We start from the raw sequence: 56669 nt of genomic DNA, 5'->3' as shown, positions 1-56669 counted from the left end.
ACCCCATTTTCTACAAAACAGGTAATTTGGCCTGCTTATACTGCATGTTCATGACCCGTGGTCGTGTGCAGGAATGGCAATATTCTTTGAGGTTCATATGGAACAATTTCACGGCACCACCATTTTGACGGTGCGACGCGGCAACCTGGTTGCCCTGGGCGGCGATGGTCAGGTGACACTGGGCAATATCGTCATGAAGGGCACTGCCCGCAAGGTACGCAAGCTGTATCACAACAAGGTGCTGGCCGGTTTTGCTGGCGGCACGGCTGATGCTTTCACTCTGATAGAACGCTTTGAATCCAAGCTGGAAAAACATCAGGGCCATCTGATGCGCGCTTCGGTAGAACTGGCCAAGGACTGGCGCACCGACCGCATGTTGCGCCGCCTGGAAGCCATGTTGCTGGTGGCCGATAAAGACAGCACACTGGTAATTACCGGCAATGGCGATGTGCTGGAGCCTAATCAGGGCATAGGCGCGATTGGCTCGGGCGGCACCTTCGCCCAGTCCGCCGCGATTGCGCTGTTTGAAAATACCGACCTGTCGCCAGTCGACATCGTCAAGAAATCCCTGACTATTGCTGGCGAGTTGTGCATTTATACCAACTTGTCACACACCATAGAAACACTGGAATGAATTGGAATAAGCAATGAACATGACTCCACAAGAGATTGTCTCTGAACTTGATAAACATGTAGTTGGCCAGTCCAAGGCCAAGCGCGCCGTTGCCATTGCCTTGCGTAATCGCTGGCGCCGTCAGCAGGTAGAAGAACCGCTGCGCCATGAAATCACCCCAAAAAATATCCTGATGATAGGACCGACAGGCGTCGGTAAAACCGAGATCGCCCGTCGCCTGGCCAAGCTGGCGGATGCCCCCTTCATCAAAATCGAGGCGACCAAGTTCACTGAAGTTGGTTATGTAGGCCGCGATGTAGATACCATCATCCGCGACCTCGTCGACATCGGCATCAAGCAAACCCGCGAAGCAGCTACCCGCAAGGTACGTGCCCGTGCTGAAGATGCGGCAGAAGACCGCATCCTCGATATTCTGCTGCCACCAGCGCGTGACTTTGGTTTCCATCCTAGTGAAGCCGAAGCTGCAACGCCAGACAACACCACCCGCCAGACTTTCCGCAAGCGCCTGCGTGAAGGTGCGCTGGATGACAAGGAAGTTGAAATCGAAGTGGCAGAAGGTGTGACACATATGGAAATCATGGCACCGCCGGGCATGGAAGAAATGACCGAGCAGATCAAGACCATGTTCTCTGGCATGGGTAATGGCCGCAAGAAATCGCGCAAGCTGAAAATCAAGGAAGCGATGAAGCTCCTGATTGAAGAAGAAGCAGGCAAACTCGTCAATGAAGAAGAACTGAAGCAAGATGCAATACGCAATGTAGAGCAAAACGGCATCGTCTTTCTCGATGAAATCGACAAGATCGCTTCACGTTCAGAGACCGGCGGCGCTGAAGTGTCACGCGCTGGTGTGCAGCGTGACTTGCTGCCACTGGTAGAAGGTACGACTGTCAATACCAAGTATGGCATGGTCAAGACTGACCATATCCTGTTCATTGCATCAGGTGCTTTCCATCTGGCCAAGCCGTCTGACCTGATACCTGAGCTGCAGGGCCGTTTCCCTATCCGCGTGGAACTGGAATCTTTGTCCATCGCTGATTTTGAGCGTATCTTGACAGGCACCGATGCCTGCCTGACACGTCAGTATCAAGCCTTGCTGGCAACGGAAGACGTGCAGATAGACTTCACGCCTGAAGGCGTTGAACGCCTGGCTGGCATTGCTTATTCAGTCAATGAAACGACAGAAAATATCGGTGCCCGCCGCCTGTACACCGTCATGGAAAAGCTGCTGGAAGAGATTTCTTTCGATGCCCACCAGAATAGCGGCAAGACTGTGACTATCGATGCTGCCTACGTCAATGAACGTCTGGAAGCCTTGTCGGTGAATGAAGATCTGTCACGCTACGTGCTTTAATTTTAAACTTAGTTTTAATCTTAGTTTCAATTTGCAATCCGGGGTTTAAGATGGCTAACAAGGCACTGGCAACACGACAACGCATGCAGTTTCGCGTTGAGCCGTCGCAAGTCCCGGCATCGGCCAAAGGCAGGGCTAATCAGGCAAGAAAAGTTTTGCCTGATTATCTGACTGCGAAAAAAAATTCCAAGCCCCTACCTCAACCTGCTACTGCCACCAAAAAACCGGACAGTCAGGAAAAAAATTAAAAACTCTCCAGGAACGCCCTCATGTTTGATACCCCTGCTGCCAGCGATAAACCCGATTACCCCATGCTGGCGCGCCAGTTGGCCAGCGTACTTGAGGGTGAACGCAATCTGGTCACCAATGCAGCCCAGTTTTCTGCCTTCATCTACAGCAGCATCACTGACTTGAACTGGGCAGGTTTTTACCTGTGCGCACCAGCCAGCAAGCCAGATGCAGAATTTCCCAATGACCTGCTGTTGGGACCGTTCCAGGGCAAGGTTGCCTGCACCCGCATCCCTTTCAAACGCGGGGTGTGCGGTACGGCTGCAGCAGAACGACGCACCGTCCTCGTAGAAGACGTACATGCATTCCCCGGGCATATAGCCTGCGACTCAGCATCCAACTCTGAAATAGTCATCCCTTTGATCAAGGATGGCGAGATTTATGGCGTGTTTGATATCGACAGCCCGCGCCTGAAACGCTTCAACGAAGAAGACCAGTTGGGCCTGGAGAACCTGCTCGCCATCTTTACGGCAGCAACAGATTTGAAATAATAGCAATACCAGTTCCCTGCAGAATCAGCCAAAATGTGGCGAGGGGCAGACAAAGACCATGGCAGCCATGGTCTTTTTTGTTAAGTTATGTCAAAACAGCATAATTTCTGTCTTTGCCCGTTCTTTGTCGCTCTACACTGAGTTTATTGACACTGAGAAAAACTTCGCAGAACTCAGCAGACCAGGGGGAGATGGCATCATGGCAGGATGCAGACGCCGGAAAATGCTACACATGCACAGGCAGCCTTTGCGCAGGCGTGATGTGACAACACGCTTCATGGTCGACCTTGGCATCCACTATCTTGAAGTACTGGGACTGGCCAAGGCCATGCACTTTTTACGCAGGCATCACGTACCTGATACTGTCATTGACCGCGTCCTGCACTCTCCCGAATACCGGCGGCAATATTAATATTACCCTGGTGCTTTTTCTAATGAGTTTCCTGCTTGGCATCCCTCGCAAGCAAACGACCTATCATCTCTTGCAATGAAATCCCGTCAAACAGTACGCCAGCTACGGCATCGGTAATTGGCATCTGTATGCCCAGCCCCTGTGCCAGCGAACGTACTGCCTGTGCACAACGCACGCCTTCAGCGACATGACCCAGTTCCTGCACGATGATATCCAGGGATTTACCCTGTGCCAGCGCCAGACCCACCTTGCGGTTACGGGATAAGTCACCGGTACAGGTCAAGATCAAATCACCTACGCCAGTCAGCCCCATCAGAGTTTCTGAACGGCCACCAAGGGCAACGCCAAGGCGGCTGATTTCTGCCAGACCGCGGGTGATAAGGGCAGCTCGCGCATTCAGCCCCAGTCCCAGGCCATCAGCCACACCTGTAGCAATCGCCAGGATATTTTTGACTGCACCACCGACTTCCACACCAACCACGTCATCGCTTGAGTACACCCGCATGGCATTCACATGCAGGGCTTGTACCACCAACTGACTGAGGTCTTTCGACTTGGAAGCTATCGTCAATGCACAAGGCAGGCCTTTGGCGACTTCTTGCGCAAATGAAGGGCCGGACAGGGCGCCGAAAGCCACGCCCTGCCCCAGCACTTGTTCAGCCACCTGATGCGGCAAGAGCTGCGTGGATTCTTCAAAACCCTTGCATAGCCAGATGATGTTTTTTGGCTGGTAAGCCCGGCAAGCTTCCAGCGTAGGGCGCAAGCCCGAGACTGAGGTGGCAATTACCAGTAAGCCCTCAGGGCCAGCCGCATGTGCCATGGCAGCAGCAAAGTCAGCCGTGACCTGCAGATTGTCGGGGAAAGAAAAGCCGCTTAAATAGTCATCATTTTGCCTGTTCGCCTGCATGGCAGACATGGCAGCCTGATTGCGCCCCCACAGCAAGACATTATTTTTTGCCGCAAAAGCAATTGCCATTGCCGTGCCCCAGGCACCTGCGCCCAATACGCTGATATTCATACTTGTCCCTGACTCCTGCTTATTTTAATAACCGGGGAGATGTAAAAAAAGGACAGCAGGCTGTCCTTTTTTGCAAACTGTCATCTGTCTATGCACTCAAATCCAGGCACTACAAACCCCAGACTTCATTGATTTTGACAAAGCCTAGCTGGCCGTCACGGTGTTTCACTTTGACCCAGCCGCCAGCCGCAGGCTCAGCCATTTCCAGCAAGACGTGCTTGTCAGCACTGAATACCAGCGGTGCAGATTCATCTGCCGTTGCCCTGATCTTGGCATTGGCTGCACGCACCACCAGGCTGCGGCGGGTGATCAAATCCTTGGATTCGACCCAGCTCATTTCACCGCTGACGTCTCTTACCTTGCTCCATGCACCGGAAGTAAACACTACTTCCAGCGGCATGCCACGTGGTGCCACTGCCAATTTTGCGCCTTTGGCAGATGGTGCATCGTACATGATCACGGGTGAAGCACCGACAGAACGGAATTCCAAAGCCTGGGCTGCACCACTCGCAAGCAGCGTCAATAACAACAGAGGCAAAGGCGTCAGCAAGCGTCGCATGGTAACTTTCATCAGGTTGACCCGGCCGGAACCGGATCAGACCCATCGTAATAAAGCAGATTACTGAATAGTTGTTGGCGCTTCAGTATTGGCATTTGCCTGCTCAGCAGCCAATGTCAGACGTTGCGCGTAGAAAGCTTCGAAATTGATTTCCGACAGATGGATAGGAGGGAAACCAGCACGTGTGATCGCATCAGCTACGTTGGAACGCAGGTAAGGATAGACGATGTTCGGGCAGCCGATACCCAGCAGAGGATCGAGTTGATCTTCAGGGATATTGCGTGCTTCGAAAATACCGGCTTGTTTGCCTTCAACCAGGAAAGCAACTTTTTCGCCGATTTTTGCAGTCACTGTGACTGTTACTGTGGCTTCGTAGATGCCATCAGCCAGCTTTTCAGAGCCGACATCAACGGAAACTTCGATGCCAGGGGCTTCTTGTTCCAGGAAAATAGCTGGGGAATTTGGCTGTTCAAGCGACAAATCTTTCAGATAAACGCGTTGAATTTGGAATACGGGCTGCAGATTTTCGTCAGACATGTGAAACTTTCTAAAATTCTAAAAGATTAATAATGAACAGCGAGACTGGCAGATAGGGCCGTTTCCAGCCATTTCAAGATCGCAGCGCGCTATTGTAGCAAGTAGTCTGCAAAAACAGCAATTTTGCTGCAAAACCCGTAGAAAATCCGGCAAATACCTGCTTTTAATCAACCGGATTCAGCAAAGGATCAAGTTTACCCGCCCTGTCGAGGGCAGAGAGGTCATCAAAGCCACCCACATGAGTGTCATCTACATAGATTTGTGGTACGGTGCGGCGACCGGTTCTCTGCATCATCGCTTCACGCAGGCCGGGCTCAAGATCGACACGGATTTTTTCTATATCGTCCACACCCTTGGACTTCAACAGACGCTCAGCCATCGTGCAATACGGACAAACGGCTGTGGTATACATGACTACATGGGCTTTCATGATGCTCTCCTGCTTTACTTTACTGTTGGCAAGCCTTGCGACTTCCAGGAATCTATACCACCATCAAGGCTAAACACTTGGGCAAAGCCAGCTTTGCTGAGTAAACCAGCAGCGCTGGAAGAACGCACGCCTGAAGCACAAACAGTAATGACCACATTGCTTTTTGACTTTTCTATCTCTTTCAGACGGTCGTTCAGCTCTGGCAAGGGGATATGTTTGGCATTTTGCAAATGACCGGCAGCAAATTCTTCAGCACTGCGCACATCGAGAATCAGGGTTTTAGCCTGATTCATGTATTGTGTAGCTTGAAAATGCGACACCTTGGCACCACGTCTTTGTAAAGCAGGCACCAGCAATGCACCACCAGAGATGATGGCAAGACCTATCCAGAATATATTGTCAATAATGAATTTCACAGGATTCCAGTAGTAAGAATGGTTATCAGAAGCGCGTCATTATAAAATAGATGCCGCAATCGCATACTAAATCACTCATCTCATCTTATCTCACCCTCTAGCACACTATGTATAAAATCGTTTTAATGCGCCACGGCGAATCTACCTGGAACCTGGACAACCGTTTCACCGGTTGGACTGATGTTGATTTGACAGCAAAAGGCGTGGCTGAAGCCACCCAGGCCGGCAAGCTCCTGAAACAAGCAGGCTTTACCTTTGACCTGGCATATACCTCAGTACTCAAGCGCGCGGTTCGTACACTGTGGGGCACACTCGATGAAATGGACTTGATGTGGTTGCCAGTGATTCATGACTGGCGTCTGAATGAACGTCATTACGGTGCACTGCAAGGCTTGAACAAGGCAGAGACAGCGGCCAAATATGGGGACGAGCAAGTGTTGGTGTGGCGTCGCAGCTACGATACGCCACCTCTGCCACTGGCAGAAGATGATGACCGCACCTCCTTCAATGACCCGCGCTATGCAGGCCTGGAGCGCAGCCAGATCCCGCTGACCGAATGCTTGAAAGACACGGTTGCCCGCGTCATGCCAGCCTGGGACGACAGCATTGCCCCGGCAATACGCTCGGGCAAACGCATCCTGATTTCTGCCCATGGCAATAGTCTGCGCGCCCTGATCAAGATGCTTGACGGCATCAGCGACGACGACATCGTCAACCTGAATATCCCGAATGGCCAACCGCTGGTGTATGAACTTGATGCCGACCTGAAGCCAATCAAACATTATTATCTGGGTGACCAGGACGCTATTGCAGCAGCCTTGCAGGCCGTTGCCAGCCAGGGTAAATCCAAATAAGCATTGAATGCCATTTAAAACCAAGTCTTCACCGTTTTTAATAGCAAGCTTGCTATGCCTGTCCCTGGCAGGCGTGGCAACGTCTGCCATGGCTGCCAGTAATGCGCGTTCCCAGCAAAAAAACAAGGCAGAAGCAGACAGGGCCGAGTTGCAAAATCGCCTGAAGGCATTAAAAAACGATATAAACAAAACTGAAACGGCCAAGGACAATGCCAGCGATGCCCTGGCTGAATCAGAAAAATCCATTTCCGAAGCCAATCGTTCCTTGCGTGACTTGCAGGCAGAACAGGCGCAGACTGAAGCAAGAGTCAAACAACTGACAGGGCAACAACAGGCTCTGGCTGATAAAGTTGAAAAACAAAAAACACAACTATCGAATTTTTTACGCCGCCAGTATATGCGCGGCGACAGTGACCGTATCAAATTGCTGCTGTCTGGCGATAACCCCAACCGCATCAACCGCGAACTGCAATACATGAGCTATGTATCGCAAACCCAGGCCAAACTGATAGATGGCTTGCGCATCAGCCTTCAAGCTGTGGAAAAAAATGCCGAAGAAGCTAAAGAAGCCAAGGCAGAACTCGATGAAATAGCTGACGAAGAAAAAAGTCATAAGCTGGCGCTGGAAAAAGAGAAAAAACGACATGCCACATTGGTAAGTCAGTTGGCAGAAAAATTATATGTACAAAAAAAACAGGCTGATAGTCTGGAAAAAGATGAACAAAGACTGAGCAATCTGGTCTCACAATTAAATAAACTGATTGAAGAACAAGCCAAGGCAGATGCAGCCAGGGCGGCACTGGAAGAAAAACAACGCCAGGAAAGAATTGCAGCAGCGCAGAAAGAAAGAGCAAGGCAGGCGGCACAGGGTAAAAAACCAGCGAAAATCACCAATCCCAATGCGATTGACGACGATGAGCCGCCCAGGCAAGCCAGGGCGGCAACCCCGCCTGCAGGTGAATTTGACAAGCTGAAAGGGCAATTGCGTTTGCCAGTGAAAGGTGAAATTCTTGCCAGATTTGGCAGCAAACGCACTGATGGCCCCAGCTGGAAAGGCATGTTCATCAAGGCGAATGAAGGTGCAGAAATCAAGACCATCGCCCCGGGCAAAGTGATTTTTGCCGATTGGTGGAAGGGGTATGGGAATATGGTGATTGTTGATCATGGCGGCAGTTACTGGAGCCTGTATGGCAATAATCAGGCAGTATTGAAGCATGTCGGCGATGTGGTAAAAACGGGTGATGTCATTGCCAGTGCCGGAAACAGCGGCGGTAATGAAGAATCAGGTTTATACTTTGAAGTACGTCATCAAGGACGTGTATTTGATCCTCTCAACTGGATCGTTAAATAGGTTTTAGGTGAATCACATGGGCAGCAAATTCAAGAATTTTGGTTTAATTGGCCTCGGCATGGTTGCCGGTGTGGCAGTTTCCATGCAGTTTTCGGCAGTGGCGCAAAAAACCCCAGGCAATTTCCTGCCGGTAGAAGAATTGCGTCAACTCACAGAAGTATTTGGCCTCATCAAGTCTGACTATGTCGAACCGGTGGAAGACAATAAGTTGCTGACGGAAGCAATTTCCGGCATGGTGGCTTCACTGGACCCCCATTCAGCCTACCTGGACAAGAAATCATATAAAGAATTAAAAGAAGGTACTCAGGGCAAATTTGTCGGCCTGGGTATAGAGGTCGGGATGGAAGACGGCTATGTCAAGATCGTCTCCCCGATTGAAGATTCTCCAGCCTACCGTGCAGGTTTGAAACCTGGTGACCTGATCACCAAGCTTGATTCCCAACCTGTCAAAGGCCTGACGCTTGATGAAGCCGTCAAGCGTATGCGCGGTGAGCCGAATACCAAGATCACCCTGACTATTTTCCGTAAAACGGAAGATAAACCCATCGTCGTCACGATTACCCGCGAACTGATCAAACAGCAAAGCGTCAAGGCCAAGATCGTTGAGCCTGGTTATGCCTGGTTAAGAATTGCCCAGTTCCAGGAACCGACCGTCGAAGACATGGCCAAGAAAATCCAGACCCTGTATGCGCAAGACCCAGCCATCAAAGGCCTGGTACTCGATTTGCGCAATGACCCGGGCGGCGTCTTGCCTGGTGCCATTGGTGTCTCAGCCGCCTTCCTGCCCAAGGATGTGCCTGTGGTCTCTACCAATGGTCAGTTGCAAGATTCCAAAGCGACTTTCTATGCCCGCCGTGAATACTATTCTGGCCGTACTTTGAGCGACCCGCTGGCGAAATTGCCAGAAGCGATCAAAAATGTGCCTATGGTGGTATTGATCAATACCGGCTCTGCCTCTGCTTCTGAAATCGTCGCTGGTGCCTTGCAAGACTACAAACGCGCTACCATTATTGGTACCCAGAGCTTTGGCAAGGGTTCGGTACAAACCATACGTCAGATTTCTGCAGATACCGCAGTCAAGCTGACTACAGCCCGCTATTACACACCAAATGGTCGCTCTATCCAGGCCAAGGGCATTGTTCCTGACCTGAACGTTGAAGAAACCGCAGACGGTGACGGCATCAATGGCTTGCGTGCCCGTGAAGCGGACTTGCAAAAGCATTTGACGAACGACAAGGAAAAAGAAGTAGCCCGTCCTAAAGTCGATGAAGCAGAAGAAGAACAGCGTGTGGCCGCACTGGTGAAAAAAATCAAGCCGCTCGAATATGGTAGTGCAGAAGACTTCCAACTGGCCCAGGCTTTGAATCATCTGAAAGGCTTGCCGGTAAAAGTCACTGAAGCCAAGGTGGTTGACAAGGAAGGCAAGGACAAAGACGGCAAAAACAGCAGCAAGGACGCTGACAAGCCAGCTAAAACTGACAAAGCCGACCATAAAACCGATATCAAGAAAAAATAAGACCTGACAAAAAGGCCGCATACTGCGGCCTTTTTTACAACGATGAACGACCAGCAACTCTTACGCTATTCCCGTCATATCCTGCTGGACCAGATAGGTATAGAAGGCCAGCAAAAAATCACTGAGGCACGTGCCCTCATCATCGGTGCCGGCGGCCTGGGTTCACCTGCAGCCCTGTATCTGGCCAGCGCCGGGGTAGGCCACATCACCCTGGTCGACAATGACAGCGTGGACCTGACCAATCTGCAACGCCAGATCATGCATACCACGGCAGCTGTGGGCATGGCCAAGGTCAACTCAGGCAAGCACACTCTGGAAGCGATCAACCCCGAAATACGCATCATCGCCCTGCAAGAGCGGGCTGCCGGTACACGCCTGGAAGAACTGGTCAGCCAGGCCAGCATCGTCCTTGATTGTTGCGACAATTTCGCTACCCGCCATGCCGTGAATGCTGCCTGCGTCAAATTTGGCGTACCGCTGGTATCTGGTGCAGCTATCAGTTTTGACGGCCAGATCAGTGTGTTTGATAGCCGTGATGAGGTCTCCCCTTGCTATGCCTGCCTGTTCCCGCCTGACCAGCCGTTTGAAGAAGTACTGTGTTCCAGCATGGGTGTGTTTTCGCCGCTGGTAGGCATCATAGGCAGTATGCAGGCTGCCGAAGCGCTGAAAGTCATCATGGGCATAGGCCAGGCACTGTCAGGCCGTCTGCTGTTGCTGGATGCCTTGCGCATGGACTGGACCAGCATAGGTATCAGCAAGAATCTGCAATGCCTGGTTTGCGGACAAGTTCACCCGAATTAAAGGCGTATTAAAAACTCATCAAGGATAGCCATGTATACTTTGTATTACTGCCCCGGCACAGCGAGCATGATCGTTCATCTGGCCTTATTGGAAATTGGGGCTGACCATGAATTGAAACTGGTCGATGTAGAAAAGAACCAGCAAAAAGATCCAGAGTACCTGCGCTTGAATCCAAATGGTGTCGTGCCTACCCTGGTCATTGATAATCGTCCTTATCTCGAATCAGCCGCGCTGTTGATGCTGTTGGCTGAACGTCACCCGGAAGCGGGCCTGGTACCAGCCATGGGCAGCATGGAACACGATCAGTGGCGACAATGGATAGTGTTCATCAGCAGCAGCCTGCAATCGACTTTCCGTGCTTGGTTTTATCCTGCCGAACTGGGTTTTGAAGAGCATAATGAAGCCACCAAAGCCGCACTGCAAAAACGTATCGCTGCCATCTGGGATCAGCTTGACCTGCACCTGAGCAAGAATGGCCCTTATCTGCTGGGCGAGACTTTTTCTGGCGCTGACCTGCAACTGACCATGCTGATGCGCTGGTCACGCAATATGCCACGCCCGGCCACAGAATGGCCTGCGCTGAGCAAACTGGCACAACTCGTCATCGCCCGCCCGAGCTGGCAAAAGATGGTGGCAATCGAAGGCCTGGAAACATGGCCAAAAACCCGGGCCTGATATCTGCAACTAATGCTTAGAAATTCGTGCTTAAGAAATTAATGCAAAAGATGGGTTTGAATTTATACAAGGCAAATCAGGTAGCCAGCACGGAGCTGCCTGACGTCAGCATTGCCGAATACCAGGGTGTACGTACCCTGCATCTATCCTCTGATGCCATCCAGGGCGCCATGCGCATGGCCATGCCAGACCAGATAGAGCTGGAATATGTGCAGCAAATGATGATGTGGATGTTGTTCAAACACGAGCCACAACATATCGTACAGCTAGGCCTCGGTGCAGCATCACTGACCAAGTTTTGCTACCGTAATTTTCCACAGTCCAGGGTCACTGCGATAGAACTGAACCCCAAGGTCATCGCGAGCTGTCACCAGCATTTCAAATTACCGGTCAATGATGAGCGCCTGCAAGTCCTGTGCATGGATGCGCTAGCCTATGTCAACGATAGCGCCAACCACGGCCAGGCCGACGTACTGCAAATTGATTTATATGATGCCGCTGCCGATGCCCCCGCACTGAGCAGCGCTGCTTTTTACCAGGCCTGTGCCAATACCTTGAATGAAGATGGCATGCTGACCGTTAACCTGTTTGGCAATCCGCATAACTATGAAGCGAATTGCACTGCCAATCTCGCCGCCCTGCAAGAAGCTTTTGATGCGGTGGTCTGGCTACCGCTGGTACATGATGCCAACACCGTCGCCATCGCCTTCAAACAAGCCCCCGCAGTAGATTTTGAAGACTTGTATGAACGCGCAACAGCGATACGCCTGGCCTGTAAATTACCCGCAGCGAAATGGGTAAATGGCTTGAAGGAATGGATGATTGAGCATACTTGATGTGCCATAATCCTGCGGGCATTCACGCCCGGATTTATTGGCGTTTATTTAATTACGTTTATTTCACGCCATTCTCTGTATCTTTCTCAATACCTATCTCTATGTGTTTAACTATTACGGCGAAAGACTGCGCTCGCTTTTTCGCTATCCTTACGTGTTCCCTCCAATTTTTTTGCCTGCCTTTGCATGCACAACCCCTGAATCAGCAAGAAATACGATTGCGCGATCTTGCGCAGCTCTGGTGCGACATCAAGTGGCGTCACCCCGCGCTGACCAAAGGTAATGTTGATTGGGATAAGGCTCTGGTAACTGCTTTGCCCAAGGTTCAGGCAGCGAAGTCAAAGCAAGAATTGCGTGATGCTCTTGCCAGCATGATGGCCACCTTGAATGACCCTGCGGCGGAGATATCAGTAGTGGGTGACAATGATCGATCAGATGAATCGCATCAACTTGTCTTGCCTGCAAATCAGGACCTGTTGGAATGGTTGAGTGGCGATATCGCCCTGCTGCATTTGCATGAGCCACAGATCACGAGCAATGATCACCCTGACTACGCAAAACTGCTGCAGGCAAGGGATGCAATCAAAAGCCGGGCCAAGGGTCTCATCATCGATTTGCGGCCTGCACAGTATGGCTGGTACGACACGGAAAATCTGAATTCCCTTTTAGCACACTGGATTACTGCACCTCTTATCTTGCCGACTGAAAGAATCCGCGTGCACTCTGGCTTCGCTCCACAAAAGGGAATGAACAGCGGCGGCTATTTTTCAGCGCTACAAACCATGGAGGCAGAGACCATTAATCCTCTTGCGCAGACACAGCCCAATAAAACACTGCCTATGGTGTTCATGATTAACCAGGCCAGCCTTGTTCCATCTGCTGTACTGGCACTGCAAAAAACTGGCAAAGCATGGATACTGGCACAGGGGAAAACTACGCCAGGCTGGTTTATGCCTGCCAAACGTCAGGTCATCGCTGGCGAAGTCTCAATCACATACAGCAAGGCAGACCTGATCTATGCCGATGGCACCACCGGTTTTGCTGCAGATGCAGAGATAGCGCCAGATACATCCACTGCAAAAACCAGCACCAGTATCAACAGGGCAGTGAGCTTATTACAGGGCAAGCGCAAACCTGGTGCAGCAATACGCTATCAGGCAAGTTCCGGCGTGGCTGTCAGAGCACTGGAGTTACCTTATCGTGACATGCGTTATCCCGACCTGGCCTGGCGACAGTTGGCAGTGATCAAATTATGGGCGATTGCCGAGACTTTCTTCCCCTATAAGCATTTGATGGACAAAGCCTGGTCGGATCAGTTACCCATCTACCTGAAGCGTATTGCAGACGTCAACAACGCAGTGGAATATGCCTTGACGATGGCAGAGATGGCTAGCAATTTGCAAGACAGCCACGTCTTTGTCAGGAATCGTATCAGTACAGAATATTTTGGCAAAGCGTGGCTGGCAATGAATCTGCTCATGATAGACAAGCAAGTGGTCATCAGCAAGATTACAGACTCACGTCTGCAACAAAACCCTGACTTGCATGTGGGTGACATCATCCTCAAAATAGACGGAGTGGCAGTCGGGGAGAAAATTGAACAACTATCAAAGACCATCTCTGCATCCAACCCGGAAACCAGGATCAGGGATGCACTTGCCAACCTGCTAGTGGGTCAGGAAAAAAGTGTGGCAAGCTTGCTCATCGCAGATAGCACAGGCAATCAGCACGAGATACATCTGCCACGCGTGAATGATACTGAGGCTCCTGAAAATACCGCGCCAGTATTTAAAATGCTCAACAAGGATATCGCCTATGTAGACCTAGACCGGCTCGAAGGAGCCGATGTCAATGCCATGTTTGAGGCAATCAAGGACAGCAAGGCACTTATATTCGATATGCGTGGCTATCCACGTAATTCAGTATGGAAAATAGCTCCCAGACTGAATGTGAAACAGGCAAATGTAGTGGCCCAGTTCCGCCGTCCACTGGTCTCGGCGTTTGAAGGTGATCAGGGTGGTGGTTACTATAGCTTTGAACAAACTATCAGAAGAAAAACACAAGACTTGTATCGCGGCAAGCTGGTCATGCTGATCAATGAAGAGACCCAAAGCGCTGCCGAGCATACTGGATTGATCATAGAATCATTAGCACCACTGACCTATATAGGCACACACAGCGCTGGTGCCAACGGAGATATCACCGGTGCGTATTTGCCCGGAGCCTTATATTTTGGTTTCTCCGGTCATGACGTGCGGCATGCCGATGGCCGTCAGTTGCAACGCATAGGTATACAGCCAGATATCAAGATTGCTCCCACGCTGGCAGGCATAAGGGCAGGGAAAGATGAAGTGCTGGAGCGGGCGATGGTTTTTCTGGAAACTGGTAAATAAGCATTACTCAGGATGATGGCAGCAAACGCAAATCTTGTTGCCATCAGGATCGCGAAAATACGCGCCATAGTAATTGGGATGATAGTGCGGGCGCAGCCCAGGTGGGCCCTCGCATGTACCGTCAAGTGCCAGCGCCGCTGCATAGGCGCGCTGTACTGTCGCGCGTGATGCCGCCAGCAGTGCCACCATCTGGCCATTGCCGTGCTGCGGCGGTTCACCATTAAAAGGCTTGCCAATAACAAACAACGGGCGTGGCTGATCAGCAGCCATCCATCCTGCCCAGGGTTCGTCAGCATCCTTGAATTTCAATACCAGTCCCAGTTCTGTCATGAGTGCAGAGTAAAACGCAAAAGACTTGCTGAAGTCATGGATGCCTATGAATACATGAGAGATCATGGTTTTTCCTTTGCACTATTGTGATCACTGTCGCCTACTGCGTGAAAATTTTAACCGGTATTTGTGCCAGCTCAGCCAGTTCTACCGCATGGTGTGTGCCACGGGCACAACCGGGTTTGCTATAATCGGCATGAAAAGCCAGCATCAGGTCTATGCCCGTCGCCAGCATCCGGACATTCAAGCCCTTCCACCCTTCACCGGGAAAAGCACGATAGTCGGCATTGTTTTTTTTCATGGCTTCGACCGCAAAACCAAATTCCAATGCAACTACTTTGGCATGAGCATCAATACCGGGAGTATCACCAGTAACAACGATGGTTGCTGGAGGCAACCGAGCCAATTCACGGCGTATTGCGGCCTGGCTTTCCCAACTGGTAGATCCTGTAATCAATACTCTCATTTCTGCGTCCTGCTGGCATCAGTGATTCTTCTTGGCCAGTCCCAGATAAGTATCAATCACGCGCTGGTCGTTCGCCAGTTCTGCGGCATCACCCTCCAGCGCGATTTGCCCGGTTTCCAGCACATAGGCATAGTCTGCTACCTGCAAGGCAGCGCGGGCGTTTTGTTCTACCAGCAAGATGGCAACGCCAGTTTGCTTGAGGCGCTGGATGATGTGGAAAATTTCCTTGACGATCAGTGGTGCCAGGCCGAGGCTGGGTTCATCCAGCATCAGCAATTGCGGCTTGGCCATCAGGGCCCGGCCTACTGCCAGCATCTGACGTTCACCACCGGACAGCGTCCCTGCTTCCTGGGTGCGTCTTTCTTTCAGACGTGGAAAGAGATCAAACACCACATCGAGCTGATCAGCATAATTTTTTTCACCAGCCTGGTAACGGCGATAACTACCCAGCAAGAGATTGTCTTCTACCTTCATGCTGGCAAACAGTTCGCGTTTTTCTGGCACCAGCGACATGCCCTGCGCGACACGGTTTTCTATGCTGACGCTGGCGAGGTTTTTGTCGGCCAATATTATCTGCCCACGCATACTGCCCGTTGCAGGCAGGGCACCGGCAATGGCATTGAGCATCGTCGATTTGCCTGCCCCATTCGGGCCAATGACGGTGACGATCTGCCCGGCACCGACACGTATATTGGCTGGTTGCAAAGCCTCGACCTTGCCATAAAACACTTGCAGGTCTTTGGTGTGCAACAAAGCCGGTTCAGACAGGGACGTACTTGCCAAAACCGCTGGCGCGGTTTCTGGAGAATTTGTATTCGTCATCAATCTATCCCACCCAGATAAGCTTCCAGCACTGCCGGATTCTGTTGTACTTCTTGTGGCAAGCCTTCGGCAATCTTGGTACCGAATTCCATGACCACCAGTTGATCGGTCAGGTTCATGACGAAATCCATGTCATGCTCGACCAGCAGGATGCTCATGCCCTCTGCACGCAATTTGCGCAAAAGTTCGGCCAGTTCCTGTTTTTCCTTATAGCGCAAACCGGCGGCAGGTTCATCGAGTAACAGCAAGCTGGGGTCGCAACACAGTGCCCTGGCGATTTCAAGTATGCGTTGCTGGCCCAGGGCCAGGCTGCCTGCTTCTTCATTGATCAGATGTGCCAGACCTACCCGCTCCAATTGCCTTTTTGCCTCGGCCAGCAGGGAATTTTCTATCTTGCCATCGCGTCGTAAAATGCTGGCGATGACTTCCATGACATCGCCGCCCTTGGTACGCAGATGCGCACCTATCGCCACATTTTCCAGGACTGTCATGCTGGCCAGCAAACGTACATGCTGGAAGCTGCGGCCTATGCCGAGTTTGACGATTTCACGCGAAGGCAGGTTGGCGATATCCTGCAATTTGCCATCCTTATAAAAACGCACGGTACCGCTGGTTAAGGGCAAAACACCGGTGACCAGATTGAACATGGTCGATTTACCTGCACCGTTAGGGCCTATCAGGCCGACGATCTGGCCTGCGCTGACGGTGAACTGCATGTCATTGACAGCAACCAGGCCACCGAATTGCTTGCGCGCCTTGTCGATTTCGAGGATAACAGTATCAACTGCTGGTTTGGCACGCACTGGCAATACCGCCGCATCTGCAGCGACCTGTATGCCTTTGTCTTCTGGCAGCCATTTGACAAACAGGCGCTTGCTCCCGCTGGCCAGGTAAGGCCATACGCCATCGCGCGCACGTTGCAATAGCAAGACCAGCAAGACGCCAAACACGATAACTTCAAAATTACCATTCGCGCCCAGCAGTGCAGGCAAGATACTTTGTAATTTGTCTTTCAACAGTGTCAGCAGGGCCGAACCCAGCAAGGCACCCCAGACATGTCCTGCACCACCAACCACGGCCATGAACAGGTATTCAATACCTTGATTCAAACCAAAGGGTGTAGGGTTGACTGCACGTTGCATATGCGCATACAGCCAGCCGGAGACACTAGCCAGCATGGCAGCAATGACGAAGATGATGACCTTCATGCGCGCCGTATTGACACCCATGGCTTCTGCCATGACACCACCACCCTTGAGTGCACGTATGGCGCGGCCAGGACGTGATTGCAGCAGGTTTTGTATAGCAACGATAGATAGTAGCAAGATCACCCAGATCAGGCCAAACATGCTGCGTCCAGTATCGAGTTTAAGGCCTGCGATTTCTATCGGCGGTATGCCATTCAGGCCATCGTATTTGCCGAGAAATTCCAGATTGCCAAACAGGAAAAACAGTGACAGACCCCAGGCGATCGTACCGAGTGGCAGGTAATGGCCAGACAGGCGCATGGTAATCAGGCCGATAGCAAGCGCTGCCGCCATGGTCAGCACCAGGCCAGCCAGCAAACCCAGCCAGGGTGAATAGCCAAGAGCAGTACTCAGGTAAGCGGTGGAGTAAGCACCCAGACCAACGAAAGCTGCCTGGCCAAAAGAGGTCATGCCGCCTACCCCGGTCAGCAAGACCAGGCCGAGTGCCACGATCGCATACAGGCCTATGTAATTGGCCAGGGTGATCCAGAATTCAGGCACAGGCAGCAAGGGGAACAGCAATACCAGTGCCAGCAATACCCATTTACCGTGTTTGATACCGTTGGTGAGGAGTGTCTTCATTATTCTTCATCCTCATCAGTGTGTTTGCTGGAGAGTGAACGCCACAGCAAGACCGGGATAATCAGGGTAAATACGATAACCTCCTTATAGGCACTGGCCCAGAAAGATGAGTACGATTCCAGCAAACCCACCAGCAGTGCACCCGCTGCCGCGACCGGGTATGACACCAGGCCACCAACGATGGCACCGACGAAACCCTTGAGGCCGATCAAAAAGCCGCCATCGTAATACACCGTTGTCATCGGGGCGATCAATACGCCACACAATGCCCCCATGGCTGCGGCCAGGGTGAATGCCAGGCGGCCAGCTTGCGTGGTACCTATCCCCACCAGTTGCGCACCCAGACGGTTGACGGCGGTAGCACGCAAAGCCTTGCCAGACAGGCTGCGTTCAAAATAAAAATACAGTGCGCCTATCAACAGGGCCGACACCGCAATGACCACCAGACTTTGGCCAGAGATTTGCATGGCCCCGAGTTCAAAACGGGCATCGCTGAAAGCCGTAGTGCGTGAACCTTCGGCACCAAACATCACCAGGCCCATGCCAGTCAGGGCAAAGTGCACACCAACAGAAACGATGAGCAAGACCAAAGTGCTGGCTTCTGCCAGAGGTTGATACGCCAGACGGTAAATCATCGGCCCCATGGGCACGACTATCGCCAGTGCCAAAAGAACCTGAGCGAACAACGGCCATTCTTGCGCGGCGACATTACGCGCCAACAACCAGACTGCCAGTGGGAACAGCAACAGCTTGCCGGCTGACAAAGCCAGCGCCTTGGCATTCACAGGCTGCTTGCTGCGCACCTGCAAATATACTTCCTTGCCGAGACACAGCAAGCCAAAGGCCAGCAACAGGCTGGCAGAATGCGGGAATTTGCCAGTCTGTATCGCTGCCAGACTGAGTGCACCAAAGGCAACGAATTCACCTTGCGGTATGAAGATAATCCGCGTGACGGAAAACACCAGCACCAGCGCCAATGCCAGCAAGGCATAGATGGCACCACTGGTAATACCGTCCTGGGCGAGGATGGCGGCAATTGAAAAATCCATGTAAACCTGACTTTCTTGCTTAGGACCTGTTTACGATCTGTAGCGAGCGGGCGTCAGCGGGGTAAGGGTAACAAAAGTGCAGCGCAAAAAGCGGAATGTACTTTAGTACATGAGCATTTTGAGCAGCACATGATCCCCGCATAAACTCCTATTGCGCACGCGCTTAAGATCGCAAACAGGTTCTTACTAGTTCAAGCATGGCCCCCATACTTTGGGCCGAACAAAAAGGGAGCCGCAGCTCCCTTGATACATCCATCCAACTATCAGTTCGCCTGACCGATCAATTTCCATTTGCCATTGACGATTTGCACCATGACGCGGGAACGCTGATCGAAACCCAGATGGTCAGTATCGGTCATATTGACGATGCCGTGCGAGACTGGCAGGTTGACGGTATTTTCCAGCGCTGTACGCAAGGCCGCGCGGAATTCCTTGCTGCCTGGCTGTGCTTTTTTCAAAGCCACAGTTGCTGCTGATTCCAGCAAGAGACTGGCGTCCCAGGCATGGCCACCAAAAGTGGAGACAGAACCTGCGCCATATTCTTTTTCATAGGCTTTGACATAGCGCATGGCAGATTTTTTGACTGGATTATCATTTGGCAATTGCTCTGCCACCAGCAATGGGCCAGCTGGCAACCAGGTGCCTTCACAATCCTTGCCGCAGACACGCAGGAAGTCATTATTGGCGACGCCGTGGGTTTGATAAATCTTGCCTTTGTAGCCGCGCTCTTTCAAGGTCTTTTGTGGCAGGGCTGCTGGAGTACCCGCACCGGCAATCAAGACCGCGTCAGGATTGGTTGCCAGGATTTTCAGGATCTGGCCAGTGACAGAAGTATCGCTGCGGGCAAAGCGTTCATTGGCGACGACTTTGAGTTTGCGCAACTCAGCGATCTTGGAAAACTCCTTGAACCAGCCTTCACCATAAGCATCGGCAAAGCCAATGAAAGCGACCGTCTTGATGCCGACGTCATTCATGTGGCCGGTGATCGCCGTCGACATGTGTGAATCATTTTGCGGGGTCTTGAATACCCAGTAACGTTTGGAATCAACAGGTGAAATAATGGCTGAAGAAGCTGCCATGGAAATCATCGGCGTTTCGTTTTCTGCCGCCACATCGATCATGGCCAGGGAATTTGGCGTGATGGTGGAACCGATGATGATATCGACCTTGTCTTCTGCAATCAGCTTACGGGCATTTTTTACTGCCGTGGTGGTATCGGATGCATCATCGAGAACGATGTATTCTATCTTCTTGCCAGCGATTTCTTTTGGCAGCAAGGCAAAGGTATTTTTTTCAGGAATGCCCAAAGAAGCTGCGGGGCCAGTTGCCGACACGTTGACGCCAACCTTGATCTGAGCAGAGGCGTTGCTTGCCAACACCAGCGATAACATGGCAGGCAAAGCCGCCAGTAAAAACCGTTTCTTCATGGGTAGTCTCCTGTTTTGCGATTATCTGCAATATTAATCAATACTAATCAATATGAATAAAAATGCAATTTGCCGACCGCTTGGTCGGTTAATTTTTTTCCAGTGTAACCTTTCCTACGAACAGGCACAATATTTAAGCTGGATCAATTTCCAAGGCTAAAGGCGGAATTCATCTTTATACTTCAGATAGGCAAGTATTGGCAGCTTTTTCTTGACTATCCAGCAAGCCTTGTTTTCAATTTAGTTAATCAATTCAACAACAAAAGCACCACGCAAAGAATTGCACAGCATGATTTGCTCTGCTGCCTGCACATCACCCAGCGTCAGGACCTGTTCTGTGAGCTGGTAGCGCTTATCTTCCAGCAAGATCGCTCGCGTGATACCTGGCAAGACACCATCTGCCAGCGGGGGAGTCAGCCATTTGCCATTCAGTTTCAACAAGACCGTGCTGCGCCCGCCTTCAGTCAAATGCCCTCTTTCGTTAAAAAACAACATGTCAAATGCGCCCTGCTGTTCTGCAGCTTGCCATGCCTGGTCATATTGCTGACGCAAACTGCTTTTGTGGCGCAGGAACAAATTACGGCTGTCACTGGCAGTTTTTGCCAGCATGACTTTGGGGCTGGCTGGCATGGGACTTAACACTGCAGTAAGCACATCAAGTGCGCCATCCGGCTTCAGGGCCAGACGCAACCTGTGCGGTATGGCAGAAGGCAGGGCATCACAGACTTGTCGTAATTTCAACCTGACCTGTTCGTGATTCCAGGCAAAGCCAAAATACTGCGCCGATGCCTGTAGGCGATGCAAATGTCTTGATTGATGACGGCAACCTTCTTCCTGCGTTGCATGCATGGTTTCAAACAGTTCAAACTGTGGCAGCAGGCCCGTCAGGAAGCGCGCCTTCAAATGGCATTCTGCATATTCTTCCTGGGCCACACTGTCATAGACTATGCCTGCGCCTACCCCCAGCACACCAAGGCGCAGTGCAGGCTCTGCATCATCCAGCGGCGCTTGCAATTGCAAAGTGCGTATCGGTACGGACAAACAAAAATCACCTATTGCACCAGTTTGCGCAGGCGGATCAAACCATCCTATCGCACCGGTGTACAAACCACGCGGCTCTGCTTCCAGCTCGCGGATGATTTGCATGGTGCGGTGTTTGGGTGCCCCGGTAATCGAACCGCAAGGGAATAAGGCGGTCAGTATCTGTTCCAGATTCAGGCCATCCTGCAAATCTGCCTCTACTGTTGACGTCATTTGCAAGACACTGGAAAAGCGATTCACTTCAAATAACCTGGGTACCCTGACCGTGCCGGTTTTGGCGATACGGCCCAGATCGTTGCGCAACAGGTCAACAATCATCAGATTCTCTGCGCGGTTTTTTGTGTCGGCGGCGAGTTCGGCTGCCAGACGCTGATCCTGCTCTGTATCGCCAGTTGCGGCCGCCGTACCCTTCATCGGGCGCGCCAGCAATTTACCCAGTTGCTGGCGTACGAATAATTCAGGTGACAGCGACACTATCGCCTCGCCATCAGGTAAACAGATCAGCGCACCGTAAGGCACGGGCTGACGCTGGCGCAAGCGGCTGTAGAGTGCTACGGGCGTGCCATAGCTGTCAAAATGCAGGCGGTAAGTGTAATTGACCTGATAGGTATCCCCAGCAGCGATGTATTCCCTGATTCTGTTTATGCATTCTTCAAAGTGGCTGGCATCAACACTGGGCTGTATGCCAGCTATCCCGGCAACAGCATCCGGCGCTGCCTGCGCTTGCAAAAATGCAGTGACTTGCTGGCTATCAAGGATATGACATTGCCTGAACAAAAGCAGGCGTGACACAACTGGTGCCGCGTGTTCAGCGATACCCTGTAATTGCGCACCGCTCTCATAAGACAGCAGGGCCAGGGCAAAACTGCCCTGTTGCAAAGCCAATTCTGCATCACGCCACAATGCCGGCCATTCTTGCGCTGTGCTGCAAACCAGGATGTTCTGCAAGTCGCAATAAAAGCGGGATTGCGGCACTGCGGCATGGGCATCATCAAGCAGGGCAAAGCACTCCCCCGCCTGAGGCAGAGAAAATGGTAAGACAGGATTGTTGGAAAAATCTGACACGCGGATTCAAGCTAACTATAAAGATGTGCCGCAGTTTACTCGCAGATGCAGGATTCTGCATAAAGCAGCGCACAAAGCCTGCAATTAGGGTAAAAGTATTGGGTACGGATTTCAGGACTTACGCAAAATTGTTCCAGCAAGGCTGTCACTGAGGGAAACAACTCTTGCAAGAGTTGTTTGTTACGTCGGCAAGCAACATGTTGCTTGAAACCCCCGACTACACCGTCAGCGACGACGACTGTAGCACTGTACGGCCAGGAGCTGCAATGCAGCTGGGGCAGTTTTGCGTAAGTCCTGATGACATCATTCTGGCACAAAGGTATAGTCGCTCATATCATTTATCGCACAGCATTTCCAACGGACAATTCCTTAGCTTTCTCATGCAAAACACTTACTTCAGGCTACCAATGGCAAAACGCATTTTTCGAAAGAATTTGCAGGCAATCGCATTGGCGATGCTGGCTGCCTTGATCTTGAGCCTGATACTGTCCAGTTATCTTTTGCAAAGAAACCTGCGTTCGGAAGCTTTGTATAAATCTGACATCCTCGCCAGCAATATGGCGGACGCCATGATTGCCAATGACATGCGGCAATTGCAAAGCCTGCTGCTGAATGCTACCAATACGCCAGACATGCTGACAGCCCATGTGTATGACAGAAACGGGCAACCCATGCTGGCCTGGAACCCCCAGGCGCAGTTGATCAAAACCAGCGGCATAGAGGCTGCGACTCTGCTCAGGCGTCATACGGTGGACTACCACCTCAGCAATTTCAGCGCGATCAGCCCGGTAGTGAGCGGCACCACGGTCATTGGTCAGGTGCAATTGCAGCTCAGTACCTGGCCGCTGTACCAGCATGTGCTGTTGTTTTTGCTGATAGCCGGTTTCCTGTCCGTCTTTATCACTGCGCTGGCAGCTTACTGGCTGACCACCCGGCAGTTGCGTTCCATGCAACCCATCATGGAATTAAGCGTGATTGCAGAAAAAGTGGCGACACTGGGTGATTACAGCCTGCGTGCCCCACAGGACCCGGAACATGAACTGGGTAGCCTGAACATGCATTTCAATCTCATGCTGGCCCGTATGGAAGCCTGGGAAAACGATATGCAAAGCGAGGCCAAGGAAAGGCGCGAAGCCGATAGCCGCCTGGCGATTTTGAATAATCACGATAGCCTGACCAAATTGCCAAATCGCCATTACTTCCACAGGTTGCTCAGTAATTGCCTGGAAGATGCCGTGGCTGACGAAGAAATGGCCGCCCTCATGTTCATCGATCTTGATCACTTCAAGGGCCTGAGTGAAAGCTTTGGCTATGATGCCGGGGATCTGATCCTGGCGACCATGGCGAACCGCCTGTGCGGCGTTTTGCGCAGCACCGACACTTTATGCCGTGTTGATGGTGATGAATTCGCTGCCATCATGCCAAACGTGGGCAGTCTGGAAATAGTCGAGCATCTGGCGGAAAGGCTGGTTCACGCCATCAACCAGCCCATGACACTGCGCGGCCAGCAGATCTTGCTGAGCGCCAGCATAGGTATAGCCTGCTGCCCTCTGCATGCCAAAGAGCAGCGGCTATTTTTGCATCATGCCGATATTGCACTGAAAGCCGCCAAGGCCAGCGGCCGCAATACCTGGCGCATGTATAGCAATGACTTGCCCAAGACTTCGCAAGCCGTACAACTTAGCATTTAGTAGGCGATATGTAATCGGCGATATAAAAAACTGAGTACAAACAAAGGGCCGATCAGCAAGTAACGCAAGTCATCAAAGAAAGAAGGTTTCTTGCCTTCTATCTTGTGGCCGATGAACTGGCCTATCCAGGCAATCACGAAAATACCCAGTGAGGTTTGCCACATCAGGTGCTGGGGCAATTGCGAGAGTATCCACAGCATCGTGCCTGACATGGCCAGCATGCCAACGGCAAATGGCACTGAGAGTGTCATGTAATAGACCAGCGACAATATGGTAGTTGCCAGAGCTGCCAGCGGATGCACGGCCCAGATCAGGCCCAGGAAGGACAGCACGATAGCAGGTACACAGACAAAGTGAATCAGTTCATTGGTGGGGTTCAGATGGCTTTCGCTGTATTTCGCCAGCAATTGTTCTATCTGTCTTTGATTTGCTTGTTGCATGAGGGTCTCCCGGATATTGTTATACCCTCAGAGTAATCCATCAAATAGCATCCTGCTTGAACGCAATCGCCATCCTGTGCAGTTCTGAGGGTGCCACCCCCATCATGCTGCGGAAGGTACGGCTCATATGTGCGAGGTCAGCAAAGCCGGATGCATGGGCAGCCGCCGTCATATTATTGCCCTGGGCAACTGCCGCTACTGCATCCACCATGCGTGACCATAGCAGATAGCGTGACAGGGACATGCCGGTTTGCTGCCGAAATAAATGGGTAAAGCGGCTTTCGGACAAGTGCACGAGCCTGGCCAGGCTCTCGCCATTACAATCTGCACCATGGCTGGCGGCAATGGCATCCAGTGCACTGAGGATGCGGCTATCAAGTGAAGTATTGGTCTGGCTGTGCGGCAAGGCACAAGCTTGCCAGGTTTGCCGTATATGCAGGGCGGCCGCCATATCCAGCGACTGGTGGCGATTGTCAGAGAAACTGGCTACCAAAGCCTGAAATTCAGGTTGCGTCCCGAATGCCGCTTGCAAATCAGTGCCATTAGTATTGACCACTTCCGGTATTTCGAGAAACAGATGTGCCAGCATGCCGCCATCGCTGTCTATCTGGTGAGCATCATGCGGTGAAAAACTGGCGCTGCTGGTTTCTGTCCAGTCATGCTCTGCCTGTAGACGCGCACGAAACGGACGCTCCAGCCCGTAAGTGAGTTGCAATGCAAAATGGGTATGCAGGGACGAATCTATGCCCGGTGAAATCACCAGGGCGGCTCCACGCCATAGAAATAAACGTCCGGGTTGCTGAGGCAGTCTCATGAGCAGCTATGCGCATCCATTGTTCCGAAAACAAGGACTATGATGCGTCAGCTGGCGATGAAGTGCAATTGGCTTGGAAGGTTCAGCGCAACAGCAAGGCGATATGCATGGTCGCCTGCTCCGTCGGCAGCAATTTGAAACCGGTCTTGGCAAAACGTAACCAGCGGCCCATGACAAAACTGCACAAGAGGCTGGCACGGGCTTGCGCCTCTTCTTCAGCAAAATGGCCCTGGCTGGCAGCCAGGCGCAAAGACTGACGGAAAGCCATTTCCATGCGTTCTGCCAGCTGGTTCATGCGCAGTTGCAGGCGTTCATCTTCATTCACAAGGGCGTCGCCGATCAGCACACGGGTCATGCCGGGATTGCGCTCGGCAAAATTGAGTAGCATATTGATGATGGACTGGGCTTGCACCATGCCATCTTCCTGGCTTTCATTGATCTGGTTGATGAGGCCAAAGATGGATGCCTCAATGAACTCGATCAGGCCTTCAAACATCTGCGCCTTGCTGGCGAAATGACGGTACAGCGCAGCCTCAGACACGGCTACTTTGGCAGCCAGTGCAGCGGTCGTGACCTTTTCACCTTTGGGATGCTCAAGCATCGCCGCCAGCGTCTGGAGTATCTGTAATTTACGTTCGCCGGGTTTGGTGCTGGCCATAATGTCAAATAGTGGATTCAAAAGGGGAAATGCAGCAATTCAGCCACATCCGGGGCGTGATTCTAAAGACCAGCCAGCAAGTGCGCAATCCCCAACCACATTTTCCGCGCTCCTGATGTCAGGCGCGCAGACGATGAATATGACGGGCGAGTTGTATGACGGATTTTACTTTGACGTCGGCACAGGCGGCAGCTCTTTTACGCTGATGGGCAGGAGTATACCCTGTGACCCAGACTGTGCGCAGACCTTCTTGCTTTGCAGCAAGCAAATTTTCCACACTATCTTCAACAAGAACGCAGTCTCTTGCCTGTTTGCCATAAGTTGCCAGCAGCTTGCGCAGGTAAGGGCGCGAAGGCTTGGGTTGCAGTTGCCCATGCACACGCATGGCCTCAACCGGGATATGCGCATCAAAATGCTTGTGCAAACCCATGTGCCTGAGTACCCGGCCAGAGTACACGCGCGGCGCATTGGTCAACAAAATCTTTTTGCCAGGCAAACGACGTAATAATTTTTTTAAACCGCGCTCATACCTGATCATGCTACTGAGGTCATCGAAATGATGGACCTCGTGCAAAAATTCATCTGCCCTGACGCCATGGTGCCTGACCATGCCCAGCATGGTGACGCCATAGCGGGCATAGTATTGCTGACGGATAGCATTTACCCGTTCAGCATCTGCCGGTTTGCCATCTTCCCCCAGCACACGCGCCAGGAAGGCATTCATGTTCTGGCTGATGACGGGGAAAATCGCATGTGAAGCATTGTGCAGCGTATTGTCCAGGTCAAACAGCCACAAGGGCTCAGAGCGTCCAGGCATGAGGCTGACGCTCCAGCAGCATAGCTTTCATCATCAGTGGCTGCGTATCATGGTACCGAAGGCTTGCTCGGTCAAGACTTCCAGCAACAGCGAATGTTCGATACGTCCATCAATGATGTGCACGGTATTCACGCCGGACTTGGCAGCATCGAGTGCAGAAGAAATCTTGGGCAGCATGCCGCCAGAAATGGTGCCGTCAGCAAACATTTCATCAATTTCACGGGCAGACAAATCGGTCACCAGGTTGCCCTGTTTGTCGAGCACGCCAGGGATATTGGTCATCATGATGAGCTTTTCAGCTTTCAGAATTTCTGCAATTTTGCCTGCGACCAGATCTGCATTGATATTGTAAGCCTGGCCATCTGCACCAAAACCGATAGGGGAAATAATAGGGATGAAGGCATCATCCTGCAGGGCTTTAACGACAGCAGGGTTGATGGCATCAATTTCACCGACATAACCGATATCCAGCATGGCACCTGGATTTTCACGATCAGGCATCATCATCTTACGGGCACGGATCAGGCCACCATCTTTGCCGGTGAGACCTACTGCCTGACCACCGTAGTGGTTGATGAGCATCACGATATCCTGCTGGACTTCACCACCGAGTACCCATTCAACGACTTCCATGGTTTCTTCATCGGTGATACGCATACCCTGGACAAAAGTACCCTGCTTGCCCATTTTCTTGAGCGCATTATCAATTTGCGGGCCGCCGCCATGGACAACCACCGGGTTCATGCCTACCAGTTTGAGCAAAATGACATCACGGGCAAAGCCGTGCTTCAGGCGTTCTTCTGTCATGGCATTGCCACCGTATTTGACGACGATGGTTTTGCCGTGGAATTTACGGATATAAGGCAGGGCTTCCGCCAGAATTTCAGCCTTGATGGCTGGTTCCACGCCTGCCAGCCGGTCTTCCGGTGCAAGTTCTTCTGTCGTGTTTGCGTTCAAATCGCTCATAATGACGGTATATCCTGAAGGTATGATAGTGGGTTATTTCATCAAGCCTGAATTTTACAGGATTTGAGCCCAAATCTTTTCCAATTCAGTCAGCAGACTTATGACATCGATTACAGATTTACATCAACAACTGGAAAACCTGCGCCCTGGCCTGTATCGCTTTGCACAATTACAACTGCGCAATGAATGTGCAGCGGAAGACGCGGTGCAGGAAACCTTGCTGGCAGTGCTGGAAAAACCTGACAGTTTTGCCGGCAATTCTTCCTTGCGCACTTATGTGACGGGTATTTTGAAATTCAAGATCATCGACCACCTGCGCTCTCTGAAAAAAGAAAAGCCGCTGGAAATCAAAGACGAAGAGTCTGAGGATGATTTGATAGACAGTTTATTTAATGCCAACGGCCACGTGATAGGCATGCCAACTGCCTGGGGTGCGCCTGAAGCAACGCTGCAACAAAAAGACTTTTTTCGTGTGCTGGAAGTCTGCCTTGAAAACCTGCCGGCCAAAACTGCCCGGGTATTCATGATGCGGGAATGGCTGGAACTGGAAACTGAAGAAATTTGTAAGGAATTGGAGCTGAGTACGTCTAATCTGTGGGTGGTACTCTATCGTGCGCGGTTACGCCTGCGTGAATGCCTGGACCTGAACTGGTTTGGCAGGGTGTCATCAGGAGAAAAAATATGAGTGTCTTTATTGTTTGCAAACAAGCACATCAGCTCATTTCTGAGGGTTTGGACCGCCCGCTCAGTTTGTCTGAGCGCACCCAGTTAAAAATGCACCTGGCAATTTGCCGCGCCTGTACCAGCTTCGATGGTCAAATGTCATTCTTGCGCAAGGCGATGAAAAAGACCGCCAGTGAGGGTTTGCCTGTCGAAGCCGATAATACTGGCAGTGAGGGCAGTGCAAAATGAGTGTTTGCCCGCGCTGCCAGAGTGTATTCACTTGCGCAATGGCAGATAATACTGGCCAGGCATGCTGGTGCACCGCCCTGCCACCGATTGCATTTAAAAAATTACCCGATGGTGAGTTAAAACTTGATGCCAGTTGCTTTTGCCCGCATTGCCTGCCACAGTGGAAAGCAGAGCGTGAGGCCGAATACCAGCGTAACAGTGCAAAGCCTGGGGCTTAGCCAACAATGCGTAGACAAGCTACCCGCAACGCCAATTTGACAATTCAGTTACCATAGCCTTTTTACATCCCGGTTTTCAGCATGTCCAACGATACGCCCCTTGCTTATAAAGCTGTCAATATCCCTGTCTCGCAGCGCATACGTGAACGCATCACGGCCAGCAAGACGCGTTTTCACGCCAATGACAATATCGCCAGCTTCATAGAAGCAGGCGAGATGGATGAATTGCAGGCAGAAGTGGAAGAAAAACTGCGCGCCGTCCTGGAAAGCCTGGTGATAGATACCGAGAGTGATCACAATACCCAGGATACCGGCCGCCGCGTCGCCAAGATGTTCATACAGGAAGTATTCAAGGGCCGTTATGTCCCCATGCCGGCGGTTACCGAATTCCCGAATGCTTCACATCTGAACGAATTGATGATCATCGGCCCTATCACGGTACGCAGCGCTTGTTCACATCATCTGTGCCCGATTATTGGCAAGGTATGGATAGGCGTCATGCCAAATGAGCATTCAAACCTGATCGGCCTGTCGAAATATGCGCGCATTGCTGAATGGGTCATGAGCCGTCCGCAGATACAGGAAGAAGCGGTAGTGCAACTGGCTGATACCCTGCAAGAAAAAATGCAGCCGGATGGCCTGGCCGTGGTCATGGAAGCAGACCACTTTTGCATGCATTGGCGCGGCGTGAAAGACATGGATGCTGCCATGATTAATAGTGTGATGCACGGTTCATTTCTGAAGGATGCGAACCTGCGCCGTGAATTTTTATCTCTGATCAAACGCTAACCAGGACTTGCCATGCTAGTACGCTTACTTTACGCCAGCCGCGTCGTGGATGAAAAAATGTGCGATATCGTGCAATCCATCGTCAGCCAGTCGCGTCAGCATAATCCTCAACACGGCATCACGGGTGTACTTTGCCATAGTGACCAGGTATTCATGCAAGTGTTGGAGGGTGGCCGCGAAGCCGTCAATACCCTATACAGCCATATCCTGCGCGACGAGCGCCATACTGATGTGATCCTGCTCGATTATGAAGAAATTCTGGAACGTCGCTACGCTGGCTGGACCATGGGTCAGGCCAATATGGGCAAGATCAATCCTTCGATTTTGCTGAAGTATTCACCCTTGCCTGTACTCGATCCGCATCGCATGTCCGGCAAGATATTGCTGGCCCTGATTGATGAATTAATGGCGACTGCGTCTATCGTTGGGCGTACATAAAAATTCCCCGCTCAAGAATAAAAAGCGCGCATCTTTTTTTGAGGACGCACGCTTTTCCTGTTTACACATGCGGTATCAGCGCAAAGAGCCGGGCTGAACTTTGCAGTATTTATGTAGCAGCAGGCTGAAACAAGGCTGTGTCGATTGCTGCTACCTGCATTAATTCGGCAACATGAAAACCAAACATATTGGCAATGACAGGGCCAGGAAAATGTTCCATGCTCTCGTTGTATTGCACGACGCAATCATTGTAAGCCTGGCGGGCAAATGTGATCTTGTTTTCGGCGTCGTTCAATTCCCCGGTCAGCTTTTGCATGCTTTGATTGGCTTGCAGATCAGGACATGCATCGGCAATGGCAAACATTCTGCCTAAAGTCACGGTCAGTCTGTCTTCAGCCGCTGCCAGGTGCAATATAGCGATGCCGACCAGAGGATGTATGCAAGCCATGGAATTGGCCATGACAGCTTCATTGAGTGCGACAATAACTGCTTCCAGCGCTTCCCGTTCATGCCTCATGTAACCCTTGGCAACTTCAACCAGATTGGGTATCAGTTCATAACGGCGTTTGAACTGTATATCCATTTGTGAAAATGCATATTTGATGCGTCTGCGTGAATTGAGCAGGCGTTTTTGTATGCCCAGCACCCAGAATGCCAGGATTGCGAAAATGACCGCTAACACGATCATTGCAATCATGATGTCTCCAGAAAAAACAAGACCGGCAAAACGTTGCTGATCATGCTGGTTTAATTGTCGCTGGGAGGATTTTTACTTGGCGTCGCCTGGAAAGTCTTCAATTCTTCTTCGCTGATGTATTCAAATACTTTGACCACCTTGCGTACACCATTGATGCTGGCAGCAAGGTCAGCAGCACGGTTACCCTCGCCTTGGGTTACGCGGCCCATCAGGTAAACGACAGCGCCTTCAGTCACCACTTTGAAAGCAGTGGCAGAAACATCCTTGGCATCGACAAAGGTAGCCTTGACCTTGGTGGTGATCAGCGCATCATTGGAGCGAGAAGTATAGTTAGAGACGGGGGCAATAATCAATTCATTGGCGACCGAGACTACGCCATCTATCGTGCGTATTTCACGTTCTGCCGCTGCCTTGGCATTTTCATCAGCCACTTCGCCGGTCAGCAAGACACGGCGGTTAAATGAATTGACATCGACATGTCCATATTTCCCAAGCAGGCCGGGCAGACGTGCTTCGCCCTTGATGACGATGGCCTTGTCATCAGTTTGCGCACCAAAAGTGCGGCGGTCAGTAGCAGCAAATGTCCCGATGACTGCACTACCCACCACCATCTCAACACAGCCTTGCAGGCTTAGGGCAGCAGCGCAACACAGGCCGATCACAGCTACGGGTCTGGCCAGTTTGCTCCAGGATTTTTTAATCATCAGCGTCACCTCCGAATAATGCGGCATCTATGCCGTCACACAAACAATGTATGGTCAACAAATGAACTTCCTGTATGCGTGCTGTCCTGTCATGCGGTACGCAGATATGGACATCGGCTTCAGTCAGGATATTTGTTATTTCCCCGCCACCCTTGCCAGTCAGCGCCACGACACGCATATCCCGCTCAAGTGCAGCGTTAATGGCATTCACCACACTCAGCGAATTGCCGGACGTGGACAAGGCCAGCAAGATATCGCCAGACTGGCCAAAAGCCTGGACTTGCTTGGAAAAGACTTCATTGAAACTGTAGTCATTCGCTACTGCAGTCAGAATCGAAGTATCTGTCGTCAGCGCCATGGCCGGTAAAGGCAGGCGTTCACGTTCGAAGCGTCCAACCAGTTCGGCAGCAAAATGCTGGCAGTCGGCGGCAGAACCGCCATTACCACAGGCGAGTATCTTGTTACCGTTAGACAGCGCCGAGAACATGAGTTCCACAGCTTCTGAAATAGGCTGGGCCAGCTCTGTGCCGGCCCGCATCTTTAATTCTGCACTTTCCTGGAAGTGCGCCAATATGCGTTGATTTGTCATAATGCTTACTTAGTCTGATTGCGTCAGATTATACGGCAGGCTGGGCATTAGTGGACTCAAACAGTCCGCCAGCTTGCAATTTCATCAAGCAACGATGATATTCTTTAACCAGTTGAGTTGCTCACCATCAATGGCCACCAGGTCAAAGCGACAAGCTGGCTGGGTCTTTTTTGTTTGCAGATAGACCTGCGCGGCGTGCACCATGCGTCTTTGCTTGGCCGGCGTGACGCTGGCAATGGCACCGCCGAATTGCATGGAACTGCGTTTTCTGACTTCCACAAAGACCAAAACGGCGCCATCTTGCATGATGAGGTCGATTTCTCCACCTTTGCATAAAAAATTCTGTTGTATCAGTTTCAAGCCAGCTTTTTGCAAATACGCCAGCGCCAGGCTTTCGGCCTCGTCGCCGGTACGGCGTCGGCTGGTGCGCTGGTCAGCTCCTGATTTGCTATCCGGCGTTTCTGAAGTCTTTGCGAGTCTCATTGGCGTACAATCTCGGCTAATTCATTTGCTTATCTTGCATATTAAATAAAGGAACAGGCATGAGCACCACCGACAACGTACTGTTCACAAGTGCCACTGTGATTGAGGCAGTCACCCGACAAAATTATCCGGCTGCGACATTATATGTAGTCGCTACTCCTATTGGTAATGTTGCCGATATCTCCCTGCGCGCCCTGCACCTGCTGTCGCTGGCAGATGCGATTGCCTGCGAAGATACCCGCAATACTGCACAGTTGCTATCGCGCTATGGTATCAGCAAACCCCTGATCGCTGCCCATCAGCATAATGAGCGCGAAGTGGCAGAAAAAATACTGACCCGTTTGCAAGCTGGCGAGCGTATTGCGCTGGTGTCTGATGCCGGGACACCCGGCGTGTCCGACCCCGGTGCCAAGATCGTGGATGCGGTCAAACTAGCAGGCATGTCTGTCACACCTTTGCCAGGTGCGTCTGCGGCTATCAGCGCTCTGTCAGCCAGCGGCCTTATTCATGACCGTTTTTATTTTGTTGGCTTCCTGCCAGCCAAAGCGGGGCAGCGTGACAGCATATTGAGGGAAGTGCAAGCCATACCCGCCAGCCTGATTTTTTATGAAGCACCGCATCGCATCATCGAAGCGGTAGCCGCCATGCGCGCCACCTTTGGCGACACAAGGCGCATCGTGCTGGCACGCGAAGTCAGTAAACTGTTTGAAGAAATTCATCGCTGCACTCTGGCAGAAGCAGAAAGCTGGCTGGCTGCAGACAGCCACAGGGAAAAAGGCGAATACGTGATCCTCATTGAAGCGGCTGCCGCTGCTGCTGATGAGCAAGAGCTGGAAGCGCGCCGGGTCTTGCAGATTTTGCTGGAAGAATGTTCAGTCAAGCAGGCCGCAGGACTGGCAGCGCAACTGACAGGGCAAAAGAAAAATGCCCTGTATCAAATGGCGCTGGAGATGAAACAAGATGGTGAGGAATAAGCCTGTTGAGAAATAAAGCCTAGCGCTGCACGACCAGGGGCTTGCCAACGCCAAGATCACTGGCCTGGGCAATCGCCGCAGTAGCTTCAGTACGGTTGGCAAAGGGACCGCTGACAAGGCGATACAGACTGCCTTGCTGCACGATATCAAAACCAGGCAGCTTACTGGTTGCCCTGCCTTTGAGATGATTCATGATGGCTTCTGCGTTGGCGCGTATCGCATAGGCCCCGAATTGTATGTAATAACCAGGGGTGGCAGATGACGTGGTGGTGGCTGCAGCAGTGTTCACAGTTGAATTCACTACGCCAGCCACCGGCTGGGTAAATTTTTCTATGGGCTTGCTTTCCTGAGCTGCCAGTAATTCTTCCATGCTCATGGTCGCCGCCGGATTATTGCGCACGACAGGCATTTCTCTGGCAGGTAGGGGGGGCGTCATCGCAACTGCAGTCTCTTGCTTAACAGGCTGCATGGATTGCATGGCCTGCACAGGCTGGACTGGCTGGTTTTTACGATTCTCAGCCATTCTTTCTATATCGGCCGGCAATAAGCGCTCGACCTCAATCTGGCTGCTACCTTTGCCGATGACATCAAGCTTCAGTGCTGCGGTATAAGACAAATCGATGATGCGGCTGGCATGAAACGGCCCGCGGTCATTGATGCGTACAATGATCTGCTTGCCATTAGTAAGATTTGTTACTCGCGCATAGGACGGTATCGGCAAGGTGGGATGAGCTGCAGTGATTTTATACATATCGTACAGTTCACCGGATGAAGTCTTTTGCCCGTGAAATTTCTTGCCGTACCAGCTACCAACGCCACGCTGTACGAAAGGAGTGGTACTGTCGGCTATCGGCGTATAAGTTTTGCCGAATATCACATAGGGCTTGTTACCTGAGCGCGAATAATTTTCCAGCGTAGGAATGGGGTCTACGGTATTTTCCAGGCCTTCGGGTATATTTTCACCTGGGCCATCATCCTTGTAATAAGCACCTTTACCAGAGCTTGCCTTGGGCGAGTTTGCAGTCTGGCCAGTCGTGGATTTTGTGCTGCTTGCAGGGCGCTGGCCATCTGCAATAATGACATTCTGTTTGGGGGTACTGCCACATGCTGCCAATAAAATACCGCTGGCTGCCAGCAGCGGCAACCGCCAGCCAGTGCCAGGAATGGCTGACTTGGCGAACATGTACAATCTCATGTCTGCACCAGTTTGCGGTTACGCTGTACGCTCATCATTATCCCTAATCCCATACCCAGCGTCACCAGTGCAGTGCCGCCGTAACTCATGAAAGGCAAAGGTACGCCAACGACTGGCACGATGCCTATGACCATGCCCATGTTAACAAAGGCATAGGTAAAGAATATCATAGTCACGGCACCGGCCATCAAACGGGCGAACAGGGTGGGTGCATTGGCAGCGATCATCAGGCAGCGCAGGATCAGTAAAAAGTACAGGCTAACCAGGATCACATTGCCGACAAAACCAAATTCTTCAGAGAAGACGGCAAAGATAAAATCTGTCGTATGTTCGGGAATAAATTCCAGATGGGCCTGCGTCCCTTTCAGATAACCCTTGCCATGCAAGCCTCCAGAACCGACAGCAATGGTGGATTGTATGATGTGAAAACCTTTACCCAGGGGATCGCGATTAGGATCGAGCATGGTCAATACCCGGTCACGCTGATAATCATGCAGCATGGGCCAGACCACGGTAGGGATGAGAACGGCGGCTGCCACTGTCAGTGAGATCAAAAACTTCCATGACAGACCGGCTAAAAACACCACAGTAAAACCTGCTGCGACAACCAGCATGGCAGTACCCAAATCCGGTTGCTTGGCGATCAGGGCCACAGGTATGCCCAGGATCACTGCACCGATGACAAAGTCACGCCAGCGCAAAGCGCCTTCACGCTTTTGAAAATACCAGGCGAGCATCAACGGAGTAGCGATCTTCATCATTTCTGAAGGTTGCATGTCTATACCTACATGCAGCCAGCGACGCGAACCTTTTTTGACCAGGCCAAATACGGCCACTGCAATCAGCAAGGCCACACCAAAGGTGTAAATCGGTATGGCAAAGCGCATCAGGGTCTGTGGCGGGATATTCGCCATCACCCACATGATGAAGAAAGACACCAGGATATTTCTGATCTGGCCTTCGACACGACCGGGGAAATCCATGCCCGCTGAATACAGGGTCATGATACCTATAGACATGATAAGAAATACCAGTATCGCCAAGGCCGCATCAAAGACAAATATATGCGAACGGATGAAATGCCAGTTAATACTATTTTTTTGCATTTTCAATCCTTATTACCTAAGGTTTCACCACCTGGCTTGGGACCTGGATCAGGCTCGGCAGGCGCCTTGACTTCAGCATCTGAACGATACAGGGTCATGTCGCTCTGCGGCTTGGGCTGAGGCGGTACCTGGTCCTTGCTGCCCTTGTCTTGCGGACGCTTGCCCAACAAGTAATAGTCGAGTGCCTTGCGTACGATAGGTGCGGCGGCCTCGGCACCAAAGCCACCGTTTTCTACAATAATGGCAATGGCAATTTTTGGTTTGTCGGCGGGCGCGAAGGCGGTATACAGGGAATGATCAAGATGCCGGGCTGCCATGTTCTTGGCATTATATTTCTCGCCTTTCTTGATACCCACCACCTGTGCTGTACCTGTCTTGCCACCGGAAACATATTCAGTTCCCTGGAATACCCTGGCTGACGTACCTTCTTTGGTAACACCTACCATGGCGTTTTTGATGAAATCTATATTTTCCTGTTTAAGGGGAATACGGGCAGTCTCTTTGGGAACTGTCAGTATCCTTTGCCTCGTTTGCGGATCTTCCGTCATCTTGACCAGATGCGGTTTCATGATGATGCCATTATTCGCCAGTGTCGCCATGGCGTGCGCCATTTGCAAAGGAGTGAAGGTATTTTGGCCCTGTCCAATCCCAAGGGATATCGTGTCACCCAATACCCAGCGCTTTTGTTCAGGCTTTTTGAAGGCTGCGCGCTTCCAGGCGGTAGATGGCAACAGCCCTGAGCGCTCATGTTCCAGATCAATGCCTGTCTTTTGCCCGAAACCAAACGGTGCCATGAAATCATGCATGACATCCACAGTCAGGTCATTGGCCAGCATGTAGTAATAAGTATCGCAGGATTGCACGATGGACCGGTACATATCCACCATGCCATGTCCACCAGCTTTATCGTCCTTGAAAGTATGGTTACCAAAAGTAAAGTAGCCAGGATCAGCAATTGCCTGCGAGGTGGTACGCTTGCCCAACTCCAGTGCAGCCAGTGCCATGAAAGGCTTGTAGGTCGAACCTGGTGGATAGGCACCCGTCAGTGGACGGTTCAGCAAGGGTTTGTCTTCTGAAGTATTGAGTTCATTCCAGCTTTGCTGGTCGATGCCTTCAACAAACAGGTTGGGGTCATAGGTAGGCTTGGAAACAAAAGCCAATACATCACCAGTGGCGGGCTCAATCGCAACTAGTGCCCCGCGTCTGTCACCAAAAGCTTCTTCTACGACTTTTTGCAGCTCTATATCGACTGACAAAATCAGGTTCTTGCCTGAAGTCGGTGCAGAGCGGGACAGCACGCGCACGGCACGGCCACCTGCTGCAACTTCAACTTCTTCAAAACCGGTATTGCCGTGCAAGATCTTTTCGTAACTTTTTTCCAGACCTTCCTTGCCTATATAGTCGGTGCCATTATAGTTGGCGGAATCTTCCATTTCATCAATGATCTCGGCATCCTTGGGACTGATACGACCTATGTAACCAATCACATGCGAAGCAGAATCCCCCTGGGGATATTGACGGAACAAGCGCGCCTGGATATCGACACCGGGAAAACGGAAACGCTGTGCAGTAAACCTGGCGACTTCATCATCAGTGAGACGGGTGCGTATAGGCAGACTCTCGAAACTTTTTGAATCTTCCAGCAATTTGCGGAAACGCTTGCGATGCTTTGGTTGTATATCCACCAGTATCGCCAGTTCATCAATGAGGATGTCCATGTCCTGCCGAATTTTTGAGGGCGTTATTTCCAGTGTGTAGGCAGAATAATTACGCGCCAGGATGACGCCGTTCCTGTCAGTGATAAGGCCGCGATTAGGGACGACAGGGACGATGTCTATGCGGTTTTCATCTGCCAGCAAGGCATAGTCATTATGCTTGATGATTTGCAGCCAGACAAAGCGTGAAACAAGTGCGGCAAAACACAGGAACACGAATACGCCGATAAAAACCAGGCGCATACGGAAGTAATGCAGTTCGCGTTCTGTATTCTTTAGTTCTGTCATAGTGAAAAGCTTGAAACAGGCAGCAATCGGGCAGCAGGCTCAGATAGGACGTGTATGGTCTTTATCTTTGGCCCGCCTTTGTGGTGCCAGCAGCAACAGGGTAGCAACCGGCCACAGTACGGTCGTCACCAGGCTGACAGTAAAATAGGCCCAGCCAGGAAAATTTGCATCTGGTGCTACCAGCATGCGTACCGCAAGCTGCACCAGTTGGGCAAACAGGAATAAAGGGAATACATGCAAGGTTTGCGTCAATGGATGAAACCACAGCACGCGCCTGTGTATCATGATGGCGAAATACGATAGCAGGGTATAAGCCAGAGCATTTTCGCCCATGTAGATGGAATCATGTACATCCATCAGCAGTCCCATTGCAAACGCCACACCTATGCCAACTTTGCGCGGCTGGTGTATGGTCCAGAATACCAGCACCAACGCGACGAAATCAGGTATGCCTATCCAGCCGCCCCATGGCAAAAAATTGAGAAAAAAGGCGACGGCAAAACTGATGGCAATAAATAGCGGGTTGACCGGCAATAATATGTAATGCGGGCTATTCATGGAGCTGGTTCCTTGGCAGTTGCAGGGACATCCTTGGCTGGAGATTCTTTCACAGCGCTGTCCTTGACCGGCAAATCTTTCATGGGTTGGTCCACAGGCTTGGTCTCGGATGTCGGCGCTGTCGCATCACGGGTCACCTTGCGATTGATTTTTTCTTTCTTGGCGCGTACATCTTCAGTGTCCGGGCGCGACAAGTTATCAGTAGACACCAGCAAGACCAGTAATTGCCTGTTGCGGTCTATACCCGCTGTTGGCACGCATAATATGTTTTCAAACGTGGTGTTAGCCTTGTTTTCTACCTGCACTACCTTGGCAACAGCCAGGCCGGGAGGATAGATACCGTCTATGCCAGAAGTCACCAGTTGATCGCCATTCTGGATATCGGCATTGGTGGTCAGGCGCATGTCCAGATAGCTGGACTGGCCGCGACCATAAGCGACGCTGCGCAAGCCATTTCGCAGTATCTGCACCGGGATGGCCTGGTTTTTATCCGTTAACAAAGTGACTTCAGCTGTCAATGGGAATACCCGGGTCACCTGACCAACTACGCCCTGATCATCAATCACCGGCTGGGACAAGGCGATACCCTGTTTGATACCACGGTCAATAATGACCTTGCGACTGGCCGGATCACGTGCATCGTAAATGATTTCTGCCATGACAGACTTGACTTGCAAACGCTCACGCGCATCCAGCAATTTACGCAAATGGGTATTTTCTGCTGCCAATTGCCCGGTCTGTTGCAGGGTATCGGCATTCTGGGTTTGCTGGCGTTTCAGTTGCGTGTTTTCTTTTTCCAGTGCAGTCACTGAAACAAAATATTCAGAGACGCGCTTGACGGTATCGCGCGGCATGACGGCGACCATTTGCACCGGATACAGCACGCTGCCCAATATTTGCCTGACCAGTGTCAGGGATTTCAGTCGGGCATCAACAACCAACAAAAAGATCGCCAGGACGGCAAAGAAAACCACTCTCACGCGCGCAGAGGCGCCTTGCTTGAAGAGTGGTGGTGGGCTGTAATCCATACTTTACCGGTGTTTCTCAATGAACAGCGCAACAAGCATTTTAATTTGCAATCAATTCAGCTTTGCTTCAGTAGCCAGGACTGATGCATGCCTCATCAAATACGGGAAGTACAGCCAACATCAGCGCTGGCTGTCAAACCCCACGATGGTCCGGTGCTTAACTCTTATTATTCGTAAGAAAAGATCGAACCCAGCTTATCCATGCGTTCCAGTGCCATGCCAGAGCCACGGACCACACAAGTCAGCGGATCTTCTGCGACGATGACTGGCAAGCCTGTCTCTTCCATCAGCAGACGGTCCAGATCACGCAAAAGTGCGCCACCACCGGTCAGCATCATGCCTTTTTCAGCGATGTCGGCACCCAGTTCTGGAGGTGTTTGTTCCAGTGCGTTTTTAACGGCAGAAACGATGTTGTTCAGCGGATCAGTCAACGCTTCCAGGATTTCATTGCTGGAAATCGTGAAAGAACGCGGGATGCCTTCGGACAGATTGCGTCCCTTGACTTCCATTTCCTTGACTTCGGAACCTGGGAAAGCTGAACCAATAGCCTTTTTGATGGCCTCAGCAGTTTGCTCACCGATCAACATGCCGTAATTGCGACGGATGTAGTTGACGATAGCTTCGTCAAACTTGTCACCACCAACGCGGACAGAGCCCTTGTAGACCATGCCACCGAGGGAAATGATACCTACCTCAGTAGTACCACCACCGATATCGACTACCATGGAACCAGTAGCTTCAGACACTGGCAAACCAGCACCTATCGCTGCGGCCATCGGTTCTTCAATCAGATATACCTGAGAAGCACCGGCACCCAGAGCAGATTCACGAATCGCACGGCGTTCTACCTGGGTAGAACCGCAAGGGACGCAAATAATGATACGTGGGGACGGTTTGAAGAACTTGGTGTCATGCACCATACGGATGAATTGCTTGAGCATTTGCTCAGTAACGGTAAAGTCGGCAATCACGCCGTCTTTCATGGGACGGATAGCTTCAATATTACCCGGCACCTTGCCCAGCATCTGCTTGGCTTCTTTACCTACTGCCTGAATTGTTTTCTTGCCGTTTGGTCCGCCTTCCTGGCGGATCGCGACTACGGATGGCTCATCGAGCACGATACCCTGGCTACGTACATAAATCAGCGTGTTGGCTGTTCCCAGATCGATCGCCAGATCATTTGAAAAATAACTACGTAAAAAACCAAACATGTATTGTCCTGTGTTTAACTGATTGTGGGCTCAACCCGCTTTATCGGGCTGCGCTACCGAATTTTTAACCCTGACCGGCTCCACCGGAAACTGACCAGCCATCTCGCTATCCAAACCATAACTGAGCATGTTAGGGGATTTAGCAAGCCAATTAGGGCATTAACCCGCCATTCTACCTTATAATCTGTTTAAATTTATTCGATACCAACACCTAAATTAAGCTTTTGGTGGGATGTTGAATTATGTATTTTTTGACACTCTTTTTCGCGCAAAAATGCGCCCCTGAACTATGTCACTGACACTTGAAGATGTGAAAAGAATTGCCAATTTGGCAAAAATAGAAACCTCAGATGCAGAAGAAGTCTCCACTCTGGAGAAGCTGAACGGTATTTTCTCTCTGGTAGAGCAGTTAAAAGCTGTGGATACCACGGGTGTAGCCCCTCTGAGCCATCCTATTGCTGCCTTGCTGCCAGAAATGGCATTGCGCCTGCGTGAAGATGCAGTTACCGAAAGCAATCATCGCGAAGATTATCAAAAGCCAGCGCCAGCGACACAAGATGGCTTGTATCTCGTACCCCAGGTTATTGAATAAGCAATAGAATCCTCATGCATACCAAAACAATTTCGCAATTATCCGCCCTGCTGCAGAGCAAGCAGGTATCCGCCACCGAACTTGCCCAGCATTATCTGAACCGTATTGCTGCCAGTGACCTGAATGCCTTCTTGCACGTCAATCCTGAATGGACCTTGCAACAGGCGGCAGCAGCCGATGCACGCCTGGCCAGTGGTGATGCCGGTGTCTTGACAGGCGTACCTATCGCCCACAAAGACATATTCGTGACCCGCGACTGGCGTGCAACTGCCGGTTCGCGCATGCTGGAGAATTATGTCAGTCCCTTCGATGCGACTGTCGTTGATCTGTTCAATAAAGCGGGTACGGTCACGCTGGGTAAATTGAATTGCGATGAATTCGCCATGGGTTCATCGAATGAGAATTCCTATTTTGGCCCGGTAAAAAACCCCTGGGACAAAACTGCCGTGCCTGGTGGTTCTTCCGGTGGTTCAGCTGCAGCAATTGCTGCACGTCTGGCACCGGCAGTAACAGCAACCGATACGGGCGGCTCCATCCGTCAACCGGCATCGTTTTGCGGCGTCACCGGAATCAAGCCAACTTACGGCAGCGTATCGCGCTACGGCATGATTGCTTTTGCGTCTTCGCTGGATCAGGGTGGCCCTATCGCCCAAACCGCTGAAGATTGCGGCATTTTGCTGAATGCAATGACAGGTTTTGATGAGAAAGATTCGACTTCTCTCGAACGCAAAAAAGAAGATTTCAACCGTGATTTGAACAAGTCTTTGCAAGGCTTGCGCATAGGTGTGCCCAAGGAATTTTTCTCGGCCGGCCTGGCTGCGGATGTGGAACAGGCGGTACGTGCTGCACTGGCTGAATATGAAAAACTGGGCGCGACACTGGTAGAAATTTCTCTGCCAAAGACCGAGTTGTCCATCCCTGTGTATTATGTGATCGCACCGGCAGAAGCTTCTTCGAATCTGAGCCGTTTTGATGGTGTGCGTTATGGTCATCGTGCAGCGGATTATACAAATCTTGAAGAGATGTACAAGAAGTCCCGCGCCGAAGGTTTTGGTGCTGAAGTCAAGCGCCGTATTATGGTTGGTGCCTATGTACTGTCGCACGGTTACTATGATGCTTATTATTTACAGGCACAAAAAATACGCCGCCTGATCGCGCAGGATTTTGCTGCAGCGTTTGAGAAATGTGATGTCATCATGGGGCCGGTAGCGCCGACTGTGGCATGGGACCTGGGTTCGAAAGCCGATGACCCTGTGGCCAACTATCTGGCCGATATCTTTACCCTGTCGACCAGTCTCGCTGGCTTACCTGGCATGTCCATCCCTTGCGGTTTTGGGCAAGGCGAAAAGAATGCCAAGCGGCCGGTAGGTTTGCAAGTCATCGGCAATTACTATGATGAAGCGAAATTGCTGAATGTGGCCCACCAGTTCCAGCAAGTGACTGACTGGCATACCCGCGCACCTGTATGAGCTTGAAGATCTTCCTGAGTGCCGCTATGTTGGTGATAGGCAGCAGCGTGTCTGCGCAGACACTGGATACCCGTATCGCCTGCACACAAACGCAAAAGGAAGATGGTGATGGTGAGCGTCTGATTTTCAGTGATCAGGCACGCATGCAATTGAATGGTACGCAGGTCACGGAATTTCAGTGGGAGTCTTCTGTGTTTCGCAGTAATCGCGGACATGAATGCAGCATAGATACTGAAGATGGTGTGGAAGCAGAATTGACAGAAAAAGGCTGGCGCTTGCAACTAAAGGACGCCTCAGCAGCGCGACTCAAACGGGGTTATGATTTTGATCGTGGCTTTCAATGCAGCATACGTCTGGAACGTGAAGGCGATGCCCTGCATATCAAGCCCAGCTGCCCTACCCTGTGCGGCTCGCGCAAGAATTTTTCAGCACTGACGGTGGACACCAAGACCGGCAGCTGTACCTACGATCAATGAGTTGAATGGATCTGCGGCTTTATGTCCATAAGCAGGCAGACGCAATAAGATAAAGATAAGACGAGGAAATATTATGCAATGGGAAGTCGTTATCGGTTTTGAGACGCACGCGCAACTCAAGACCAATTCAAAAATTTTCAGCGGCTCTTCAATACAATTTGGCGCTGAGCCAAATACCCAGGCTAGCCCGGTTGATCTGGCTTTGCCTGGCGTGCTGCCAGTCATGAATAAAGGCGCGGTGGAAAAAGCCATACAGTTTGGCCTGGCAGTTGGCGCGCTGGTTGCACCGGAATCCATCTTTGCCCGTAAAAATTATTTCTACCCTGACCTGCCTAAAGGCTATCAGATCAGCCAGTTTGAAATCCCGGTAGTGCAAGGTGGTTTCGTACCTTGTGTGTTTGAAAAAGATGGCAAGACCGAATTCAGGAACATAGAACTGACACGCGCCCATCTGGAAGAAGACGCTGGTAAATCCATGCATGGCGCAGCTCAGGGCATGACAGGCATAGACCTGAACCGTGCTGGCACACCCTTGCTGGAAATCGTCACTGAGCCTGTCATGCGCAATGCAGCTGAGGCAGTCGGCTATGCAAAAGCATTGCACTCGCTGGTGACCTGGCTGGATATCTGTGATGGCAATATGCAGGAAGGTTCTTTCCGTTGCGATGCCAACGTTTCTGTGCGTCCGGTTGGCCAGAAAGAATTTGGTACACGTTGCGAAATCAAGAATCTGAACTCTTTCCGTTTCCTTGAAGAAGCGATCAATATTGAAGTGCGCCGTCAGATCGAATTGATTGAAGATGGTGGCACCGTCATCCAGGAAACTCGTCTGTACGATCCGGACAAAAAAGAAACTCGCTCCATGCGCAGCAAGGAAGATTCGATGGATTATCGTTACTTCCCTGATCCCGATCTGCCACCGCTGAAAATCAGCCGCGAATGGGTAGAACAAGTACGTGCCACTATGCCGGAATTGCCATCTGCCATGCGCCAGCGTTTTATCGAGCAACTGGGCTTGCCTGAATACGATGCGACTATCCTGACGCAATCCAAGGGCATGGCTACTTACTTTGAAGCTGTGGTAACTGCTGCTGGTACGGCGCAAGCCAAACCTGCGGCAAACTGGATGATGGGTGATGTGGCTGCGACCCTGAATCGTGAAAGCCTGGATATCAGCGCCATCCCAGTAACATCTGCGCAGTTGGCAGTGTTATTGCAAAGAATTGCTGATGGCACGATTTCCAACAAGATTGCAAAGGAAGTGTTTGCGGCGATGTGGCAAGCTCCATCTGAAGATGTGGGCACGGTCGACAAAATGATCGCGTCCATAGGCGGACAAATTTCTGATGTTAATGTTCTCGGGAAAATCATCGACGAAGTCATGGCTGCGAATCAGCAGTCTGTCGATGAATACCGCGCTGGCAAAGAGAAGGCTTTCAACTCACTGGTGGGTCAGGCAATGAAAGCGACCAAGGGCAAGGGCAATCCAGCACAGGTCAATGAATTGCTAAAGAAAAAACTGGCAGGCTGATTTCTGCCTGAAAATGAAAAACGGCACATCTTTTAAGGATGTGCCGTTTTTTTTGCTTATGATTGATTTACTGATTCACTTCCTGCAGCATTCCAGCCAATATCAGTTCGGTGTAAAGTATGCAGCAACTGTCTGCACATCATCCACAGTAATATTGCCAGCGGTGACACGCAGCTTGAGGAAGCTGATCAGGTAATTGTACTTGGCCTGCGCCAGGTCACGCTTGGTAGCGACCAGTTGTTGCTCGGAGCTGAGCACGTCAAGATTGATACGGACACCACCCTTGACACTTTGCTTGGTTGCTTCAACCAGCAAAGTCGCTGAATTAACCGATTTTTGCAAGGCGCTGATTTTCGTCAAGCTGGTTTGTATCGCATTAAATTGCTTGCGCAATTCTATCGAGATTCTATTCCGGGTTGCATCCAGATCGGCCTTGGCTTTGTCGCGGTTGGCAATGGCCTGGTTACTGATTGCCGTGACATAACCACCAGAATAAATCGGTATCACCAATTGCACACCGACGCTTTTGATGGTCTGATCTTGCGTACGTGTCGTGATGCTGTCAGACAAGCCACGATTGTAACCGGCATTGAGTTCCAGTCTTGGTGTATGGCCTGCCTTGGCCTTGCTGATTTCCAGCTCGGCCGCTTCTACTGAATATTTAGCAGCTGCGATCTCAGGATTGTTTTCTGTTGCAATCGTCATCCACTCTTCAAAACTTGAGAGAGTGACGGGCATGACCGTGAACTCGGGGCGCAAGCCGTCAAGTTGATTTACTTCACTGCCGACGATGGCAGAAAAAGCGTTTCTTGCATTCAGTAAATTGTCTTGCGCTTCTATCACCTGAGCCTCGGCAACATCAAGCTTTGCCTGGGTCTCCAACATGTCTGTCTTGGTGCCTTCACCTTTTTCAAACATGCGCTCATTAATGCGTTTTTGTTCAGCGTAAGCATCTCTTTGGGCACGGAACAAGTCCTGCTGATCTTCGGCAAATTTGACATCAGCATAGGCCGTCGTCAAACGAATGATCAAGTCCTTGCTACGTGCCGAAAAGATGGCATCGCTATAGTTGGTCTGCGCTATACCCTGTTTATAACGTGCAGCTGTATCCAGGCTGAACAATACCTGGCGCAACGAAACGGAATTGGTGATACTGGTATAGTCGTAATTACTCTCTGTAAATCCGCCAGTTGGCTGCCCCAGGAAATTCGTCGACGGCGAGGTGATTTCTGCCCTGTTCTTGCTGGTGCCATAGGAGTATTGTATGGTCGGCAGCAAACCTGCGCGACCTATCTTGCGGTATTCCTTCCCAGCGACATTTTCAGAAACAGCGGCACGGTAAGTCGGGTCATTGATCAGTGCTGCTTCATAGGCCTGCACCAGGCCCATGGCATGAACCTGACTTGCCGACATCACGAGTATGCCGCAGGCAGCTGCGATCAGATTAAGGCGCTTCCATGATTTTTTCATCATTAATCCTCAGTCATTGCGGAATGGGCACGGTCAATAATCGGTTTCAGCAGGTAGTTCATCATGGTGCGGCCACCAGTGCTGACGAATAATTCAACAGGCATGCCTGGGCGAATATTCAGGTTGGCAATCAGCTTTTTGCCTTCAGGTGCGACTTCAGCACGCACTTTATAGAAAGCCTGGCCGGTTCTTTCTTCTACCGTACGGTCAGCCGATACCTGGGTAATGATGCCAGGGATGTGTGGCGTGGTATTGGTGTTGAATGCAGAGAAAATCAACTCGGTTTTCAAACCAGCATGAACCTTGTCAACCAGATTGACTGGCAACATGGCTTCCACGATCAGGGCGTCGTCCTGAGGAACCAGTTCCATCAATTTGAAACCGCTAGGCACAACTGCACCTTTGGTAAATACATTCAGGCCAACTACGGTACCAGCCACGGGTGCTTTTACCATGACATTGTTCAGATCAAAGTCCAGTGCAGTCAGGCGGTTTTGCAAAGCTTCTGCTTCTTTTTGCACATCAGACAATTGCGTGCGGATTTCTTTTTGATAGTCTTGCTGACGCTGGGATTTGCGCAAGCCCAGTTCCATGATCTGGCGTGACACACGGCCCATATTGCCCAGGTCTTCAGAAACACTGCCATTTACCTGTGCATAAGTACGTTCCAAATCCAGCAGGCGATTACGGGCGATATAACCTTCCTTGGCCAGGTCACGCATACCATCAAGCTGCTCCTTGAGGAACACCTGTTGCTGCTTTTTGCTGACCATGGATTCTTCCAGCCCCTTCAATTGCGATCTCAAGCCAGCGATATTTTCATCGACTGCACCCAACTCACTTTGCATGGATATCTGGCGGGTAGTGAACAATTGCTGTTGCAGCAAAATTGTGTTGGCTACACGGCTATCACTTTTTGCCTCATCCAGTTCCTTGGGGAAGCTGATGGATTTTGCACCGGCACGTTCAGCCAGCAAACGGGCTTCTACTGCCTGGGCAGTAAACAATTGCACCCGGGTGATTTCTGCAGTTGATTTGGCACTGACAGAATTCATCTTCAACAGGGTCTGGCCTTCTTTAACGACATCGCCATCCTTGACCAGAATTTCATCGACAGTACCACCGGTCTGATGCTGAATAACTTTGCGGCTGGACGCGACGGCGACGTTGCCACTCATGGGCACACCCTTGTCAAGCTTCGCTGTAAATGCCCACAACAGGAAACCAACCACGCCGATCAGGATAATGATCCAGCCCAGGCGGGAGTAGCCACGTGCATCTGTGTTGACTTCAAGTATTTCTACGTTGTGCGTTGCCACATCCGTGACATCACCTTTTTTTACCAATGCATTTTTCATGATTATTCCTCTTCTGCAGCTGTGGCATTGATTCTTGCCTGCGTATCTGCTGGCGGCTCTGAAGCTGCGGACTGCAGACTGTTCTGAGCCTGAGCTTGCTGGGCTGCCTGTTGTGCCGCAGCAGCCTGCTGGGCTTGTTGCATCTGCTGTGCCTGTTGTTGATTTGCCTGATTCAGCGCAGCCAATACCTGGTCACGCGGGCCAAAGGCCTGAGCTACACCGTCACGTAACAACAGGAGCTTGGTGGTAGCGCCCAGGATAGTAGTGCGATGAGTGATCAGCACGATTGTTTTGCCACGTTGGCGCAAATCATTGACCGCCATCACAAGCGCTTGCTCACCAGCATCATCCAGATTTGAATTCGGTTCGTCCAGTACCAGCAGGGACGGATCGTCATACATGGCACGGGCCAGGCCGATACGCTGTTTTTGACCACCGGACAAACCGGCACCGCCATCACCCAGACGGGTGTCATAGCCTTGCGGGAAATGCAAAATCAATTCGTGTACACCAGCGCGCTTGGCAGCCAGGATGACTTTTTCAGAATCGACTTCACCAAAACGGGCAATATTTTCTGCCACCGTACCGCCAAACAATTCTATGTCTTGTGGCAGGTAACCGATATTTGGTCCAAGCTGGTCCTTGTTCCATTGATAGATGTCTGCGCCATCCAGACGCACCTTGCCGACAGCAGCAGGCCAGACGCCGACCAGCAAACGTGCCAGCGTGGATTTACCTGAACCTGAAGGGCCAATCACACCAAGTACATCACCTGGTTGCAGGGCCATGGACAGGCCTTTGACAACAACAACGGTAGAGCCAGGAGGCGCAGCAGTTACACCCTCAACAGACAAAGCACCGAGTGGTTTAGGTAAATCCATACCCGCCTGGCGAGGTGGGTTGGATGCCAGCAATTCATTCAAGCGGCCATAGGCACCTTTGACTGTACTCCATTGTTTCCATACACCGATGAGTTGATCAATAGGGCCAGTCGCCTTACCCAACAGGATAGAACCGGCAATCATCATACCTGGTGACATCTTGCCTTCAATGACCAGCAAAGCACCAAAACCGAGTACCAGAGACTGTACCGAAACACGAACAAATTTACTCAAGGCGGTGATAATGCCTGATTTTTCGCTGGCTTCTGCCTGCAACTGCAAGAAACGACCATGCAATTTGAACCAGCGCGACATCAGGTTAGGCAACATGCCCATGGCTTCAATGACTTCCGCATTGCGCAGGTTGTTGGTGGCCAGATTGCTAGAGACGATGGCCATGGTATTGGCTTCAGTCAAAGGCTTTTTGGAGACGACTTCATTGGCGTACGCCAGGATCACCATGACGATCACCGCAGCCAGAGCAAACAAACCCAGGTAGGTGTCAAACATGAAAATCACGGCCAGGTAGAACGGGAACCACGGCGCATCAAAGAAGGCAAACAAGCCAGCACCTGTGAGGAACTGGCGAATCTGTGTCAGATCCTGCAAAGCCTGGCCAGCATTGCCACCACCACGCTTCAGGTTTTGTTCAAATGCAGCAGTATAAATGCGCTTGTTCATTTGCATGTCGAGCTTGGCGCCGAGACGTATCAATACAAAGCTACGGATATATTCAAGCGCACTCATCAAGGCATAAGCACCCAACATCAGCAATGTCAACATCAACAATGTGATTTCGTTGCGGCTTTGCAAAACGCGATCGTAAACCTGTAACATGTACAGGGAAGGTGCTAACATCAACAGATTGATGATGGCACTGAAAATGCCAACGGTCCTGAAAGCACTTTTAAAGGTCATCAGGACCTGTGCAATTTCAGTTTGTGGAAGTTTTAATTTCGAGATCATTTGTATTCTTTGCACACTGAAGTGCTAAAAACATCGCAATATAAAAGGTGGCCACTTGATGAATAAAGTTTGTAGAAAACAAATTCATCTGCATTTTTAAGGCAAGGCGGCATTATCCCTGTTCACAACTCAATTAAATGTGATGTACATCACATTTTTCGAAAGCGTAACACAAGTTTTACGCTTTTAAAACGTGTTTCGTGTATCGAAGCATGTATATTTTGCATACCCCCCCCTGTATATAAAAAATTACTCCAATTTGACTGCGAAGCCATTGGTGATTTCTTCATACTCCCCATATATAGGGCATGACAAGAATTTTTGAAAAATCCAGAATTTATTTAATTGACATGTTTTTCTATGCCTAAAAACATACTTAGCGTGAAGCAAAGTGATATTAGTCACATCGGTCACATCGGCATACACAAGACTAAATGATTTAGCCAGGGAATACGCCAGGTACGGCAAGAGCTAAAAGATGCTGAGTGAGCACATTGTGCATACGGGCACAATGAAGATAAAGAATGATGGTGAGCAGAAGCAAAAAAAACGCCCCGCAATATCCGTTGCGGGGCGCTGAGTTCTTAATGGTCTTGCTGGCTACGGTTTTATTTTAACTCAATTACGACAGTGTTTACAAGCGACTGTGCAGATATATCATTTTGAATGTTAACTTTTGTTTCATTTCCGAGCGCGTATACCCATTCCAGTTGAGCAGGCAAACACACTCTTTGCAAGTCATAAAATTCACAGGCAAAACGACGGGCATTTTCACCTAAACGCTGTCTTTCCTCTGGCTGGTCCAGCAAATCACAGACCTCCTGACTTAGAGCTTTTACATCAAAGAAATCTACCAATCTGCCTGTCTCGTTGTGGCGTATGGCTTCACGCAAAGGCTGGGTATTGGAGGCGACAATGGCACACCCAGCACTCATGGCTTCAAGCAAGCTCCACGACAGTACAAAGGGGTAGGTCAGGTAGACATGGACGCGTGATAATTGCAGTAAGGGAATGAAGTGTTGGTAAGGAATATTACCAAGGAAATGGATACGCTGGCGCGCACTCTCTGGCAATTGAGCACTCACTTCGTTGAGGAAAATCTCTTTCCATGATTTCCCACTTTCAGACTTGGCACCATAACTGACATCATCACCCCCCACCATCAGGACGTGCGCGTTGGGACGTTGCGCCAGTATCTGCGGCAAGGCACGCATGAAGATGTGGTAACCGCGGTACGGCTCCAGATTGCGGTTCACGAAGGTAATGACTTCATCATCCCGCGTCAACTTCAATCCGCCACCTAAGGTCAAGGCCACACCAGGATTGGGAGCGATCATATCCGTATTGATACCGTCATGAATGACGCTGATGCGCTCACGAAAGGCACCGGGAAAGGTACTGGCTTGCCAATGTGTAGGGGAAATAGCCGCATCGGCTATTTCTATATGCAAGAGATTATTGATATTCTTGAGTTGTATCTTGCAGGCCTGCTCAATGGCATTGGAAGAAAACTCAGGGTCAAAGCCGACGTCCGCACCTTGTGCGTGATAAAAGAATTCTGCGTAGATGCCTAGTTTGGCCTTGGGCCAGACTTTTTTCAAGAACAGGCTCTCACCCCAGCCAGGGTGAGCAATGATCACATCAGGCACAAAACCTTGTTCACGCAATTGCAGTGCTGCACGCATGGCAGCTTCACCGCGGATGACTTTTGGCTCACTGTCCGCCAGCCACGGATGTGTTTCAGCACTGGTACCACGGGTAAGCTGATATGAAAATACCTTGACCCCATTCCATAGTGCTGGCGCAGCCTTTTGCATGGATAGTGCGACAACTTCATTCGCTGGATCGGCAGCCAGAGCGGGCGCAAGATGCACAAACTGGCCTGGAAAATTTTGGTGAACAAACAGGATTTTCATAGCGCAAATTGAGTAGGAATACGAACTTGGAAAATTGTTACAGTATAAACGCTAATCAGCTCTGGGGAAGCATGCAAATGTGTCTTGCTGCAGGCAATTTCATGCAGTAAGCAAATGACGGGAAAATGCCTCAAGAATGCCGTCAGGACGTAGGTGATGCTCATCTATATGCCATTGCTGGCTGGCTTTACCGCTACCGCTATCGGTCATGGCAAAAACATCCAGAAAATTCATGCCTCTCGCTAATACTTGCTGCTTCAAGCTGGTGTTGAACAGGGACAGGAATTGACCAAACTCCTGTAGCTCATCTTGAGCACAGCCACTTTCATTCATATGATAGGCTGGTACGCCGCTGATGATGCACTTGAGCTGGCGCGGTTGCGCTTGGGCAGCAATAAAGTCCAGATAGGCGACTATAGTATTGTGTACGCGTTGTGTCAGATTAATTTCGGCGGAAGCAGTAGATTTTTTGCTGGCTTTCAAGATGCCGCTATCGATGCGACAATCAATTTCGCCTATAGTGATCAATACGCTGGAAGCTACAGGTATTACCCGTAGATAATCTGCCAATAATTGCTGGTAATGATTAGCCTTGGTTTGACCGATTTGCCATTGCGTACATCCCTCTATCCACAATCCCTTGCATTGCAAATGCTGCCCTCCATAACTGACGACCAGGTTATGAGCCGACAGCATATGGCTTTCCCCTATGATATACAGTACGCCTTGCGCTTGCGGGAATTGCGCCTGCTGACTGTAAGTTTGCCACCACGACTGTATTTTCAACATGAAGGCGCAGTAGATCAAAGAACCTTTATCTTTGATAAGCGCATTGTTGAGCATGCCTTTTGCCACTTGCAACAAAGCGTCTACATTTGCCGGATTGCCAAACACATGATGCAAAATTGCCAGTTGTAGCGCGGCATTTTGCCTGGGAAAACCAGTCGTAGTCAGCTCCAGCACTTTGGCATAATGCTGAACAGCTTCATTTAATTTGCCAGTGATTTTATAGAGATTGGCCAGGCAGCCATGCAACTCTGCATTGCCTGGTGCAATGCTTAATCCCTGCTGATAACTTTGCGATGCTTCTGGTAGTCTTTCCAGCTTCAAGAGCGCATTGCCACGATTATTCCAGGCTTGAAAATGGGACGCATTGGTACGCAGCACTTGTTCATAATCGTTCAGAGCCAGCGCATATTGGCGCATATCCATGTAAAGATTGCCCCGGTTAAAATAGGCATCGGGAAAATCTGGCTGTTTAAGCAGCGCCTGCTCGTAACAGGCCATGGCATCGGCCTCACGTCCCACAGCACTGAGTGCATTTGCCTTGTTGTTCAGGACTTCGGCAAAGTCTGGCATGGATAACAGAAAACGGTCATAGCTGACAATGGCATCTGCATGACGCTGCAGATCCAGCAAGACATTACCAAGCGAGGCATGAATGATGGTATTGGCCGGATTGACGGATGCAGCCATTGTGAGCAAATCGAGCGCCTGCTCCAGTTCACCTGTGCTGCGCTTGATCATCCCTAAAAATTGCAAGGCCTCGAAATGCCTGGCATCCGCCAGCAGTATTTGCTGATAAATGGCTTCTGCCTCAGCCAGCTTCCCCGTCTGATGCAAGGCCAGCGCCTGCTGTAACAACTGCGCAGCCTTGCCTGCCTGGGCAGCGGGGCTGACTCCTTTGGCCGCAGTATTTATTTTTTTCTTTTGCATCATCAGCAAATACTGCTTATTTCAATTGCGCACGCAATAAATTTTCAACCTCGGGAATAGGTCTGGCACTTTTACTACCCACGGCCCACAAATCAAAAGCAGAGGGACGTGAAGCAGCTACTACCGTTTGAAAACCTGCGCCAGCCAAAGTATTCATCAGTACTTTCTGGGTAAAGCCACAGCGATGGGCCATAAACAAATTGCCTTTCTCCATGGCAGCACGGTGTCCATATAAAATATCGATCGGTGCAATCGGCCCTGCCGGGGAGATATAGGCGGGTTCCAGCAATTTATCTTCAGCCACCAGCTTGCAGACAGACACCATATCCGGACAGGTCACCACAAAGATGCCATCATCTTTGAGTACACGCATGATTTCTTTAAGCGCGACCGGTACTTCATGCGGATACAGATGCTCAATATTATGCGATGAATAAACCGCATCGATAGAGCCTGTTTCAACGGCGCTCATATCGGTTAAAGTGCCCTGTATGTCAGGGTTGACCTTGGGATCAATATCGAAACGCACTTCCTGCCATTCATCTGACTGGAAAAAAGGTGTAGTACCTGACTTGTTTTGCGGGCCGCAGCCTACGTGTAGTAATTTCAAAGCATTCACCTTGTAATTTGATCCAAAAGAAAAATGGGGCACAGGCCCCATTTTCCATTCACATTCTAATGCAAGTCAAATACAGATTATTGAACCTGATCTGGACGTGAAGATGCCAATGCGACTTTAGGCAGGTGTTGGAAAGATGCCCAATGCAATTCCAGCAGAGACATCAAGCCGCTGCGTACCCAGCGTGCCAGTGTGGCGTCGTCAAGTGCCATGACTTTTTCGCGGTCAACAATACGGAAACCACCGATCAGGTGCACTTCGTTGCCTTCACGGAAGTTGAGGTCTTTAGCAACCAGCACGCCTGTGGTTTCCAGCTCATTCAGGATAACGCGGCCTTCACGCAGATTTTTCTCATAGCTGTTCAGCAATTCCAATACTTTGCCGAAGCTAGGATTGAATTCTGCTTTTTCAGTAAACACAAGTTCACCTTCTTTGGTGTTGAACTGTGGCGCGTCCATATCAGCAGCCAGCACGTAGTCATCCGTATCACCAATACGACCCAGGATGAATGGATAGCGGCGTACATGAACAGGCACATAAGTGTCAGTCCATTGATTTTTTTCATTCAGGAAAACATTGCGCTCTCTCAATCCCAAAACTGCGATTGCATTGAGCAAGCCGGATTGCGAGAACAAAATAGGATAGAACTGAGCTGCTTCAGGAATTTCTGTCGGTGCCAGAGGGGCAGTGGTCAGGCCACGGGCAAACGCAAAGTCTGCAGCAGGTTGAAAGCGCAAAGAGCCATGCAGGTTCTTGTCCAGGGTTTGAGCATTTTGAAACATAGTAAAACTCCAATAACTAGAAAAAGCCCATTTCCATTGATGGCATGGGTTAAGCGCCAGGCTAGATGGCATTGAATCGCAAATCATTATTTATTTTGATCACAACACGCACAACACGATTACTTACACTGAAATGAAGGCGTTTCGGTCAAAATCAAGTGCAGTATTGTATCAGCAGGATAAAGTGATGGCGCTTTTTTCAGCACAACTACCGGTATTAAGCCGCAGCTTATTTCAAAATTAAGGCACACCGCACCACTCCCCGAATTACTCAAGCAGTTATCGTCGGTGCTTCATTCTTTTAATTTGGAAAGGCAATAACACAAAATTAATTTTGTGAGATGCCTTAGGTCTGTTTTCGCCAGATCAACAGATACCCGGGAATGGCTTGCAAATTTTCCATTCGGATGGTTTGTGGCGAACATTGTAAGGACGTAAATCCATACTCAGATGCCAACTTGTCCAGATAACTCAATTGATGCGCATAGCGGCCACTGCTGCGCAGCATATAGCCTATGCTGTTGCCTCTCTGAGTCGGGTCTTCATCAGCAGCTTCAACAGAAAAAGCGAACAGGCCATCTGCAACCAATAAGCGACTGACCTCTGGGATGATTTTATCAAGTTGCCCCAAGTACACAAATACATCAGCCGCCGTCACCACTTCATAACTTGCCGTTGCTTCTTGCTGCGTCATGGTGAGCAAATCTGCCTTAATCAGTCTGTGGTAAATCTGCCTGGCCTGGGCTTTTAACAGCATTTTTTCGGATAGGTCAACGCCTACCAACTGCACTGCCATAGCGGCGAGTTCTTTTGCCACCAGCCCCGTACCACATCCCAGATCAAGTATGCGCCATGCGCTTGCGCCAGTAACGCGTAATTTCCTGAGTTCTTTGCCAATGACAACGGGAATCTGATACTCCAGCACCTCTTGCAGATGCTGGTCAAAGCGTTCGGCATAATCATCAAATATCTTGCTGACATAGCTCACCGGTGCCTGGCTGCTGGTCTGACCATTGAGTACATGAATGAAATGAAGGGCATTACCATGTTGTGGATCCAGGGTCACGGCGCTTTGATAACTGTTCAATGCCTGTGCAATCTGACCAGCATCTTTATAAATATTACCCAGGGTATTATGAATCTCCGCCAGATTTGGCTGCAATGCGACTGCGCGTTCTGCATATTGTATGGCAAGGTCTAATTCCTTACGCTTTTGATAAATCAGCGCCAGATTATTCCAGGGCTCAGCTAATGACATATTCAAACTGTTTGCATGTCTGTAAGCCGATATAGCTTCGTCCTGCCTTCCCATATCTTTATACACATTACCTATATTGCTATGCGCCTCAGCATAGTCAGGCTTGAGTTTACAGGCTTGCTGAAAACATTCCAGCGCACGACCCAACTGTGCGGATTCCCGCAGTGCTGATCCCATATTATTCAGTGCATAAAAATTCTGGGGATTAATCTGCAATGATTGCTGGATAAATTGTATCGCTTGTACATAATTTCCCAGCTGGTGAGCAGTCACTCCGTATAAATGCAAGGCATCCGCATGTTCTGGTTTGATCTGTAAGATTTGCTCATAAATCTTTCTGGCAGCTTCAATTTCCCCACTACGGTGCAGTGTCATGCCCTGGTTCAGCCAGGTAGCAATCTGGTCTTGTACTTGTTGTTTTTGTTTATCCGCTTGCGCATTTGCTGCTTCATCTGCAGCCATACAGCATTGCTTATATTTTTTCCCGCTGCCACAAGAGCAGGGATCATTGCGACTCAGTTTTTTCATTGTCTTTTTTGTCGTTATGCAAAGTGGCAAAAATAAGGATTCGCCATTTATTGATCAACATGCTACCAAAGAGTTACCAGGAATTGCAGACTTTAACAATGAGTCTTCATCAAGAATTATTCGTCACTGATCGATTTAATGATTTATAAAAAAACCCACCGCTTTCCAGAGGTGGGGTTTTTATTTTTACACAACAGGGAGGATATTCTCTCCCTGCTGCATGGG

The 56669-nt window shown here is 50.6% G+C and carries 58 protein-coding genes; 23 read left to right on the top strand and 35 right to left on the bottom strand.

The window, feature by feature from the left end:
* Positions 1-97: 97 nt before the first annotated feature.
* The 5 genes from hslV to AC07OI_RS15840 all read left to right on the top strand — a co-directional run bounded on the left by hslV (position 98) and on the right by AC07OI_RS15840 (position 3176).
* Entirely contained in the window at positions 98-634 is a 537-nt protein-coding gene (gene hslV, locus AC07OI_RS15860; protein ID WP_422941668.1) for an ATP-dependent protease subunit HslV, read from the top strand.
* Positions 635-647: 13 nt separating this feature from the next.
* Entirely contained in the window at positions 648-1985 is a 1338-nt protein-coding gene (hslU, locus tag AC07OI_RS15855; protein WP_492704630.1) for an ATP-dependent protease ATPase subunit HslU, read from the top strand.
* Between the two features lie 50 nt (positions 1986-2035).
* On the top strand, positions 2036-2233 hold the full coding sequence (locus AC07OI_RS15850) for a hypothetical protein (RefSeq protein ID WP_492704629.1): 198 nt from the start codon (positions 2036-2038) through the stop codon (positions 2231-2233).
* A gap of 21 nt (positions 2234-2254) precedes the next feature.
* Positions 2255-2764: a GAF domain-containing protein gene (locus tag AC07OI_RS15845; protein WP_492704628.1), complete on the top strand. Its 510-nt coding sequence runs from the start codon at positions 2255-2257 to the stop codon at positions 2762-2764.
* Positions 2765-2996: 232 nt separating this feature from the next.
* Positions 2997-3176, top strand: coding sequence for a hypothetical protein (locus AC07OI_RS15840; protein WP_492704627.1), 180 nt, complete (start codon positions 2997-2999; stop codon positions 3174-3176).
* 19 nt (positions 3177-3195) lie between these two features.
* On the opposite strand, the gene AC07OI_RS15835 is transcribed toward AC07OI_RS15840, so the two are convergent.
* The 5 genes from AC07OI_RS15835 to AC07OI_RS15815 all read right to left on the bottom strand — a co-directional run bounded on the left by AC07OI_RS15835 (position 3196) and on the right by AC07OI_RS15815 (position 6136).
* On the bottom strand, positions 3196-4194 hold the full coding sequence (locus tag AC07OI_RS15835) for an NAD(P)H-dependent glycerol-3-phosphate dehydrogenase (RefSeq protein ID WP_492704626.1): 999 nt from the start codon (positions 4192-4194) through the stop codon (positions 3196-3198).
* 109 nt (positions 4195-4303) lie between these two features.
* A complete protein-coding gene (locus tag AC07OI_RS15830) occupies positions 4304-4753 on the bottom strand; it encodes an SH3 domain-containing protein (RefSeq protein ID WP_492704625.1) in 450 nt (149 codons plus the stop codon).
* Between the two features lie 60 nt (positions 4754-4813).
* Positions 4814-5290: a protein-export chaperone SecB gene (gene secB, locus AC07OI_RS15825; RefSeq protein WP_492704624.1), complete on the bottom strand. Its 477-nt coding sequence runs from the start codon at positions 5288-5290 to the stop codon at positions 4814-4816.
* A 163-nt stretch (positions 5291-5453) separates the two neighbouring features.
* Complete coding sequence (gene grxC, locus AC07OI_RS15820; protein ID WP_492704623.1) at positions 5454-5720, bottom strand: glutaredoxin 3; 267 nt, start codon at positions 5718-5720, stop codon at positions 5454-5456.
* Between the two features lie 14 nt (positions 5721-5734).
* Positions 5735-6136, bottom strand: coding sequence for a rhodanese-like domain-containing protein (locus tag AC07OI_RS15815; RefSeq protein ID WP_423005782.1), 402 nt, complete (start codon positions 6134-6136; stop codon positions 5735-5737).
* 107 nt (positions 6137-6243) lie between these two features.
* On the opposite strand from AC07OI_RS15815, the gene gpmA reads away from it, so the two are divergent.
* From gpmA to AC07OI_RS15780, 7 genes are all read left to right on the top strand, one after another.
* Positions 6244-6990: a 2,3-diphosphoglycerate-dependent phosphoglycerate mutase gene (gpmA, locus tag AC07OI_RS15810; RefSeq protein ID WP_492704622.1), complete on the top strand. Its 747-nt coding sequence runs from the start codon at positions 6244-6246 to the stop codon at positions 6988-6990.
* A gap of 7 nt (positions 6991-6997) precedes the next feature.
* Positions 6998-8341 (top strand): murein hydrolase activator EnvC family protein, encoded by a 1344-nt coding sequence (locus AC07OI_RS15805; protein ID WP_492704621.1) that lies wholly within the window; start codon positions 6998-7000, stop codon positions 8339-8341.
* Between the two features lie 16 nt (positions 8342-8357).
* On the top strand, positions 8358-9857 hold the full coding sequence (locus tag AC07OI_RS15800; protein WP_492704620.1) for a S41 family peptidase: 1500 nt from the start codon (positions 8358-8360) through the stop codon (positions 9855-9857).
* Positions 9858-9899: 42 nt separating this feature from the next.
* Entirely contained in the window at positions 9900-10658 is a 759-nt protein-coding gene (locus tag AC07OI_RS15795) for a HesA/MoeB/ThiF family protein (RefSeq protein ID WP_495257877.1), read from the top strand.
* A 30-nt stretch (positions 10659-10688) separates the two neighbouring features.
* Positions 10689-11333: a glutathione S-transferase family protein gene (locus tag AC07OI_RS15790; RefSeq protein WP_495257876.1), complete on the top strand. Its 645-nt coding sequence runs from the start codon at positions 10689-10691 to the stop codon at positions 11331-11333.
* Between the two features lie 26 nt (positions 11334-11359).
* Complete coding sequence (locus AC07OI_RS15785; RefSeq protein ID WP_495257875.1) at positions 11360-12169, top strand: spermine/spermidine synthase domain-containing protein; 810 nt, start codon at positions 11360-11362, stop codon at positions 12167-12169.
* Positions 12170-12387: 218 nt separating this feature from the next.
* Entirely contained in the window at positions 12388-14562 is a 2175-nt protein-coding gene (locus AC07OI_RS15780; protein WP_495257874.1) for a S41 family peptidase, read from the top strand.
* Positions 14563-14565: 3 nt separating this feature from the next.
* Here AC07OI_RS15780 and AC07OI_RS15775 read toward each other — a convergent pair whose 3' ends face one another.
* The 7 genes from AC07OI_RS15775 to pabB form a co-directional block, all read right to left on the bottom strand.
* Positions 14566-14958 (bottom strand): VOC family protein, encoded by a 393-nt coding sequence (locus tag AC07OI_RS15775; RefSeq protein ID WP_492704615.1) that lies wholly within the window; start codon positions 14956-14958, stop codon positions 14566-14568.
* Between the two features lie 34 nt (positions 14959-14992).
* Positions 14993-15358, bottom strand: coding sequence for a hypothetical protein (locus AC07OI_RS15770; RefSeq protein ID WP_492704614.1), 366 nt, complete (start codon positions 15356-15358; stop codon positions 14993-14995).
* A gap of 18 nt (positions 15359-15376) precedes the next feature.
* Positions 15377-16180, bottom strand: a complete 804-nt coding sequence (locus AC07OI_RS15765; protein ID WP_492704613.1) for an ABC transporter ATP-binding protein — start codon at positions 16178-16180, stop codon at positions 15377-15379.
* Positions 16180-18009, bottom strand: a complete 1830-nt coding sequence (locus AC07OI_RS15760) for a branched-chain amino acid ABC transporter ATP-binding protein/permease (protein WP_495257873.1) — start codon at positions 18007-18009, stop codon at positions 16180-16182. The genes AC07OI_RS15765 and AC07OI_RS15760 overlap by 1 nt, the downstream gene beginning before the upstream one ends.
* Positions 18009-19058, bottom strand: coding sequence for a branched-chain amino acid ABC transporter permease (locus tag AC07OI_RS15755; RefSeq protein WP_492704611.1), 1050 nt, complete (start codon positions 19056-19058; stop codon positions 18009-18011). The genes AC07OI_RS15760 and AC07OI_RS15755 overlap by 1 nt, the downstream gene beginning before the upstream one ends.
* Positions 19059-19321: 263 nt before the next feature.
* On the bottom strand, positions 19322-20485 hold the full coding sequence (locus AC07OI_RS15750) for an ABC transporter substrate-binding protein (RefSeq protein WP_492704610.1): 1164 nt from the start codon (positions 20483-20485) through the stop codon (positions 19322-19324).
* Positions 20486-20725: 240 nt separating this feature from the next.
* Positions 20726-22591 carry an aminodeoxychorismate synthase component I gene (gene pabB, locus AC07OI_RS15745; protein WP_495257872.1) on the bottom strand — a complete coding sequence of 622 codons (1866 nt, stop codon included), beginning with the start codon at positions 22589-22591 and terminating at the stop codon, positions 20726-20728.
* Positions 22592-22998: 407 nt separating this feature from the next.
* On the opposite strand from pabB, the gene AC07OI_RS15740 reads away from it, so the two are divergent.
* Positions 22999-24282 carry a diguanylate cyclase domain-containing protein gene (locus AC07OI_RS15740; RefSeq protein WP_492704608.1) on the top strand — a complete coding sequence of 428 codons (1284 nt, stop codon included), beginning with the start codon at positions 22999-23001 and terminating at the stop codon, positions 24280-24282.
* On the opposite strand, the gene AC07OI_RS15735 is transcribed toward AC07OI_RS15740, so the two are convergent.
* The 5 genes from AC07OI_RS15735 to argB all read right to left on the bottom strand — a co-directional run bounded on the left by AC07OI_RS15735 (position 24279) and on the right by argB (position 27977).
* Entirely contained in the window at positions 24279-24722 is a 444-nt protein-coding gene (locus tag AC07OI_RS15735; protein WP_492704607.1) for an Mpo1 family 2-hydroxy fatty acid dioxygenase, read from the bottom strand. The genes AC07OI_RS15740 and AC07OI_RS15735 overlap by 4 nt on opposite strands.
* A gap of 40 nt (positions 24723-24762) precedes the next feature.
* Entirely contained in the window at positions 24763-25536 is a 774-nt protein-coding gene (locus AC07OI_RS15730; protein ID WP_492704606.1) for a helix-turn-helix transcriptional regulator, read from the bottom strand.
* An 82-nt stretch (positions 25537-25618) separates the two neighbouring features.
* The gene (gene slmA, locus AC07OI_RS15725; RefSeq protein WP_492704605.1) at positions 25619-26194 is read right to left on the bottom strand and encodes a nucleoid occlusion factor SlmA; all 576 of its coding nucleotides are present in this window, start codon (positions 26192-26194) and stop codon (positions 25619-25621) included.
* Between the two features lie 118 nt (positions 26195-26312).
* The gene (locus AC07OI_RS15720; protein ID WP_492704604.1) at positions 26313-27011 is read right to left on the bottom strand and encodes a pyrimidine 5'-nucleotidase; all 699 of its coding nucleotides are present in this window, start codon (positions 27009-27011) and stop codon (positions 26313-26315) included.
* A 33-nt stretch (positions 27012-27044) separates the two neighbouring features.
* Entirely contained in the window at positions 27045-27977 is a 933-nt protein-coding gene (gene argB, locus AC07OI_RS15715) for an acetylglutamate kinase (RefSeq protein ID WP_492704603.1), read from the bottom strand.
* A 100-nt stretch (positions 27978-28077) separates the two neighbouring features.
* On the opposite strand from argB, the gene AC07OI_RS15710 reads away from it, so the two are divergent.
* The 5 genes from AC07OI_RS15710 (at position 28078) to AC07OI_RS15690 (ending at position 30334) form a co-directional block, all read left to right on the top strand.
* Positions 28078-28662: a sigma-70 family RNA polymerase sigma factor gene (locus AC07OI_RS15710; RefSeq protein WP_492704602.1), complete on the top strand. Its 585-nt coding sequence runs from the start codon at positions 28078-28080 to the stop codon at positions 28660-28662.
* The gene (locus AC07OI_RS15705; protein WP_492704601.1) at positions 28659-28889 is read left to right on the top strand and encodes a zf-HC2 domain-containing protein; all 231 of its coding nucleotides are present in this window, start codon (positions 28659-28661) and stop codon (positions 28887-28889) included. Before AC07OI_RS15710 ends, AC07OI_RS15705 begins: the two co-directional genes overlap by 4 nt.
* The gene (locus AC07OI_RS15700) at positions 28886-29107 is read left to right on the top strand and encodes a cysteine-rich CWC family protein (protein ID WP_492704600.1); all 222 of its coding nucleotides are present in this window, start codon (positions 28886-28888) and stop codon (positions 29105-29107) included. The genes AC07OI_RS15705 and AC07OI_RS15700 overlap by 4 nt, the downstream gene beginning before the upstream one ends.
* A gap of 81 nt (positions 29108-29188) precedes the next feature.
* Positions 29189-29896, top strand: a complete 708-nt coding sequence (gene folE / locus AC07OI_RS15695) for a GTP cyclohydrolase I (protein WP_492704599.1) — start codon at positions 29189-29191, stop codon at positions 29894-29896.
* Between the two features lie 12 nt (positions 29897-29908).
* A complete protein-coding gene (locus tag AC07OI_RS15690) occupies positions 29909-30334 on the top strand; it encodes a BLUF domain-containing protein (protein ID WP_162061157.1) in 426 nt (141 codons plus the stop codon).
* A gap of 109 nt (positions 30335-30443) precedes the next feature.
* On the opposite strand, the gene AC07OI_RS15685 is transcribed toward AC07OI_RS15690, so the two are convergent.
* From AC07OI_RS15685 to AC07OI_RS15670, 4 genes are all read right to left on the bottom strand, one after another.
* Positions 30444-31031 carry a LemA family protein gene (locus tag AC07OI_RS15685; protein ID WP_492704597.1) on the bottom strand — a complete coding sequence of 196 codons (588 nt, stop codon included), beginning with the start codon at positions 31029-31031 and terminating at the stop codon, positions 30444-30446.
* Positions 31032-31081: 50 nt separating this feature from the next.
* The gene (locus AC07OI_RS15680; protein ID WP_492704596.1) at positions 31082-31735 is read right to left on the bottom strand and encodes a BON domain-containing protein; all 654 of its coding nucleotides are present in this window, start codon (positions 31733-31735) and stop codon (positions 31082-31084) included.
* Positions 31728-32324 (bottom strand): phosphoheptose isomerase, encoded by a 597-nt coding sequence (locus AC07OI_RS15675; protein ID WP_162043771.1) that lies wholly within the window; start codon positions 32322-32324, stop codon positions 31728-31730. Before AC07OI_RS15675 ends, AC07OI_RS15680 begins: the two co-directional genes overlap by 8 nt.
* Positions 32325-32408: 84 nt before the next feature.
* On the bottom strand, positions 32409-32807 hold the full coding sequence (locus AC07OI_RS15670) for a YraN family protein (protein ID WP_495257871.1): 399 nt from the start codon (positions 32805-32807) through the stop codon (positions 32409-32411).
* 59 nt (positions 32808-32866) lie between these two features.
* Between AC07OI_RS15670 and rsmI the strand changes: the two genes are divergently transcribed.
* The gene (gene rsmI, locus AC07OI_RS15665) at positions 32867-33781 is read left to right on the top strand and encodes a 16S rRNA (cytidine(1402)-2'-O)-methyltransferase (RefSeq protein ID WP_495257870.1); all 915 of its coding nucleotides are present in this window, start codon (positions 32867-32869) and stop codon (positions 33779-33781) included.
* 19 nt (positions 33782-33800) lie between these two features.
* On the opposite strand, the gene AC07OI_RS15660 is transcribed toward rsmI, so the two are convergent.
* The 6 genes from AC07OI_RS15660 to AC07OI_RS15635 all read right to left on the bottom strand — a co-directional run bounded on the left by AC07OI_RS15660 (position 33801) and on the right by AC07OI_RS15635 (position 40882).
* Complete coding sequence (locus AC07OI_RS15660; RefSeq protein ID WP_495257869.1) at positions 33801-34964, bottom strand: septal ring lytic transglycosylase RlpA family protein; 1164 nt, start codon at positions 34962-34964, stop codon at positions 33801-33803.
* An 8-nt stretch (positions 34965-34972) separates the two neighbouring features.
* Positions 34973-36082, bottom strand: coding sequence for a rod shape-determining protein RodA (rodA, locus tag AC07OI_RS15655; protein ID WP_492704592.1), 1110 nt, complete (start codon positions 36080-36082; stop codon positions 34973-34975).
* 2 nt (positions 36083-36084) lie between these two features.
* Positions 36085-38085 carry a penicillin-binding protein 2 gene (gene mrdA, locus AC07OI_RS15650; RefSeq protein ID WP_492704591.1) on the bottom strand — a complete coding sequence of 667 codons (2001 nt, stop codon included), beginning with the start codon at positions 38083-38085 and terminating at the stop codon, positions 36085-36087.
* A gap of 39 nt (positions 38086-38124) precedes the next feature.
* Entirely contained in the window at positions 38125-38643 is a 519-nt protein-coding gene (mreD, locus tag AC07OI_RS15645; protein ID WP_492704590.1) for a rod shape-determining protein MreD, read from the bottom strand.
* Positions 38640-39671, bottom strand: a complete 1032-nt coding sequence (gene mreC, locus AC07OI_RS15640; protein ID WP_492704589.1) for a rod shape-determining protein MreC — start codon at positions 39669-39671, stop codon at positions 38640-38642. Before mreC ends, mreD begins: the two co-directional genes overlap by 4 nt.
* Before the next feature lie 167 nt (positions 39672-39838).
* Positions 39839-40882: a rod shape-determining protein gene (locus tag AC07OI_RS15635; RefSeq protein WP_110256286.1), complete on the bottom strand. Its 1044-nt coding sequence runs from the start codon at positions 40880-40882 to the stop codon at positions 39839-39841.
* A 289-nt stretch (positions 40883-41171) separates the two neighbouring features.
* On the opposite strand from AC07OI_RS15635, the gene gatC reads away from it, so the two are divergent.
* The 4 genes from gatC to gatB are packed head-to-tail and all read left to right on the top strand — an operon-like array spanning position 41172 to position 44950.
* Positions 41172-41474: an Asp-tRNA(Asn)/Glu-tRNA(Gln) amidotransferase subunit GatC gene (gene gatC / locus AC07OI_RS15630; protein ID WP_495257868.1), complete on the top strand. Its 303-nt coding sequence runs from the start codon at positions 41172-41174 to the stop codon at positions 41472-41474.
* 14 nt (positions 41475-41488) lie between these two features.
* The gene (gene gatA / locus AC07OI_RS15625) at positions 41489-42943 is read left to right on the top strand and encodes an Asp-tRNA(Asn)/Glu-tRNA(Gln) amidotransferase subunit GatA (RefSeq protein ID WP_495257867.1); all 1455 of its coding nucleotides are present in this window, start codon (positions 41489-41491) and stop codon (positions 42941-42943) included.
* A complete protein-coding gene (locus tag AC07OI_RS15620; protein ID WP_492704586.1) occupies positions 42940-43419 on the top strand; it encodes a hypothetical protein in 480 nt (159 codons plus the stop codon). The genes gatA and AC07OI_RS15620 overlap by 4 nt, the downstream gene beginning before the upstream one ends.
* A 55-nt stretch (positions 43420-43474) precedes the next feature.
* Complete coding sequence (gene gatB, locus AC07OI_RS15615) at positions 43475-44950, top strand: Asp-tRNA(Asn)/Glu-tRNA(Gln) amidotransferase subunit GatB (protein WP_495258099.1); 1476 nt, start codon at positions 43475-43477, stop codon at positions 44948-44950.
* Between the two features lie 102 nt (positions 44951-45052).
* On the opposite strand, the gene AC07OI_RS15610 is transcribed toward gatB, so the two are convergent.
* From AC07OI_RS15610 to AC07OI_RS15575, 8 genes are all read right to left on the bottom strand, one after another.
* The gene (locus AC07OI_RS15610) at positions 45053-46423 is read right to left on the bottom strand and encodes a TolC family outer membrane protein (RefSeq protein ID WP_495257866.1); all 1371 of its coding nucleotides are present in this window, start codon (positions 46421-46423) and stop codon (positions 45053-45055) included.
* Positions 46423-47778, bottom strand: coding sequence for an HlyD family type I secretion periplasmic adaptor subunit (locus AC07OI_RS15605; RefSeq protein ID WP_492704584.1), 1356 nt, complete (start codon positions 47776-47778; stop codon positions 46423-46425). Before AC07OI_RS15605 ends, AC07OI_RS15610 begins: the two co-directional genes overlap by 1 nt.
* Positions 47779-47780: 2 nt before the next feature.
* Entirely contained in the window at positions 47781-49625 is a 1845-nt protein-coding gene (locus AC07OI_RS15600) for a type I secretion system permease/ATPase (protein ID WP_492704583.1), read from the bottom strand.
* Positions 49626-50233: 608 nt separating this feature from the next.
* A complete protein-coding gene (locus AC07OI_RS15595; protein WP_495257865.1) occupies positions 50234-51499 on the bottom strand; it encodes a glycosyltransferase in 1266 nt (421 codons plus the stop codon).
* 141 nt (positions 51500-51640) lie between these two features.
* The gene (locus AC07OI_RS15590) at positions 51641-53260 is read right to left on the bottom strand and encodes a tetratricopeptide repeat protein (RefSeq protein ID WP_495257864.1); all 1620 of its coding nucleotides are present in this window, start codon (positions 53258-53260) and stop codon (positions 51641-51643) included.
* A 13-nt stretch (positions 53261-53273) separates the two neighbouring features.
* Positions 53274-53867, bottom strand: a complete 594-nt coding sequence (locus tag AC07OI_RS15585) for a class I SAM-dependent methyltransferase (protein ID WP_495257863.1) — start codon at positions 53865-53867, stop codon at positions 53274-53276.
* Between the two features lie 86 nt (positions 53868-53953).
* Positions 53954-54658, bottom strand: a complete 705-nt coding sequence (locus AC07OI_RS15580; protein WP_492704579.1) for a SapC family protein — start codon at positions 54656-54658, stop codon at positions 53954-53956.
* Between the two features lie 346 nt (positions 54659-55004).
* On the bottom strand, positions 55005-56444 hold the full coding sequence (locus AC07OI_RS15575) for a tetratricopeptide repeat protein (RefSeq protein ID WP_495257862.1): 1440 nt from the start codon (positions 56442-56444) through the stop codon (positions 55005-55007).
* Between the last annotated feature and the right edge of the window lie 225 nt (positions 56445-56669).

It is taken from the genome of Undibacterium sp. GW821-FHT07F11 (assembly GCF_059418665.1).
This window is presented reverse-complemented; position numbering and strand designations above follow the sequence as displayed.

What these genes read in the sequence shown, in the direction of transcription:
- hslV (WP_422941668.1), top strand. Translation starts at nt 98, where the DNA reads ATGGAACAATTTCACGGCACCACCATTTTGACGGTGCGACGCGGCAAC.
- hslU (WP_492704630.1), top strand. Translation starts at nt 648, where the DNA reads ATGAACATGACTCCACAAGAGATTGTCTCTGAACTTGATAAACATGTA.
- AC07OI_RS15850 (WP_492704629.1), top strand. Translation starts at nt 2,036, where the DNA reads ATGGCTAACAAGGCACTGGCAACACGACAACGCATGCAGTTTCGCGTT.
- AC07OI_RS15845 (WP_492704628.1), top strand. Translation starts at nt 2,255, where the DNA reads ATGTTTGATACCCCTGCTGCCAGCGATAAACCCGATTACCCCATGCTG.
- AC07OI_RS15840 (WP_492704627.1), top strand. Translation starts at nt 2,997, where the DNA reads ATGCACAGGCAGCCTTTGCGCAGGCGTGATGTGACAACACGCTTCATG.
- AC07OI_RS15835 (WP_492704626.1), bottom strand. Translation starts at nt 4,194, where the DNA reads ATGAATATCAGCGTATTGGGCGCAGGTGCCTGGGGCACGGCAATGGCA.
- AC07OI_RS15830 (WP_492704625.1), bottom strand. Translation starts at nt 4,753, where the DNA reads ATGCGACGCTTGCTGACGCCTTTGCCTCTGTTGTTATTGACGCTGCTT.
- secB (WP_492704624.1), bottom strand. Translation starts at nt 5,290, where the DNA reads ATGTCTGACGAAAATCTGCAGCCCGTATTCCAAATTCAACGCGTTTAT.
- grxC (WP_492704623.1), bottom strand. Translation starts at nt 5,720, where the DNA reads ATGAAAGCCCATGTAGTCATGTATACCACAGCCGTTTGTCCGTATTGC.
- gpmA (WP_492704622.1), top strand. Translation starts at nt 6,244, where the DNA reads ATGTATAAAATCGTTTTAATGCGCCACGGCGAATCTACCTGGAACCTG.
- AC07OI_RS15805 (WP_492704621.1), top strand. Translation starts at nt 6,998, where the DNA reads ATGCCATTTAAAACCAAGTCTTCACCGTTTTTAATAGCAAGCTTGCTA.
- AC07OI_RS15800 (WP_492704620.1), top strand. Translation starts at nt 8,358, where the DNA reads ATGGGCAGCAAATTCAAGAATTTTGGTTTAATTGGCCTCGGCATGGTT.
- AC07OI_RS15795 (WP_495257877.1), top strand. Translation starts at nt 9,900, where the DNA reads ATGAACGACCAGCAACTCTTACGCTATTCCCGTCATATCCTGCTGGAC.
- AC07OI_RS15790 (WP_495257876.1), top strand. Translation starts at nt 10,689, where the DNA reads ATGTATACTTTGTATTACTGCCCCGGCACAGCGAGCATGATCGTTCAT.
- AC07OI_RS15775 (WP_492704615.1), bottom strand. Translation starts at nt 14,958, where the DNA reads ATGATCTCTCATGTATTCATAGGCATCCATGACTTCAGCAAGTCTTTT.
- AC07OI_RS15770 (WP_492704614.1), bottom strand. Translation starts at nt 15,358, where the DNA reads ATGAGAGTATTGATTACAGGATCTACCAGTTGGGAAAGCCAGGCCGCA.
- AC07OI_RS15765 (WP_492704613.1), bottom strand. Translation starts at nt 16,180, where the DNA reads ATGACGAATACAAATTCTCCAGAAACCGCGCCAGCGGTTTTGGCAAGT.
- AC07OI_RS15760 (WP_495257873.1), bottom strand. Translation starts at nt 18,009, where the DNA reads ATGAAGACACTCCTCACCAACGGTATCAAACACGGTAAATGGGTATTG.
- AC07OI_RS15755 (WP_492704611.1), bottom strand. Translation starts at nt 19,058, where the DNA reads ATGGATTTTTCAATTGCCGCCATCCTCGCCCAGGACGGTATTACCAGT.
- AC07OI_RS15750 (WP_492704610.1), bottom strand. Translation starts at nt 20,485, where the DNA reads ATGAAGAAACGGTTTTTACTGGCGGCTTTGCCTGCCATGTTATCGCTG.
- AC07OI_RS15740 (WP_492704608.1), top strand. Translation starts at nt 22,999, where the DNA reads ATGGCAAAACGCATTTTTCGAAAGAATTTGCAGGCAATCGCATTGGCG.
- AC07OI_RS15735 (WP_492704607.1), bottom strand. Translation starts at nt 24,722, where the DNA reads ATGCAACAAGCAAATCAAAGACAGATAGAACAATTGCTGGCGAAATAC.
- AC07OI_RS15730 (WP_492704606.1), bottom strand. Translation starts at nt 25,536, where the DNA reads ATGAGACTGCCTCAGCAACCCGGACGTTTATTTCTATGGCGTGGAGCC.
- slmA (WP_492704605.1), bottom strand. Translation starts at nt 26,194, where the DNA reads ATGGCCAGCACCAAACCCGGCGAACGTAAATTACAGATACTCCAGACG.
- AC07OI_RS15720 (WP_492704604.1), bottom strand. Translation starts at nt 27,011, where the DNA reads ATGCCTGGACGCTCTGAGCCCTTGTGGCTGTTTGACCTGGACAATACG.
- argB (WP_492704603.1), bottom strand. Translation starts at nt 27,977, where the DNA reads ATGAGCGATTTGAACGCAAACACGACAGAAGAACTTGCACCGGAAGAC.
- AC07OI_RS15710 (WP_492704602.1), top strand. Translation starts at nt 28,078, where the DNA reads ATGACATCGATTACAGATTTACATCAACAACTGGAAAACCTGCGCCCT.
- AC07OI_RS15705 (WP_492704601.1), top strand. Translation starts at nt 28,659, where the DNA reads ATGAGTGTCTTTATTGTTTGCAAACAAGCACATCAGCTCATTTCTGAG.
- AC07OI_RS15700 (WP_492704600.1), top strand. Translation starts at nt 28,886, where the DNA reads ATGAGTGTTTGCCCGCGCTGCCAGAGTGTATTCACTTGCGCAATGGCA.
- folE (WP_492704599.1), top strand. Translation starts at nt 29,189, where the DNA reads ATGTCCAACGATACGCCCCTTGCTTATAAAGCTGTCAATATCCCTGTC.
- AC07OI_RS15690 (WP_162061157.1), top strand. Translation starts at nt 29,909, where the DNA reads ATGCTAGTACGCTTACTTTACGCCAGCCGCGTCGTGGATGAAAAAATG.
- AC07OI_RS15685 (WP_492704597.1), bottom strand. Translation starts at nt 31,031, where the DNA reads ATGATTGCAATGATCGTGTTAGCGGTCATTTTCGCAATCCTGGCATTC.
- AC07OI_RS15680 (WP_492704596.1), bottom strand. Translation starts at nt 31,735, where the DNA reads ATGATTAAAAAATCCTGGAGCAAACTGGCCAGACCCGTAGCTGTGATC.
- AC07OI_RS15675 (WP_162043771.1), bottom strand. Translation starts at nt 32,324, where the DNA reads ATGACAAATCAACGCATATTGGCGCACTTCCAGGAAAGTGCAGAATTA.
- AC07OI_RS15670 (WP_495257871.1), bottom strand. Translation starts at nt 32,807, where the DNA reads ATGAGACTCGCAAAGACTTCAGAAACGCCGGATAGCAAATCAGGAGCT.
- rsmI (WP_495257870.1), top strand. Translation starts at nt 32,867, where the DNA reads ATGAGCACCACCGACAACGTACTGTTCACAAGTGCCACTGTGATTGAG.
- AC07OI_RS15660 (WP_495257869.1), bottom strand. Translation starts at nt 34,964, where the DNA reads ATGTTCGCCAAGTCAGCCATTCCTGGCACTGGCTGGCGGTTGCCGCTG.
- rodA (WP_492704592.1), bottom strand. Translation starts at nt 36,082, where the DNA reads ATGCAAAAAAATAGTATTAACTGGCATTTCATCCGTTCGCATATATTT.
- mrdA (WP_492704591.1), bottom strand. Translation starts at nt 38,085, where the DNA reads ATGACAGAACTAAAGAATACAGAACGCGAACTGCATTACTTCCGTATG.
- mreD (WP_492704590.1), bottom strand. Translation starts at nt 38,643, where the DNA reads ATGAATAGCCCGCATTACATATTATTGCCGGTCAACCCGCTATTTATT.
- mreC (WP_492704589.1), bottom strand. Translation starts at nt 39,671, where the DNA reads ATGGATTACAGCCCACCACCACTCTTCAAGCAAGGCGCCTCTGCGCGC.
- AC07OI_RS15635 (WP_110256286.1), bottom strand. Translation starts at nt 40,882, where the DNA reads ATGTTTGGTTTTTTACGTAGTTATTTTTCAAATGATCTGGCGATCGAT.
- gatC (WP_495257868.1), top strand. Translation starts at nt 41,172, where the DNA reads ATGTCACTGACACTTGAAGATGTGAAAAGAATTGCCAATTTGGCAAAA.
- gatA (WP_495257867.1), top strand. Translation starts at nt 41,489, where the DNA reads ATGCATACCAAAACAATTTCGCAATTATCCGCCCTGCTGCAGAGCAAG.
- AC07OI_RS15620 (WP_492704586.1), top strand. Translation starts at nt 42,940, where the DNA reads ATGAGCTTGAAGATCTTCCTGAGTGCCGCTATGTTGGTGATAGGCAGC.
- AC07OI_RS15610 (WP_495257866.1), bottom strand. Translation starts at nt 46,423, where the DNA reads ATGATGAAAAAATCATGGAAGCGCCTTAATCTGATCGCAGCTGCCTGC.
- AC07OI_RS15605 (WP_492704584.1), bottom strand. Translation starts at nt 47,778, where the DNA reads ATGAAAAATGCATTGGTAAAAAAAGGTGATGTCACGGATGTGGCAACG.
- AC07OI_RS15600 (WP_492704583.1), bottom strand. Translation starts at nt 49,625, where the DNA reads ATGATCTCGAAATTAAAACTTCCACAAACTGAAATTGCACAGGTCCTG.
- AC07OI_RS15590 (WP_495257864.1), bottom strand. Translation starts at nt 53,260, where the DNA reads ATGATGCAAAAGAAAAAAATAAATACTGCGGCCAAAGGAGTCAGCCCC.
- AC07OI_RS15580 (WP_492704579.1), bottom strand. Translation starts at nt 54,658, where the DNA reads ATGTTTCAAAATGCTCAAACCCTGGACAAGAACCTGCATGGCTCTTTG.
- AC07OI_RS15575 (WP_495257862.1), bottom strand. Translation starts at nt 56,444, where the DNA reads ATGAAAAAACTGAGTCGCAATGATCCCTGCTCTTGTGGCAGCGGGAAA.